The organism is Alloalcanivorax xenomutans (genome assembly GCF_900217905.1).
In the GTDB taxonomy this organism is placed as follows: domain Bacteria; phylum Pseudomonadota; class Gammaproteobacteria; order Pseudomonadales; family Alcanivoracaceae; genus Alloalcanivorax; species Alloalcanivorax xenomutans.
On sequence record NZ_OBMO01000001.1, the window covers coordinates 286,387 to 344,057 of the forward strand.

The 57,671-nt window shown below is 62.3% G+C and carries 49 protein-coding genes (2 of these 49 only partly in view); 19 read left to right on the top strand and 30 right to left on the bottom strand.

Features of this window, described 5'->3' with window-relative positions; genetic code table 11:
* From CRO06_RS01325 to thiC, 6 genes are all read right to left on the bottom strand, one after another.
* Positions 1-567: the 5' portion of a DUF6708 domain-containing protein gene (locus CRO06_RS01325; RefSeq protein ID WP_143247702.1), read on the bottom strand. Its footprint begins 525 nt before the window's first position; only the first 567 of its 1,092 coding nucleotides appear in the window; the start codon lies at positions 565-567; its stop codon lies beyond the left edge, outside the window.
* Positions 568-629: 62 nt separating this feature from the next.
* Positions 630-5,930, bottom strand: a complete 5,301-nt coding sequence (locus CRO06_RS01330; protein ID WP_218839853.1) for a T6SS effector BTH_I2691 family protein — start codon at positions 5,928-5,930, stop codon at positions 630-632.
* A 100-nt stretch (positions 5,931-6,030) separates the two neighbouring features.
* Positions 6,031-6,837: a 3',5'-cyclic-AMP phosphodiesterase gene (cpdA, locus tag CRO06_RS01335; RefSeq protein WP_026948534.1), complete on the bottom strand. Its 807-nt coding sequence runs from the start codon at positions 6,835-6,837 to the stop codon at positions 6,031-6,033.
* A 151-nt stretch (positions 6,838-6,988) separates the two neighbouring features.
* Positions 6,989-7,438, bottom strand: coding sequence for a DUF1249 domain-containing protein (locus CRO06_RS01340; protein WP_014993031.1), 450 nt, complete (start codon positions 7,436-7,438; stop codon positions 6,989-6,991).
* The gene (locus CRO06_RS01345) at positions 7,435-8,064 is read right to left on the bottom strand and encodes an NUDIX domain-containing protein (RefSeq protein WP_022997204.1); all 630 of its coding nucleotides are present in this window, start codon (positions 8,062-8,064) and stop codon (positions 7,435-7,437) included. The genes CRO06_RS01340 and CRO06_RS01345 overlap by 4 nt, the downstream gene beginning before the upstream one ends.
* Positions 8,057-9,934: a phosphomethylpyrimidine synthase ThiC gene (gene thiC, locus CRO06_RS01350; protein ID WP_022997203.1), complete on the bottom strand. Its 1,878-nt coding sequence runs from the start codon at positions 9,932-9,934 to the stop codon at positions 8,057-8,059. Before thiC ends, CRO06_RS01345 begins: the two co-directional genes overlap by 8 nt.
* A 248-nt stretch (positions 9,935-10,182) precedes the next feature.
* On the opposite strand from thiC, the gene CRO06_RS01355 reads away from it, so the two are divergent.
* Entirely contained in the window at positions 10,183-11,589 is a 1,407-nt protein-coding gene (locus tag CRO06_RS01355; RefSeq protein ID WP_026948533.1) for a TolC family outer membrane protein, read from the top strand.
* On the opposite strand, the gene waaA is transcribed toward CRO06_RS01355, so the two are convergent.
* Positions 11,535-12,812 carry a lipid IV(A) 3-deoxy-D-manno-octulosonic acid transferase gene (waaA, locus tag CRO06_RS01360; protein WP_022997201.1) on the bottom strand — a complete coding sequence of 426 codons (1,278 nt, stop codon included), beginning with the start codon at positions 12,810-12,812 and terminating at the stop codon, positions 11,535-11,537. The two genes, CRO06_RS01355 and waaA, sit on opposite strands and share 55 nt — an antisense overlap.
* A 136-nt stretch (positions 12,813-12,948) precedes the next feature.
* Here waaA and CRO06_RS01365 point away from each other — a divergent pair, with 136 nt between their 5' ends.
* Positions 12,949-14,157: an FAD-dependent oxidoreductase gene (locus CRO06_RS01365; RefSeq protein ID WP_097057557.1), complete on the top strand. Its 1,209-nt coding sequence runs from the start codon at positions 12,949-12,951 to the stop codon at positions 14,155-14,157.
* Positions 14,157-14,942 carry an aldo/keto reductase gene (locus CRO06_RS01370; protein ID WP_097057558.1) on the top strand — a complete coding sequence of 262 codons (786 nt, stop codon included), beginning with the start codon at positions 14,157-14,159 and terminating at the stop codon, positions 14,940-14,942. The genes CRO06_RS01365 and CRO06_RS01370 overlap by 1 nt, the downstream gene beginning before the upstream one ends.
* 61 nt (positions 14,943-15,003) lie before the next feature.
* Here CRO06_RS01370 and CRO06_RS01375 read toward each other — a convergent pair whose 3' ends face one another.
* A complete protein-coding gene (locus CRO06_RS01375) occupies positions 15,004-16,533 on the bottom strand; it encodes a flavin-containing monooxygenase (RefSeq protein ID WP_097057559.1) in 1,530 nt (509 codons plus the stop codon).
* 122 nt (positions 16,534-16,655) lie between these two features.
* Between CRO06_RS01375 and CRO06_RS01380 the strand changes: the two genes are divergently transcribed.
* Complete coding sequence (locus tag CRO06_RS01380) at positions 16,656-17,666, top strand: AraC family transcriptional regulator (RefSeq protein WP_055098680.1); 1,011 nt, start codon at positions 16,656-16,658, stop codon at positions 17,664-17,666.
* A gap of 116 nt (positions 17,667-17,782) precedes the next feature.
* On the opposite strand, the gene hldE is transcribed toward CRO06_RS01380, so the two are convergent.
* Positions 17,783-19,216 (bottom strand): bifunctional D-glycero-beta-D-manno-heptose-7-phosphate kinase/D-glycero-beta-D-manno-heptose 1-phosphate adenylyltransferase HldE, encoded by a 1,434-nt coding sequence (gene hldE, locus CRO06_RS01385; protein WP_022997196.1) that lies wholly within the window; start codon positions 19,214-19,216, stop codon positions 17,783-17,785.
* Between the two features lie 242 nt (positions 19,217-19,458).
* Between hldE and CRO06_RS01390 the strand changes: the two genes are divergently transcribed.
* Genes CRO06_RS01390 through CRO06_RS01405 form a run of 4 tightly spaced genes read left to right on the top strand, consistent with a single transcriptional unit; the run spans position 19,459 to position 23,886 of the window.
* On the top strand, positions 19,459-20,646 hold the full coding sequence (locus CRO06_RS01390; protein WP_022997195.1) for a hypothetical protein: 1,188 nt from the start codon (positions 19,459-19,461) through the stop codon (positions 20,644-20,646).
* A gap of 7 nt (positions 20,647-20,653) precedes the next feature.
* Entirely contained in the window at positions 20,654-21,568 is a 915-nt protein-coding gene (gene lpxL, locus CRO06_RS01395; RefSeq protein WP_055098681.1) for an LpxL/LpxP family Kdo(2)-lipid IV(A) lauroyl/palmitoleoyl acyltransferase, read from the top strand.
* Positions 21,569-21,590: 22 nt separating this feature from the next.
* Positions 21,591-22,802 carry an O-antigen ligase family protein gene (locus CRO06_RS01400; protein WP_055098682.1) on the top strand — a complete coding sequence of 404 codons (1,212 nt, stop codon included), beginning with the start codon at positions 21,591-21,593 and terminating at the stop codon, positions 22,800-22,802.
* Position 22,803: 1 nt separating this feature from the next.
* Positions 22,804-23,886 carry a glycosyltransferase gene (locus CRO06_RS01405; protein WP_055098683.1) on the top strand — a complete coding sequence of 361 codons (1,083 nt, stop codon included), beginning with the start codon at positions 22,804-22,806 and terminating at the stop codon, positions 23,884-23,886.
* On the opposite strand, the gene CRO06_RS01410 is transcribed toward CRO06_RS01405, so the two are convergent.
* The 10 genes from CRO06_RS01410 to tfpB all read right to left on the bottom strand — a co-directional run bounded on the left by CRO06_RS01410 (position 23,883) and on the right by tfpB (position 36,820).
* The gene (locus CRO06_RS01410; protein ID WP_055098684.1) at positions 23,883-25,214 is read right to left on the bottom strand and encodes a BUD32 family EKC/KEOPS complex subunit; all 1,332 of its coding nucleotides are present in this window, start codon (positions 25,212-25,214) and stop codon (positions 23,883-23,885) included. The genes CRO06_RS01405 and CRO06_RS01410 overlap by 4 nt on opposite strands.
* Positions 25,211-26,116 (bottom strand): glycosyltransferase family 2 protein, encoded by a 906-nt coding sequence (locus tag CRO06_RS01415; protein ID WP_022997188.1) that lies wholly within the window; start codon positions 26,114-26,116, stop codon positions 25,211-25,213. The genes CRO06_RS01410 and CRO06_RS01415 overlap by 4 nt, the downstream gene beginning before the upstream one ends.
* Before the next feature lie 2 nt (positions 26,117-26,118).
* Positions 26,119-26,964, bottom strand: a complete 846-nt coding sequence (rfaP, locus tag CRO06_RS01420) for a lipopolysaccharide core heptose(I) kinase RfaP (RefSeq protein ID WP_022997187.1) — start codon at positions 26,962-26,964, stop codon at positions 26,119-26,121.
* The gene (locus CRO06_RS01425) at positions 26,961-28,040 is read right to left on the bottom strand and encodes a glycosyltransferase family 4 protein (RefSeq protein WP_097057560.1); all 1,080 of its coding nucleotides are present in this window, start codon (positions 28,038-28,040) and stop codon (positions 26,961-26,963) included. The genes rfaP and CRO06_RS01425 overlap by 4 nt, the downstream gene beginning before the upstream one ends.
* Entirely contained in the window at positions 28,037-29,068 is a 1,032-nt protein-coding gene (waaC, locus tag CRO06_RS01430) for a lipopolysaccharide heptosyltransferase I (RefSeq protein ID WP_097057561.1), read from the bottom strand. The genes CRO06_RS01425 and waaC overlap by 4 nt, the downstream gene beginning before the upstream one ends.
* A gap of 122 nt (positions 29,069-29,190) precedes the next feature.
* Positions 29,191-29,964, bottom strand: a complete 774-nt coding sequence (locus tag CRO06_RS01435) for a lipopolysaccharide kinase InaA family protein (RefSeq protein ID WP_055098687.1) — start codon at positions 29,962-29,964, stop codon at positions 29,191-29,193.
* Between the two features lie 2 nt (positions 29,965-29,966).
* Positions 29,967-31,010: a lipopolysaccharide heptosyltransferase II gene (waaF, locus tag CRO06_RS01440; RefSeq protein WP_097057562.1), complete on the bottom strand. Its 1,044-nt coding sequence runs from the start codon at positions 31,008-31,010 to the stop codon at positions 29,967-29,969.
* A gap of 27 nt (positions 31,011-31,037) precedes the next feature.
* Positions 31,038-31,961: a branched-chain amino acid transaminase gene (locus CRO06_RS01445; protein ID WP_022997182.1), complete on the bottom strand. Its 924-nt coding sequence runs from the start codon at positions 31,959-31,961 to the stop codon at positions 31,038-31,040.
* A 54-nt stretch (positions 31,962-32,015) separates the two neighbouring features.
* On the bottom strand, positions 32,016-34,883 hold the full coding sequence (gene glnE, locus CRO06_RS01450; RefSeq protein ID WP_055098689.1) for a bifunctional [glutamate--ammonia ligase]-adenylyl-L-tyrosine phosphorylase/[glutamate--ammonia-ligase] adenylyltransferase: 2,868 nt from the start codon (positions 34,881-34,883) through the stop codon (positions 32,016-32,018).
* A 140-nt stretch (positions 34,884-35,023) separates the two neighbouring features.
* The gene (tfpB, locus tag CRO06_RS01455) at positions 35,024-36,820 is read right to left on the bottom strand and encodes a type IV pilus assembly ATPase TfpB (RefSeq protein ID WP_097057563.1); all 1,797 of its coding nucleotides are present in this window, start codon (positions 36,818-36,820) and stop codon (positions 35,024-35,026) included.
* A gap of 124 nt (positions 36,821-36,944) precedes the next feature.
* On the opposite strand from tfpB, the gene CRO06_RS01460 reads away from it, so the two are divergent.
* The 11 genes from CRO06_RS01460 to tatC all read left to right on the top strand — a co-directional run bounded on the left by CRO06_RS01460 (position 36,945) and on the right by tatC (position 45,881).
* Entirely contained in the window at positions 36,945-37,625 is a 681-nt protein-coding gene (locus tag CRO06_RS01460) for a TIGR00153 family protein (RefSeq protein ID WP_022997179.1), read from the top strand.
* A gap of 27 nt (positions 37,626-37,652) precedes the next feature.
* Positions 37,653-38,921: an inorganic phosphate transporter gene (locus CRO06_RS01465; protein ID WP_026948531.1), complete on the top strand. Its 1,269-nt coding sequence runs from the start codon at positions 37,653-37,655 to the stop codon at positions 38,919-38,921.
* A 105-nt stretch (positions 38,922-39,026) separates the two neighbouring features.
* On the top strand, positions 39,027-40,337 hold the full coding sequence (argA, locus tag CRO06_RS01470; RefSeq protein WP_022997177.1) for an amino-acid N-acetyltransferase: 1,311 nt from the start codon (positions 39,027-39,029) through the stop codon (positions 40,335-40,337).
* Between the two features lie 4 nt (positions 40,338-40,341).
* Positions 40,342-41,082: a DUF8198 family protein gene (locus CRO06_RS01475; protein WP_026948530.1), complete on the top strand. Its 741-nt coding sequence runs from the start codon at positions 40,342-40,344 to the stop codon at positions 41,080-41,082.
* Positions 41,079-41,837, top strand: coding sequence for a bifunctional demethylmenaquinone methyltransferase/2-methoxy-6-polyprenyl-1,4-benzoquinol methylase UbiE (gene ubiE / locus CRO06_RS01480; protein WP_022997175.1), 759 nt, complete (start codon positions 41,079-41,081; stop codon positions 41,835-41,837). Before CRO06_RS01475 ends, ubiE begins: the two co-directional genes overlap by 4 nt.
* Entirely contained in the window at positions 41,837-42,466 is a 630-nt protein-coding gene (locus CRO06_RS01485; protein WP_097057564.1) for a ubiquinone biosynthesis accessory factor UbiJ, read from the top strand. The genes ubiE and CRO06_RS01485 overlap by 1 nt, the downstream gene beginning before the upstream one ends.
* Positions 42,466-44,082, top strand: a complete 1,617-nt coding sequence (locus tag CRO06_RS01490; RefSeq protein WP_026948529.1) for an AarF/UbiB family protein — start codon at positions 42,466-42,468, stop codon at positions 44,080-44,082. Before CRO06_RS01485 ends, CRO06_RS01490 begins: the two co-directional genes overlap by 1 nt.
* 50 nt (positions 44,083-44,132) lie before the next feature.
* Positions 44,133-44,462 carry a phosphoribosyl-ATP diphosphatase gene (locus CRO06_RS01495; RefSeq protein ID WP_022997172.1) on the top strand — a complete coding sequence of 110 codons (330 nt, stop codon included), beginning with the start codon at positions 44,133-44,135 and terminating at the stop codon, positions 44,460-44,462.
* A gap of 2 nt (positions 44,463-44,464) precedes the next feature.
* Positions 44,465-44,692: a Sec-independent protein translocase subunit TatA gene (gene tatA / locus CRO06_RS01500; RefSeq protein ID WP_022997171.1), complete on the top strand. Its 228-nt coding sequence runs from the start codon at positions 44,465-44,467 to the stop codon at positions 44,690-44,692.
* A gap of 21 nt (positions 44,693-44,713) precedes the next feature.
* Entirely contained in the window at positions 44,714-45,109 is a 396-nt protein-coding gene (gene tatB, locus CRO06_RS01505; RefSeq protein ID WP_055098692.1) for a Sec-independent protein translocase protein TatB, read from the top strand.
* Complete coding sequence (tatC, locus tag CRO06_RS01510) at positions 45,102-45,881, top strand: twin-arginine translocase subunit TatC (RefSeq protein ID WP_097057565.1); 780 nt, start codon at positions 45,102-45,104, stop codon at positions 45,879-45,881. Before tatB ends, tatC begins: the two co-directional genes overlap by 8 nt.
* 177 nt (positions 45,882-46,058) lie before the next feature.
* Here the strand turns inward: tatC and CRO06_RS01515 are convergent, their stop codons facing one another.
* The 11 genes from CRO06_RS01515 to CRO06_RS01565 form a co-directional block, all read right to left on the bottom strand.
* Positions 46,059-46,895 (bottom strand): alpha/beta hydrolase, encoded by an 837-nt coding sequence (locus tag CRO06_RS01515; protein ID WP_063142381.1) that lies wholly within the window; start codon positions 46,893-46,895, stop codon positions 46,059-46,061.
* Positions 46,880-48,709, bottom strand: a complete 1,830-nt coding sequence (locus CRO06_RS01520) for an Lnb N-terminal periplasmic domain-containing protein (RefSeq protein WP_097057566.1) — start codon at positions 48,707-48,709, stop codon at positions 46,880-46,882. Before CRO06_RS01520 ends, CRO06_RS01515 begins: the two co-directional genes overlap by 16 nt.
* A 71-nt stretch (positions 48,710-48,780) precedes the next feature.
* Positions 48,781-49,260 carry a DUF3015 domain-containing protein gene (locus CRO06_RS01525; RefSeq protein WP_022997166.1) on the bottom strand — a complete coding sequence of 160 codons (480 nt, stop codon included), beginning with the start codon at positions 49,258-49,260 and terminating at the stop codon, positions 48,781-48,783.
* Between the two features lie 162 nt (positions 49,261-49,422).
* Positions 49,423-49,860 carry a D-aminoacyl-tRNA deacylase gene (gene dtd / locus CRO06_RS01530; RefSeq protein WP_022997165.1) on the bottom strand — a complete coding sequence of 146 codons (438 nt, stop codon included), beginning with the start codon at positions 49,858-49,860 and terminating at the stop codon, positions 49,423-49,425.
* Positions 49,857-50,801, bottom strand: coding sequence for a prolyl aminopeptidase (gene pip, locus CRO06_RS01535; protein ID WP_097057567.1), 945 nt, complete (start codon positions 50,799-50,801; stop codon positions 49,857-49,859). The genes dtd and pip overlap by 4 nt, the downstream gene beginning before the upstream one ends.
* Before the next feature lie 201 nt (positions 50,802-51,002).
* Positions 51,003-52,427, bottom strand: coding sequence for a nitrogen regulation protein NR(I) (gene glnG / locus CRO06_RS01540; protein ID WP_014992990.1), 1,425 nt, complete (start codon positions 52,425-52,427; stop codon positions 51,003-51,005).
* A 41-nt stretch (positions 52,428-52,468) separates the two neighbouring features.
* Positions 52,469-53,572, bottom strand: coding sequence for a nitrogen regulation protein NR(II) (gene glnL / locus CRO06_RS01545; RefSeq protein WP_026948523.1), 1,104 nt, complete (start codon positions 53,570-53,572; stop codon positions 52,469-52,471).
* Positions 53,573-53,740: 168 nt separating this feature from the next.
* Entirely contained in the window at positions 53,741-54,451 is a 711-nt protein-coding gene (locus CRO06_RS01550; protein ID WP_097057568.1) for a DUF4124 domain-containing protein, read from the bottom strand.
* 592 nt (positions 54,452-55,043) lie between these two features.
* Positions 55,044-56,450, bottom strand: a complete 1,407-nt coding sequence (glnA, locus tag CRO06_RS01555) for a glutamate--ammonia ligase (RefSeq protein WP_022997160.1) — start codon at positions 56,448-56,450, stop codon at positions 55,044-55,046.
* Positions 56,451-56,674: 224 nt separating this feature from the next.
* Positions 56,675-56,917: a sulfurtransferase TusA family protein gene (locus CRO06_RS01560; protein ID WP_022997159.1), complete on the bottom strand. Its 243-nt coding sequence runs from the start codon at positions 56,915-56,917 to the stop codon at positions 56,675-56,677.
* Between the two features lie 2 nt (positions 56,918-56,919).
* A protein-coding gene (locus CRO06_RS01565; protein ID WP_080530376.1) for a tRNA (5-methylaminomethyl-2-thiouridylate)-methyltransferase crosses the window boundary here: on the bottom strand, positions 56,920-57,671 show its 3' portion. 334 nt of this gene lie beyond the right edge of the window; only the last 752 of its 1,086 coding nucleotides appear in the window; its start codon lies beyond the right edge, outside the window; it ends in the stop codon at positions 56,920-56,922.

Genomic DNA, 57,671 nt, shown 5'->3' on the forward strand with positions numbered 1-57,671 from the left:
AAAGCACAGGTCCATATTGGGACGGCCTGGCTGTGGCGGCCAAGCCAGCAATATAGGGAAACGAGTGCCACCGGCATCCACTTCCGCCACAAACTTCCCCCAGGGTAAAACCGTTACCCCTCCCGCGTACTTGGGCCGATGGAGATAAACTTGCTGGGTTTTACGATTGAAGCGGACCAAAAGACGACGCTGGGTGAGCATTTCGAAACGGGTGATTTGAAAGCCGTATTTGACATAAAGCCAAGTGAATACTCCAGCAAGAACCACTTCAAAAATGACGGCGAGAAGCCATGAAAAGCTTGGTGTCGATATGAACTTAAACAGAGCGATAAACGATAAGTGAAAAAAACCAATTGTGATATACACGAAAAATAACGATACAATGGTAACCAGCCCCCGTGCATATTCCATGCACCCCGCCCGCATTTCCAGATGTGTGTCGTTATAGGCGTACACCGGACTGCGAAGGCGGGGCGAGTCGCTAACTGGGGCCGACCGGGTTTGCTCCATCTCTTCGGGAACGGCACTGAAATCCTTGGGCATGTACTTGTCGATCTTACCACGCATGGACAAGCTGCTATCATGCTCAGCCACCGCCACACGCCAGTACATCCACTCAATTAGATACATTAGCGCGTTACCATTTCAATCGCCATCAACAGTTCCGTCATTTCCTCTTTGAAGTCATCATAGCCGTCTCCGCTGTTCTTGCGGAACACGCTCCTGTCGCACCACGCCTCTAAATCATCCGGTCGAAGCACCTCTATGGCTACGGTAGCACCAAATACGACAGGCCCGCCGATCTTAAGGACGTTCCCCAGAAACGCCTGTATGGTTCCGCGAGCCAAAAAGGCGGAAGTTTCAAGGCCGGCCTCCCAGGCGATACGCCCGAATGTAGATGTAGATCGCTTTGCCATGGTCTCGAAGAACGGCTTGGCCGCCGCCATGGCCATACCGCCTTCGCCGGCAATCAAAGCAGCGCCTGACGCAACTCGGGCGCTGTAAGCGATCCCCAAAAGAGGTCTCTCTTCACCAAAAGCAGTTCCTGCTTCCGTGTAGTCCATACCCACCCATATCCCACCGGCCACTGCCGCCAGGGTACCGGACGCCAAACGCAGCCCACCATGAACTATCCGCCCCGCCTGAGCGGTACGCGACACCTCATTAAAGCTGGTGGCCGCCAGCTCCGCGCCGGCGGCCAGAAGACGGGTTCCGGCGGCAGTCACCACCAAGCCCGAGGCGGCCAAATCCCAGGCGTTGGCCTCCGGGCCTTCCTGGCGTGCCTTCATGAAGAACCCGATGCCTTCCAGGAACAACAAGCCACCATAGAGCCGAGTCTGGTAGAAGTTGCTGTGCTTGCTGTTGGCCATCTGCTTGAGCAGAGCCTCATCCACGTTGTCTTGAACGCTGCGTTGAAGCTGTTTCGATGACATCGCGGCCTGCTGTTGGCGGCGCAGCCCCTTCCGTGAGTCGCCAAGTTTCCCTGTCTTGGCTTTGTACGCCAGTTGCTCCTCTTTCAGCTTCATCGCTTCCTTGCCGATGGTAGCCCGCATCAGGGCTCCCAGCCCCTTCGCCATGGCCTTGTCGGCCAGATTCGGCGAATTCATCCGCAGCAGCGATTGTCCCAGGCTCACTTGCCACGCCAGCGCCGCTCCTAGAGCCACTTGGCCTTCCATCGCCGCCGCGGCGCTGTCCAATCGCTCAAAATAACCCAATAGATCCTTGACCGGGGTGATAGGATCCAAGGAAGAGGCGTCTGGATCCGGAGGACTGATCAACAGGGCTTGAACCGTTTTCTGGATCGGCGTCTGGTTGAAGGCGTAGCTGCGCAGGGCCAAGTTAGTGGACGTTATACTCCGGGCCGCCCACCAGTCATCCAAAAGCTGCCGCCCACTCATACAGCCTGTCAAGCCATGGACACACAGCCCGGTTTGGGCGGCGAAGCGCAAGCCATCATCGTCCGACTCTGGGTCATAGGCGTGCAGAGCCCCTTGCAGGTAATCGCTTTGCAGTACCGCAATCTGTTCCGGGGCCCGGCGTTCCATTTCCGTTTCGGCGTCCTGGCTGTGCTGGGCGAAGACGGTATGCACCTGATCCATCTTGTCCGTATTCAGGCGAGACAGATACTCCTGCTCGAACTCCGCTTTATAGGCCGCCTGGCGCTCGGGCGTGTATTCCCGGTCCTGGGCCTGTTCTTCGGTTTCCTGTCGGCGCTGCAGGATCAGCTCCCTGCTCTGAGCGAGTTGATCGGCGTACTTCTCTTCAAAAACACGATCACCATGGACGCGTCGCAGTTGCCGCTCTCGCGCCTCCAATTGATGCAGGCGGACATCCATACTGCCGTGGGCGGCTTCCCATACGCGCACGTCCTGGCCAACCCTGCCCTCGGCCTTCTGCCCCGCATATCCCTCATGCAGTTGTTCGATCTGCTGCTGGATCTGGACCTTCCAGTCGTTGCTGACGCCTTGCTCGTCCTCTTCCTGAAGCCAATCGTGCAGCGGGTCCAGGGCGGCGTTACGCCAGGCGTTCAGGGTCTGGGCGGCGCCGAGGGCGTCGTTCAGGGCCAGAACGGCGCCGTGGGTGGAGACCGCCTGGGTGACGGTGGTCAGAGTGCCCTTCAGCACACCGACGTTGGCGTACTGAATCAGGCCCTGGTCATCCGCCAGCCAGGCGGGGGCGAAGGGGTCTTGCGTCAGCGCCTGTTGCAGGGCCGGATTGCCGTCAAGGCACGCCTCGGTCACCGCGTTGCCGATCTGCTCACCGTGCAGGGTATCAAGCTGGGAGGTTTGGCCTTCGGCCCATTCCTTCGGCGAGAAGGTTTGCCAATAGCCTTTGGCGGTATAGTCGTCGGCGTTTTCTTCATAATCCGCTTTGCGGGCGCCGGTGAGCGGGTCCGGGGTGAACAACCACCATGAGCGTTCAACGGTTTCCGCTTTTTCGATCTCCACCGCCAGGGTATTGGGCGTCACGGGTTCGGGCTGGGCCGGTGCTTTTGGCGCCTCACCCTCAAACCGGGTCAGGTCACCGTTGGGCTTCACCTGATAATGCTGCCATTCCTTCCGGCCGCCCCGGTCCAGCAGTACGTACAGATAGCCTGCCCTCAATAATCTCAGTGTCTCCCGGGATTGGGACAATGAGGTGGGAGGAACAAGCTGTTTCGGCAGTTGAGGCGCGTGCTCGGCCAAGGCCCCCGTAGCCACGGCGTGACGCACAGGCAGAATCGTGAGCGTCAGCGTCTCCATCATTTCCTGTTCGGTGGTTTCCTCTTCCTCATCTTCCCACTCGACATCCGCCAAACGCTGCGGAGCCAGGGGCGCTTTAGCGGTCAGGGAGGGCGCCAGCCCGGCCACTTTTTTTGCCAAGGGAGCGAAGGAGAACAAACCCGCGGGCAACGCGGGAAGGCTGGTGTTGCCCGATTGCCCGCCTTCCAACGATTTGATCGAGCCTTTTACAGTAAAGGTCCCCGGGCAGCGGAAGGTGATGTTGGCGCCGTCGAGGACGATTTCGGTCTGGCCGCTTTGCAGGGTGATTTTTTCCTTGGCGAGGACGCTGACCTTGCCTTCACTGCTGCTGGCGGTGACGGCCTGGTCGGCGAGCAGTTCCAGCGGCCCGCCGTTGGCCTGCAGGGAGACCGGGCCGTTTTCGCTGATGACTTTGAGCGGGCCTTTGTGGCTGTAGAGGCCGGCGCTGCCGCCGCTGGCCAGGGCGAGATTATCGCCGGCGCTGATGTGGCCGTCGCTCTGGGTGGTGATGTGCAGGTGCTCGCCGGCCATGGCGGCGGCGCTTTTGTCGCTGTTGAGGACGATGTGATCCGGGCTTTCCAATACCAGTTTCGGATCGGCGAAGGTTTCCACTGGCTGGTCGCTGTCTTCACGGCTGCCGGGCCTCGGCTTGAGCGGCGACTGGCCAGCCACCGGAGCGGTGTAGCGACCGTCCACTTGCGGGTCCAGAGCTTCACGGAAGGCGGTTTGCGCGGCATTGCCGGCCAGGCCCGGCGCGCCGGCGGCGGTGGCGGCGTCATGCAGGGCCTGGGCGGTGCGTTCCGCGCCTTTGAGCTGGGCCACCGCTTCGTTCATTTCCATCTGGGTGCCCTGGCCCTTGGCCTTGGCGCTGGCCGATATCAGCAATCCACGGCCGGTGCGCACGGTGGTCCAGGCCTGGGTGGCCAGTTCCCAGCCCTGGCCGCGCAGGGCGCCACGCCGGGTGGGTCCCGGGGTGACGCTGTAATCCACCAGATAGCCCAGCCCCAGGCCACTGCGGGCCAGGCTGGTTTCCAGCCGCACACTCACTTGTTTCGGGGTGTCATCCAGCAACAGGCGCTGCAGGGTCGGGCTGTGATCGCCCTGGCCGTCGTGCTCCCGGGTTTGCAGGCCACTGACGGTGCCGGCGTGGTTGGTACCGTCTTCCTGGGCGACACCGAACGGCGGCTTCACTTCGCCGTTGTAGAGTTGGCCGATGACTACTGGCTGGTCGATGTCCCCCTGGCGGAATTCCACCAGTACCTCGCTGTCGACCCGGGGCAGGAAATTGCCGCCCCAGTTGGGACCGGCCAGGGCTTCCGCCACCGGCACCCAGATACCGGAAGAATGGTCTCCCGGAGCATGGCCGGGGTGCTGCCCTCCGGTGTCGTCAAGGCTGCCGGGATTGGGCGCCGTACCGCGCTGCCAGGCGTATTGAATACGCACCTGGTGATCGCGGTTGCTGGTGACGGCATCGCCGGGCATGCCCACCACCCGCGCCACCAGCGGCCCGCCCACGGTGGGTTTGGGGCGGTATAGCGGCGCGATCGGGGTGGTCGCCGGCACCGCCAGGAAGGTGTTGCGGTACTGACCGGCCTTGAGGGTATCGTCGCCGAGCAGTTCGCCGGCGTGGGCCAGGTTGTTCACGGCGGCGTGTTCCACCGCCAGGGCCAGATAGGGCCCCTGGTCACAACGGGGATGGCCGCTCAGGGTAAACGCCTCGCCGGCCGCGAGAGTGCGGGAGCGGCCCTCACCGCGGTGCACACGCCGCAATACCCGCAGCGCGTCGAGATGATGGCGGGCGCTTTGTTCCGCCTGATCGGCGCCGTCGAAGCGGGCATCCTGGCGGTGCCAGTAAACTTCCCGCACCGGCAGGCCATCCGGGTCGGCTTCCTCGGCACGACCGGTAACGGTGCGCACCTTGCCGCTGTGCCAGCTGGCCACCTGCACCGCGTTGGGGGTCAAGCGGGTGCCGTCGGTGAAGCGGGTGATCGCGGCCCGGCCTTCTTCGGAAAGGTCGTTATGAAAATGCAGCGGCGCGGCCTCGGGATGTCTGGCATGGCGATCGAAGATCACCAGGGTCACCGGCGCGCCAGAATCGCCCTCCCCCTCGTCCTGGCGATGCTCGAAACGCCAGGCCAGGCCACACTCGGCCATCAGCCGCCGCACGAAATGCCAGTCACTTTCCCGGTACTGGGTGATCATCGGCCGCCGCGGCAACGGATCCATCAGGTCGAACCGCACGGCACCGTCGGGGTACTCCGCGAACACCTGCTCCAGCACTTCCCGAACGGTACATTGGGGAAACACCAGGCTGTTAAGCCGCTGCTCCAGCCACCAGGTCCAGGGCGCCACGGTGAGCTCACAGCGAGGCAGGCCATCCATATCAACGAAGTGGTGGCCGTCCACGCAGACACCGTGCCAGCGCCGCCAGCCACCGTCGGCACGGCGCAGGGATAAGGTCAGGGGCTGACCGATCAGGGCGTCGAGAAAGCCGTCATCACGGCGATCGGAACCGGAGATGAAGCATTGCAACTGGAAACGATAGTCGCCACAGAGTTCCTCCCGGCCACGGAAGCGCTCCACCACCAGACCATCCACTGGAGCATCCAGTTCGATCAGGCGCTGGTCTTGCAGAGGGTTGGCCAGGGAGGCCAATAGGTCGCGGGCGAGGGATTGGGCATCGATCATGGAAAGTCCTTTTCCAGGAGGCGGGTCCTGTCTTAGCCTCCCGCCGAATCCGCAGAGCATAGCAAGGCGGCCGAATGAGTCAACCCGACCGCCGTCGGGGTCAATAGCCGTTGACGGTGAGATCCACGGTGAAGTGCATGCCCTGGACCCGGCTCACTCCGGATTCGATACGACCGTCAGGGTAAAGATCCAGCCAACGGTAGCCCGGGTTGCATTGGTCCAGGGCGAAGTCGGCGCTGTGTGGTTTGAATTGAACGCAGGTGCTGGGCACCGACAGCAAACGCACATTTTTGCGGCGGCTTTCATATTCCTGATGAACGTGCCCCCACAACACCGCCCGCACCTGGGGATGCCGGTCGATGATGCGGAAAAAGGCGTCGGAATTGGCCACCTGCTGCTCGTCGAGCCAGCGGCTGCCCATGGGCACCGGATGGTGATGCAGGCAAATCATCACATGGTGGTCACGGCTCTCCATCAGCGCTTGTTCCAGAAACACCAGGTCCCGGTCGAACAGCTCGCCAGGCACCTGACCGGGGATGGTGGAGTCGAGCATGATCACCCGCCAGCCGTCGACGGTGCCGACACAGGGGCTGACCCGGCCGGCTTCATCGGCGAGCATGGCGCGCATGGGGTGGGTTTCGTCGTGGTTCCCTTCGAGCCAGTAGACCGGCACCCCGAAGGCCCGCAGCGCCTTCTTGAGGCGCGTATAAGACGCCTCGGAGCCGTCCTGGGACAGGTCCCCGGTGGCCAGGATCGCCCGCATGTCCGGCTGCTCGGCGCGAACCAGACGAAGAACGGTCTCCAGACTGTGCTGCGTATTCAACCCCAGCATGGTGCTGCCCGGGTCAGCGAACAGGTGGAAGTCCGACAGTTGCACCACCCGAACGGGTGTTACCGGTTGCGACAAGGTACGCGCTCCCGCTGTTTGTAGTGATCCGTTTTACCCTCAAGCGCCGTGGCGCCCATCCCATGCGTCGCCGGCCCCTTCCCCAAGCGGCCGAACCACGCGGAACTTATAACGCAACCATTACAGGATTGACCAGGAACCTGGTTCCGTTTCAGGAACCGGCCGCCGGCCATACCGGGGCGGCACTGCGTCCATGGTCGCTGACGTGGGTGAGCCATTCACCGAGAAAGCGATTCCATTGCGCCTTTTCGTCGCGCTGATGCATGTCGGGGTTGGGATAGGGATAGCGGGCGCTGACGCGGCGGAACCGGCTGGCTTCGGTGACTTCCGCCACCCGCGCGTCGTGGTAGAGCCGCACGGTGAGACGCTGCCCCGGCATGGCTTCGTGCAGTCCCTGATCCTCCAGCCGCAAAATGGTGGTATAGGGCGCGCGCTCCAATACCCGGATGTTCAGCGTGCGGGGCCGTTCGGCCCCCAGCGACAGATCCAGGCTGTCCTGTTCACCCAGAGCCCGGATCAACGGTAGAAGGCGGGCATAGTTCGCCTCGCACTGCGCCATCAGATCACGAAAGTTCAGGCGATAGCGGCGAGATACGGTCATCCCCGCCACTCCCGGTCCAGGGCATCCCGATGTAACAGCAGCCATTGCAGGGTGATCAGAGAGGCGGCGTTATCCACCCGCCCGCTTTCCAGCAGCGCCGGGATCTCCGTCACCGGCAGTGTCGTCGCCAGAATGTCCTCACCTTCCTCGGCGCAACCATGGACACCACCGGCACCGGCCAGATCGGCGCGGGCGACGAACAAATGCAGCCGCTCATTGGTGCCGCCGGGGCTGGGCATGTAGCTGAGCACAGGGCGCATCTCGCCGAGCTCGATCCCCGCCTCTTCCATCGCCTCGCGGCGCACCAATTGCTCCACCGGCTCGCCCTCCTTGTCGGCGATACCGGCGATCATTTCCAGGCACCATGGGGTATCACGCCAGCCCAGGGCACCGACGCGGAACTGCTCCACCAGCAGGATCTCGCCACGCACCGGGTCATAGGGCAGCACCGCCGCCGCCGGCTGCCGCAGAAACACTTCACGGGTCAGCTCGGGGCCCCAATCGCCTTGATAGCGGCGATGGCGCAGGGTCAGCCGATCCACCTGGAAAAAACCTTTGAACGGGGTTTCCCGCTTCAGCACTTCCACATCGGCGGCGCTGAAGCGGGGGGCGCGGGAATTACTCATTGGCCTCATGATAAAGTTTGGAGCCCTGCTCAAGGAACTCGCGGGACTTTTCCTGCATGCCGGCACGGGCCTGGTCGACCTGTGCCTGTCCGTCGCCGTAGGTCTCGCGAACCTCCTGGCTGATCTTCATGGAGCAGAACTTCGGCCCGCACATGGAGCAGAAGTGGGCTACCTTGTGCGCCTGCTTCGGCATGGTTTCGTCATGGAATGCCCGCGCCCGGTCCGGGTCCAGCCCCAGGTTGAACTGGTCTTCCCAGCGGAACTCGAAGCGCGCCTTGGACAGCACGTTGTCACGCAACTGGGCGCCCGGGTGCCCCTTGGCCAGGTCGGCGGCGTGGGCGGCGATCTTGTAGGCGATGATGCCTTCCTTGACGTCTTCCCGGTTGGGCAGCCCCAGGTGCTCCTTGGGCGTCACGTAGCACAGCATGGCGGTGCCGAACCAGCCGATCATGGCGGCGCCGATGGCGCTGCTGATGTGATCGTAGCCCGGAGAAATATCCAGGGTCAGCGGCCCCAGGGTATAGAAGGGCGCCTCGTGGCAATGCTTGAGCTGCTCTTCCATGTTTTCCTTGATCATGTGCATGGGCACGTGACCGGGGCCTTCGATCATCACCTGAACGTCATGTTTCCAGGCGATCTTGGTCAGCTCGCCCAGGGTGCGCAGCTCGGAGAACTGGGCCTCGTCGTTGGCGTCGGCGATGGAGCCGGGACGCAGACCATCACCGAGACTGAAGGTCACGTCGTAGGCCTTCATGATCTCGCAGATGTCTTCAAAATGGGTGTAAAGGAAATTTTCCTCATGGTGCGCCAGACACCACTTGGCCATGATCGAGCCACCGCGGGAGACGATGCCGGTCACCCGGTTGGCGGTGAGCGGCACATAACGCAGCAACACGCCGGCGTGAATGGTGAAGTAATCCACGCCCTGCTCAGCCTGTTCGATCAGCGTGTCGCGGAAAATTTCCCAGGTCAGGTCCTCGGCAATACCGTTGACCTTCTCAAGCGCCTGATAAATCGGTACCGTGCCGATGGGCACTGGCGAGTTGCGCAGGATCCATTCCCGGGTTTCGTGAATGTTCTGCCCGGTGGAGAGATCCATCACGGTGTCGCCGCCCCAGCGGGTGGCCCAGGTCATCTTCGCCACTTCCTCCTCGATGGAGGAGGTCACCGCGGAGTTGCCGATGTTGGCGTTGACCTTGGTGAGGAAGTTGCGGCCGATGATCATCGGCTCGATTTCCGGGTGATTGATATTGGCGGGAATCACCGCACGGCCGCGAGCGACTTCATCGCGGACGAATTCCGGGGTGATCTCGTCCGGAATGGCGGCGCCGAAACTGCGGCCCGGATGCTGCGCCACCGGCAAGCCGGCTTCGCGATGCTCGCGCAGGCGCTGGCTTTCGCGGATGGCGATGAATTCCATCTCCGGGGTGACAATACCCTGGCGCGCGTAGTGCATTTGCGAGACATTGGCGCCCTGGCGCGCGCGGCGCGGCGCGCGGATATGCGGAAAACGCAAACCGGCGGTGGCCACGTCGGCGGCGCGGCGGCGGCCGTAGTCGCTGGTCAGGCCGGCAAGCTGTTCGCTGTCACCGCGCTCCTCGATCCAGGCGTCGCGCAAAGGCGGCAGGCCCTGGCGGATGTCGATACGCGCGTCGGGGTCGGTATAAGGGCCGGAAGTGTCGTACACCGACAAGGGGGGATTCTGCTCCAGTTCCCCGTTGGCCAGGGGGGTTGGATCCTGGCGGATTTCACGCATCGGCACGCGGATATCCGAGCGGCTGCCGGAGACATACACCTTCCGCGAACCCATGATGGGTTGGCAGGCCTCGTCGATGGCATTGGGTGCGGCATTACGTTGCTCGTCTGGCACGATCGGCCTCCAGGGCTACACAAACATGGGGGAGGCGAACACTATACGCAGCGACCCATTTACGGACAACCGAGGGCGCGACGAAGGGTGTGTCAATCCGTCTCGCTTGCCATTACCATACTGGCCAGTTCACCATTTCACCGTTACCTGTCGGTGGGGATCGAGCGCCAGCCCCGGCCGGGACAAGATGCCCGGCATGGCGGGCGCGAGACACAAGCCGGAACAAAAGAATGAGGAAGGAAACGCATATGAAGCGGAGCCCGCTGAAACCTCTGGCCCTGGCCATCACCCTGCTGTCCATGGGCGCCCAGGCCGCCGACCTGAAACAGGTCGCCAATGCCGCCTGGGATTACGACAGCACCTGGCGCGCCGAGCGGCAAACCTGGGAAGCGGAGCAGGAAACGCTGGTGCAGGGCCGGGCGGCGCTGCTCCCCACCATCGATGCCCGCTACGGCCGCTACCGCACCGACCGGGACATCGAGGAAGGTAATTTCAACCAGAAGTACGACTCGGAAGCCACCACGGTAACGCTGTCGCAACCGCTGTTCCGTCTGGACGCCTGGTATGGCTTCAAGGAAGCCAAGGCCGTGGTCTCCACCGCCGAGGCTGAATTCCAGCAAGCGCGTCAGGATTTCGTATTGCGCGTGGCTCAGGGCTACTTCGGCGTGCTGCGGGCCTGGGACACCCTGGTGTCGGCCCAGGCCGAGGAAAAGGCCATCTCCCGGCAACTGGAGCAAACCAACGAACGCTTCGAAGTGGGTCTGGTACCGGCCACCGAAGTGGAAGAGGCGCAAGCCGCCTATGACCTGACCAGGGTGAACCTGATCGTCGCCGAGCAGGACTTCGCCATCGCCCGCGACCAGTTGGAAACCCTTACCGGTCAGCGTTGGGAAACGCTGGCGGAACTGCGTGAGCAATTGCCAATGGAAGGGCCGCAACCGGCGGCGATGCAGGACTGGCTGGACAAAGCCTCGGTACAGAATCCCCAGGTGCTGGTGGCTCAGGGGAACGCCACGGCGGCCGGCTTCACCGCCGACCGTCAGTTCGGCGCGATGATGCCGCAGGTGGCTTTGGTGGGCACTTACTCCCATACCCACACCTCTCCGCGAGGCGACAGCGCGGTGGGCACCACGTCTTCCGGCATTACCCCGGATAATCACGGCACGGAAGTGGGCATCGAAATTTCCATGCCGCTGTTCCGTGGCGGTGGCCTCAACAGTCAACGCAAACAGGCCGCCCTGCGCGCCGATGCCGCCGACCAGCTGTACCAGCAGGCGATCCGTGACGTCACCCAGCAAACCCGCACCTTCTACCGCACGGTGGAGGCCGATGCGCTGCGCGTGAGTGCCCGCAAACAAGCGATCCGTTCCGCCCGCGCGGCCCTGGAAGCAACCCAGTCCGGTTACGAGGTGGGCACCCGTAACGTGGTCGACCTGCTCAACGCGCAACAGGCCTTGTATGGCGCGTTGCGTGACTACGCCAATGCCCGCTACGACTACATCCTCAACACCCTGAACCTGAAAGCCGCCACTGGCGAGCTGGATGTGGAGGACCTGGCGTCACTGAATGACTGGCTGTCCGATCAGGAAAGTCTGGATCTCTACGATCCGGACCTGGAAGGCCAGAGCGAAGCGCAAATGGTGATCCCGCGCTGAAGCGCCCCGCGGTTGGCGGCCACCACGGCCGCCGCCGCTTCCCCACGCCGCCGGCACTCATCGGCGTCGGCGAACAAAGCCGCTACCGCGCGCGCCAGCGCTTCGCTGTCCGCCACCAGCTCCAGGGCCCCGGCCTGATCCAGCAAATCGGCGATGGCGGTGAAATTATGCAGATGGGAGCCGCTCAGCACCGGCAACGACCAGGCCGCCGGTTCCAACAGGTTGTGTCCGCCCACCGGCACCAGGGAGCCGCCCACGAACGCCACGTCGCTGACGCCGAACAGCATCAGTAATTCCCCCATGGTGTCCGCCAGGTAAACCTGCGTCTGCTCATCCACCGTATCGTGCCGACTGCGCCGGGCGAGGCCAAATCCACGCCGGCGGGCCAGCCCGGCCACTTCATCAAAACGCTCCGGGTGGCGCGGCACCAGCACCAGCAACGCTTGTGGTTGATCCGCCAGAATCTGGCGATGGGCGGCAAGCACCATCTCGTCCTCGCCGGGATGGGTGCTGGCGGCGATCCACACCGGCCGTTGCGTGAACTCCGCCCTCAATGCCGAGGCCGCCGTTTTCACCGGGTCGTCCAGGGTCAGGTCGAATTTGACGCTGCCATTGACCTTGATCCGTTGCGGATCGGCGCCCAACTGGCGAAACCGTTCCGCCTCCGCTTCAGTCTGCACCGCCAGCACCTGGAAACGGCCCAGCATCGGGCGCACCAGGGCACCGAGCCTGGCATAGCCGCGATAGCTCTTCTCCGACAGCCGGCCATTCATCAGCATCAGTTTGGCGCCACGGGCCGTGGCGGCGGCGCACAGATTCGGCCACAGCTCGGTTTCCAGCACGATTACCAGCCGCGGATCGAAGGCACGGAAAAAGCGCCGATAGGCGCCGGGCAATTCCCACGGACAGTAGACATGAGTAACCCGGTCGCCGAACAACGCCCGCACCCGCTCCGAGCCGGTGGGCGTGGTGGTGGTCACGATCAATGGCGTTTCCGGGAAGCGCGCCAGCAGAGCTTCGATCAACGGCGCCGCCGCCAGGGTCTCCCCCACCGATACCGCGTGGATCCAAACGCTGTGTTTCAGCGTACCGGGGCGATATCCCAGAGCCATGCGCTCACGCCAGCGTTGCCGGTAGGCTGGCGCCCGCCGTCCCCGCCACCACAGACGCACGAACAGCAACGGCAGCAACAGATACCAAAGCAAGGTGTAGAAAAAACGCATAGAACGATCCAAACGGTGGCACGGGCGAGACGGTTGACCTTGAGGTCGCCGGCTATCATCCCCAGAGATGATCCACATCGGCATCCTTGACGGCGGCCTATGCTAGCATAGCCGCAACTTTTTCCGGCGGTGAGCCATGACTACCCAGACCCTAGAACCGGACGTTCTCATTTTCGGCGGCGGCGTCGCCGGCCTGTGGTTGATCAACCAATTGCAGAATCAGGGCTACCAATGCCTGCTGCTGGAAACCGGCACCCTGGGCGGGGCCCAGACCCTGGCCAGCCAGGGCATTATTCATGGCGGGCTCAAGTACGCCCTCGGCGGCGCCCTGTCCAACGAATCCGAGGCCATCGCCGGCATGCCGGAGCGCTGGCGCGCCGCCATGGGCGGCCAGGGTCCGGTGCCGCTGAATGGTCTTGATGTGCTCTCGGACACCCAGCATCTGTGGTCCGCCGGTTCCGTGGCCAGCCGCATGACCACCTTCTTCGCCAGTAAAATGCTGCGCGGCCGTATCGAGCGTTTGCGCCGCGGCGACTACCCTTCCGCTCTTGCCAACGCCCGTTTCAAAGGCCAGGTTTACCGGCTCGACGACCTGGTGGTGGATACCGAGAGCCTGCTCGATGTGCTGACCGCGCCGGTGCGGCCCCGCCTGTTGCGGGCGCCGGATTTAAACGGCCGGCTGACCTGGGATGAGCGGGGCATTCGCGAGGTGCGGCTCGATGGCGCCGTGATCCGACCGAAGTTGTCGGTGCTGGCCGCCGGCGAGGGGAACGCGGCCCTGCTGGACGGCGCCCACGCCCGGCATCTCTTCACCCAGGATGAGAGCCAGAGCCGGCCACTGAAAATGGTGCTGGTGCGCCACCGTCTCGGCCATTCGCTCTATGCTCACTGCGTCGGCGCCAGCAGCAAGCCACGCCTGACCGTCACCACCCACCCTCTGCCGGACGGCTCCCTGGTCTGGTATCTCGGTGGTGACCTGGCGGAACGGGGCGTGGAGCGCAGCGACGCCGAACAGATCGCCGCGGCCCGGACGGAACTCGACCAGTTGTTCCCCTGGCTGGACTTCAGCGGCGCCGATTGGGCCACCCTGGACGTAAGCCGGGCCGAGCCGCGCCAGAACAGCCTGGCCAAACCCGACAACGCCTATGCCCGCCGCGATGGCGACCTGATCCTGACCTGGCCCACCAAATTGACGCTGGCGCCGGATCTGGGCGATCGGGTCGAAGCCCTGATTCGCGACCACGGCCTGCAACCGGGCCCCGCCATGGCGCCGCCCGACAACCTGCCGCAGGCCCCTCTGGGGCAACCGTACTGGCACCACTGCTTCGCGCGGGAGAATCACTGATGGCGTTTCTGCGCCCGCTCGGCAACACCGGGCTGACCGTCAGCGCCCTCGGCCTCGGCACGGTGAAGATCGGCCGCGACCAGGGCGTGAAATACCCCAACGCCTTCACCATCCCCGATGACCAGGCGGTGCGTGAACTGCTGGCGCTGGCCCGGGAGTTGGACATCAATCTGATCGACACCGCGCCAGCTTACGGACGCAGCGAGGAACGGCTGGGACAGCTGCTGAGTGGCCGACAGGACTGGGTGATCGTTTCCAAGGTCGGCGAAGAGTTTGAGAATGGCGAGAGCCGTTTCGACTTTACCCCCGAGCACGCCATTGCCTCGGTGGAGCGCAGCTTGCACCGCCTCAACACCGACTATCTGGATTGCGTGCTGATTCACTCCGACGGCAACGATCTGGACGTGCTGCGTCAGGGCACGCTGGAAGTCCTGGCGGAGCTGAAACGCAAAGGGCTGATCCGGGCCATCGGGGTTTCCACCAAGACCGTGGAAGGCGGCCTGGAAACCCTGCGGCGGGCGGACGTGGCCATGGTCACCTATAACCTGGCCCACGATGAGGAACGGCCGGTGATCGATTACGCCGCCGAACACGGCAAAGGGATTTTGATCAAGAAGGCGTTCGCCAGCGGCCATCTTGATGCCGGCCACGCCGACCCGGTTCAAGCCAGTCTCGACCGGGTCCTGGGCACACCGGGCGTCGGCGCCGTGATCGCCGGCACGGTCAACCCGAAACACCTGCGGGAAAACGTGGAGAAAGCCCGCCGGGCAGTGGGCGATCTCTGACGCTGGGCGCGGACAACATCGCCGCGATTCGCTGCCAAGGCAGCGAATCGCGAATGGCGTGTCAGACTCTCGCCGGCTCCCCTTGCGGTTGTCTCTCCGCCACCTTCTCCCAACGATAAACGGACTCGTCCAGGGAGCGGGTCTTCAGCCAGTAGCGCCAGGTGGAGTAAGGCCAGATCGCCACGTTGCGGCCATCCGCCTGCTGATACCAACTGGAACAGCCGCCGCTCTGCCACACCGTGCCCTTGAGATCTTTCTGCAACCGGTCGTTGAAGGCGTCCATGTCCGAGCGCTTCACGTCCAGATAGTCCACGCCGCGGCGCGCCACCGTGCTGATGGCGTCGACGATATAACGGGCCTGACACTCGATCATGAAGATAATGGAGTTGTGGCCGAGCCCGGTGTTGGGGCCGACCATCTGGAACATATTCGGATAACCGGCCACGCTGACCCCCAGGTAGGCTTCGGAAGCGTTGCGCCAGTCGTCCTGCAGACGATGGCCCGGCAGCCCGGTGATCTCGAAATCCTTCATATAGATGCGCGGATCCACCACGAAGCCGGTACCGAGCACCAGGCAGTCCATCTCCCGCTCGCTACCGTCACTGAACACAATGCTGTGTTCCCGTATTTCCTTCACCCCTTCGGTGACCAGCTCCACGTTGGGCCGGTTGAAGGTAGGATAATAGCGATTGGAGATCATGATCCGCTTGCAGCCCAACCGATAGTTGGGCGTCAACTTGCGGGCGGTGTCCTTGTCCTTCACCTGATAGCGGATGAACTGCTTCACCAACGGTTCCAGCAGCGACGCCAGGCGCGGATGAAAGATCGGCAGTACCCGGGACTCGTTGCTCCAGTACAGGCGCGCCCGATGCAGTTTGCGCAACAGCGGGAAGCGACGGAACCAGTTCTTGTCCCGCTGTGAATAAGCCCTCTCATCACGGGGGACGATCCAGCCCGGGGTACGCTGCACCACGGTCAATTGATCCACCTTCGGCGCGATCTCCGGCACGTACTGAATGGCACTGGCGCCGGTGCCGACGGACACCACTTTTTTGCCACCGAGATCGTAGTCGTGATCCCACTGGGAAGAATGGAACACTTTGCCTTTGAAGTTTTCCAGCCCTGGGAACTCAGGTATGGACGGCACATGCAGCGGGCCGGTGGCCAGCACCCAATGCTGACAATCGACACGGGTGCCGTCGGTGAGCCGCAGCGTCCAGCGGGCTCTCTTTTCATCAAAGTGGGCCTCTTCCACCTCCGAGTTGAAACGGATGTTGTCGTGGAGCCGGTGCTTGTCCGTGACTCGCAGGATGTAGTCCTGAATCTCCCGCCAGCCACTGTAACGGCGGGACCAGTCGGGATTGCCTTCGAAGGAATAGGAGTACAGGTGCGATTGCACATCGCAGGCGGCACCGGGATAGGTGTTGTCCCGCCAGGTGCCGCCTACCTCGGCGGCTTTTTCCAACACCACGAAATCCTCGATTCCGGCCTCCCGCAGTTTGATCGCCATGCACAGGCCACCAAAACCGCCGCCGACGATTGCCACCTTGGTGCTCAGCTCGCGAACGTCCAGGTTCACCTTACTGTTCATCTTGTTCTCCTGTTGGACACGCCATGCCGGCAGTCTAGCTTGGCGGCCGTCGAGGGGAACGTGTTAGGCTGACCCGGAAATTGATAATTCCGGCCACAACCCAGGCGCTTAACCAGACACTTATGTCACAACGCTCCGTTCTTGCCCTGATGTACACCCTGGATCTGTTGGAGCAGCGCGGCATCCAGTGCGCGCCGGTGCTGGCACGGCACGGCCTGGACGCGGCCAGGCTGGATCCCAACGGTGAAATCGAACGCGACCGGGAGCTGCGACTACTGGCGGAACTGCTGCCCCTGGCGGAGGACCCGCAACTGGGCATGGAGATGGGAAAGCGGTTCGGGCTGGCCGGCTACGGCCCGCTGACCATGCTGCTGATGACCAGTGCCACCGCCTTCGATGGCTTCCAGCTCGGCGTCCGCTATCAGTCCCTGACCTATCTCTACGGCGAGTTGTCGCTGGTGCCGGGTAGCGACACCACCGCTCTGATTCTGAAGCCGATCCCGCTGCCCGAGCCAGTACGCCGCATTCTCATCGAGCGCGACATGGTCGGCACCTTCAAACTGGTCAACGATATCCAAACGCAACTGGGCCTGGATCTGACACCGAGGGAAGTCTGGTTGCCGCTACCCGAACCGGAGCACGGCGAACTTTATGAACAGTTTTTCCGCGCGCCGGTGAAGTACGACATGCCCTGGTGCCAGGCCACCATCAGCAACCGCGATCTGGCCTTGCCCCTGCCGGGCTACAACCGCACCGCCCATGAACTTTACCGCTCACAATGCGATGCTCTGCTGGCACGCCGCCAGAACCCCAGCGAACAGCTGGCCGACCGCGTCAGCGCCTATCTGGATTTGTTTCTGGAGGATTTTCCCGGCGCCGCCGAGGTGGCAATCACCTTTGATCTGCCGGAACGCACTCTGCGCCGCCGCCTCAGTGCCGAAGGTCGGCCGTTCCAGCAGCTTCTCGACGACGTCCGCCTGAACAAGGCCCTGAATTACCTGGCGGACTCCAAACGCAGCGTCGAGGACATCGCCCGCCTGCTCGGCTACAGCGAACCCGCCGCCTTTATCCGCGCGTTCCAGCGCTGGACCGGGGAAACCCCGGCCAAACACAGAAAAAGCAGTGAAAAGTGAACGATGAATAGTTAACAGCGAAAATCAAAGGCATTGCGATACCGCAAAGGCCATTTGCGTATTCACAACTCCCCGTTTTCACTGTTCATTGTTAACTATTCCTTATTCACTGTTCCCTATTCACTGTTTTTCCTGATTTTTTGCACGATATGCGTGGTGGAAATGTCCTCGACGAAGTCCAGTACTTCCACCTTGCCGCCGTAGGCTTTGACAATGTCGGCGCCGACCACCTGATCGACGGCGTAGTCGCCCCCCTTGACCAGCACATCGGGCTTCACCTTTTCCAATAGCGGTTCAGGGGTGTCGGTGTCGAAGGCCACCACATAGTCCACCGCTTCCAGCGCCGCCAGTACCGCCATGCGCCGCTCCAGCGGATTGATGGGGCGGCCGGGGCCTTTGAGCCGGGTGATCGAGGCGTCGCTGTTGACCGCCAGTACCAGGCGGTCGCCCAGACGGCGGGCGGAATCCAGGTAACCCACGTGACCGGCATGGATGATGTCGAAGCAGCCATTGGTGAAGACGATTTTCTCGCCCTGGGCACGGGCATCCTCGATCGCCACCAGCAATTGCTCCTCGGTCATCACGCCCCGCCCCAGGCCACCGGTCTGGTGCACCGCCCGGCGCAATTCCGGCGCAGACACCACCGCGGTACCCAGTTTGCCCACCACGATACCGGCGGCAATGTTGGCCAGCGCCACCGCCTCTTCCATGGGGCTGCCGGCGGCCAGCGCCACCGCCAGGGTGGAAATCACCGTGTCGCCGGCACCGGTAACGTCGAACACTTCCCGGGCACGGGCCGGCAGGTGCAATTCCGGCTTGCCGGCGCGGATCAGCGTCATGCCTTTTTCGCTGCGTGTCACCAACAGCGCTTCCAGGTCCAGACTGGACAGCAGTTCCTGCCCTTTGGCGACCAGGGTTTTCTCGTCCGGCACAGGCCCGACCACGGCTTCCAGCTCCGCCAGATTGGGCGTCAGCAGAGTGGCCCCTCGATAGCGTTCAAAGTCCGTGCCTTTGGGGTCCACCAGTACCGGCACCCCGGCCTGGCGCGCCAGCGCGATCAGTCCCTGACAATCCCGCAGCGCGCCCTTGGCGTAATCGGAGAGCACCAGAGCGCCGCAGTCACGCAGCCCCTGCTCCACCTCGGCGGCGAACGGCGCCGGGTCCTCGCCCTGGAACGATTCCTCGAAATCCAGTCTCAGTAATTGCTGCTGACGGCTCACCACCCGCAGTTTGGTGATGGTGGGCAGTCCCGGGATCTTCTGGAAGCGGCTGGTGACCTCGGCCGCGCCGAGCCTCTCCTCGAGCAGACGGGCGGCATCATCATCACCAGTGACCCCCACCAGGGAGGCCTTGGCGCCCAGCGCGGCCATGTTCAGCGCCACGTTGGCGGCCCCGCCGGGACGATCCTCGATGTCCGTGACCCGCACCACCGGCACCGGCGCTTCCGGCGAGATGCGCCCGGTGGGCCCATGCCAGTAGCGATCCAGCATGACATCACCGGCCACCAGCACCCGAGCCTGGCCGAAAGGGGGAATTTGCGGGTTGTGCATCACCGTCTCCTCGACGCCACCCTGCGGATGGCGACACAAGCCAATATTTGCCGCGCAGTGTAGCATAGGACACTGTCGGCACTGTCGCCCCCGGCGTCGCTGCCGGCCGCCCGCCAGGCTGTGGTTTTTCCCTGGCGCGCTCAGTACACTTCCGACTCGCCGGTGAAGGCGGACAACATGCAAGGGCTTTAACAGGTTCTCCCTCGATGGAGCACCGGGAGCGATCAACGGGATAAGCATCTATGACGGCATTGCGCCCTAACGTATTGGAAGGCCGGGGACTGCGGCTTTGGTTGACGGTTTCCTTCGCGGTGATGTTCACCGGACCCTTTCTGTTCCATTCCCGGGTCGCCCTTCTCAACGTGGTGGATGTGCTGTTCTTTCTGCCGTCACTAACCCTGTTGACCCGGGCCGTGGTCAGCGGTGATCGCCGCTTGTTGCTGTCCCCATGGCTGGTGCCGCTGTACGCCCTGCTCGGCTGGTTGCTGTTGACCATGGCCTGGGCGGATAACGCCAATACCTCCCGCACCGTGCGCGGCGTGGTGGAGATCATCACCCTGGTGGGGATCCTGCGCTGGCTGCATCTGTACTATCGGCACACGCTCAAACAGGCGCTGACCAACGCCGCCCTCACCTCCACCGTGCTGCTGGTGGTGATCATGATCAGCTACTACACCACCCAACCCCTGGGCAGCCCCCTGTTTGGTGAGTCAGTGCGTTTGATATTCGATCTGCCGCAACCCGGCCCGCTGCTGACCACCATGGCCCTGGTCACACCCTGTTTCATTCTGCTGGCCCAGGCGGTGGAAGAAGGCATCAACGCCAAAGGCGGACGGCGCGCCGCCGGCGCTCTGGTGGGATTCGGCTTCCTGGTGCTGGTGCAATGGCACACCGGCATCATGCTGCTGGTGGCGGCGCTCAGTTGGGTACTGCTGCGCGCGGAACAACGGATACTCGGCATGCTTGCCGCGGCGGTGGCGCTGTATCTGTCCCTGGATTTCGAGGTGCTTGGCAATATGGGCCAGTACTTCACCCACCCCTTCTTTGGCAACGGCCTCAGCCAGGAAACCGGTGAATCCCTGCTGGTGGGCGTGGACGAAGCGCTGCGGATCATTCCTCACCCGGACAATGTGCTGCTGGCGGTAATCCATTCCGCCGGGCTGGTGGGGCTGATTCTGTTCATCGCCGCCTGGGCGGTGCCCGCCTGGCGCCTGCCGGACGGTGAGCAGAACCTGCGCGAAGGGGCCATCTTCCTGATCGCCGTGGTACCGGGTCTGCTCGCCATGCTGTCGGTGGGCGCCTATCTATTGGTGCCGTTCCATCCCAGTTGGATGAGCCTGTGGATGCCGCTGGCTCTGATGCTGGCCAGCCTCAGCACCCGCGACACCATCCGCCCGCCAGTGCGGCACCCGCAACCCCAGCCGCAGTAACCGCACCATGGCTAAACGTCGACAACGACCCACGGATCCCCGCGACCCGCGCCTTTGGCCCACACGTGTGGGCCTGGCCCTGTTCTGGCTGATCGGCCAGTTACCCTGGGACCTGCTGCTGGCGCTGGGACGCGGCATCGGGCATCTGGGTTGGTGGCTGGCCAGGAAGCGGCGGCATATCGCCCTGACCAATCTGCGTCTGTGCTTCCCCGAACTCTCCGACACCGAGCGGGAAGCGCTGGCCCGGAAAGTGATGGTCAGCACCGGCGAGGCATTGATGGAGATGGCGGGCAGCTTCCACAACCGCCGCATCGACCTGGGCCAGCGGCTCTCGGTCACTGGCCTGGAGCACCTGGAAGCCGCTCGAGAGCGCGGCCAGGGGGTCCTGCTGCTAGGTATGCACTTCAATTCCATCGACGTCGGCAGCCGCCTGCTCGGCAAGTTCTTTACCTTCAGCGTGGTGTATCGACCCAACGACAACCCCTTGCTGGATCACCTGATCACCGAAGGCCGCGGCACCTGGCTCAAACACTCAGTGGACCGCCGTGACTTGCGGCAAACAGTACGGCTGCTGCGCCAGGGCGAAGTGGTGTGGTATGCCCCGGACCAGGACTACGGCACCGAACACGCCGTGTACGTGCCGTTCTTTGGTGTCCCCGCGGCCACCATCACCTCCACCAGCCGTATCGCCCGCATGGGCAAAGCGGCGGTGATCCCCTGTGCCCATTACCGCCTGCCTGGCGGGCGCTATAAGATCGAATTCGGTGAACCGCTAACCGACTTCCCCAGCGGCGATGACGAAGCCGACACCGCTCTGATCAACCGCACCATCGAGCACTACGTGCGCAAGCATCCCGAGCAGTATTTGTGGGTGCATAAGCGCTTCAAGCATCAGCCGGACAGTATTTCCCCCTATATATAAATGACTCACACGGAGCATCTCAATGGCTAGAAAAGAAAAGCTGCTATTGCTATGGGTGGCAGTTTCTTTCTGTCTTTTGTTTTCTGGCTTATTAATGTTTGGCCGCCGCCCTCGCGTACTAAACGTATTGGATGCGCTTTTCTTTATCCCAGCGTTTGTTTACGCGATAAAAACCAACCGAACCAACCTCCTCTCTCTTTTGAAGAAGCACATCCCCCTACTCTTCTTCCTCTTGTATGCCACAGTCTCTACTTTTTTTTCCGATGCACCCAATCCCAGCCGGTTTCTTAGGGCCTTCTTTCACATCTTCACTTTCTTCATTTTTGTGGAGACCATTATCAGAAGAGCCCCCAAAGCATTTTGGGGTGGCATGCTGATCGGCGTCTGCTTCGCCTCAGTCATCGCAATTATCGACTTCTATTGCTACTATTTCGTTGTCGGGCGCCCATTCACTAGCGAATTGTATGGCGGATTGTTTGAGACCTTCCAAATCAATCGCTTTATCACACTCGACACCAACCAGCTTTATGCCAGTATGTATTTCATAACTTTGCCGTTCTTTGCCTTTTTGGCATCCTCTCGGCTACCCAAGAGCTGGGCGACAACACTGGCGCCTTATTTTGCCACCATGTTGATCGTTATCTACCTGATCGCCAATCAGCGCCGATCCACGCTGGTCGCCTTAATGGCCGGGTGTCTTGTATTACCCTTGGTAACATTAAAGAAGCGCCTTCTGATCCCACTGGCACTCATTGTTGCTGTGGCGGGCAGCATTCTTGCTATTCATCCAGGTATGATTGTTGACCGAGGCTCCAGCAACCGAATCGTGATTTGGGAAGGTACTTGGGAGATGATCAAGGAGCGCCCTCTATTTGGTCATGGCATGTCCAACAAGACAGAGGCCATTCATATTGTCCGCCCGATGGACGGCGTACATGAGGCCATCGACCATCCACATAATTACTATCTTTCTTTAGTTTACTATTTGGGCTTTTTAGGGCTTGCTCTATGGACAATGATTTGGCTACCTACCGCTTTAAAATCATTACGACAGGGAAGGCAAGCGCATCTATCACTAGCAGCACTGACTACCGGGTTGGCAGCTGTACTATTTGATGGCATTCACCCCTATACACCTTTTATGTACAACTGGCCGAGCGTCTGGATTCCAATGGCTTTATTAATTGGCATCTACAGAACACAACATAATCCCATCCTCCAAAAGGTGTCATGAGATGCGTATCGCCCAGATTTGCAAATACGCCAACACCACGGTTCAAGGAGTTGATCTATTCGAGGAGGTCGCTCGCGCTTTCCCAGATCACCAGTTCGACTTCTACGTTCTGCATGGTGATAGCAACCACGCAGAAAGCCGCCTGAACTGCAATATGGTACACTGCCACTTCGCCAAAAAGCAGCTAAAACGGGTTCGATTCTCCGTTTTGATCGAATTATTAACCAAGCTTAGGCGAGCCCCACTTGATGTTGTCATAACCCACCGCGTCACCCCAACGATTCTGATAGCTCTAATACAGCTTTTCCTGAATATACCTAGAAAAATCGCGGTCATTCATGGCATCGGGCAGTTCCGAAAACCTCGAAGGAAGCTCTTTCTCCGTTTATGGCTGCGCAGCTGGACTATCGTTGCCGTCTCCGAAGCTGTGGCTGAGGATTTAGTTCGAAGTGGATTTTCCTCTAAGCAGGTAAAAGTCATTCGTAACGCAGTAAACGAAGAATTGGTTCAAAATAACCTTCTTTCACGGGAGGAAGCTCGCAAAGCCCTCGGCATCCCTAGTCATGTCGGCCGTCTGGCGGGCACCATCGGGCGCTTGCATCGAGTGAAAGGACACCGCTATTTGGTCCACGCGCTGGCAAAGGAACCTGCGGCTCTTCCAGTGGCTATCATTGGTGGCGGAAGCGAAGAGGCCGCTCTTAAGGCACAGATCAAACAGCAAGCTCTTCAGAATCGGCTATTTCTCTGCGGCCCTTTCAAAAATGCTTATCGCTATCTGAGTGCCTTCGACGTCTTTATTATGCCATCGGTGAGCGAAGGGCTGCCAATTTCCATATTGGAAGCAATTAGTGCAGGAGTCCCCGCTTTTGGCACCTCCGTAGGAGGTATACCGGAAATTCTACCGAATCCCGAATGGACGCTACCGCCTCAAGATAGTCAGGCGCTTGCCAAACGCTTACTCACTCTGACCACATGCACCGAGAGCGATCTCCGAACAATAGCAAAGGCGCAGCATCAGGTAATGGAAGACAAGTTTGGAATCGAGCAATACCATCAGGCTTTCCGGGAACTAGCTCTAGGCTAGTTCCCGGAGAATTGCTTCCAATTGTCATGGAAACGTTTCATTTCCCGCTTACCCTTACGCACCCCTCGTTCGTGCCAGCGACTGAATCCAGCACCGTCCAGGTCAATCCAATGAATATGTTCCAGGGCATCCACCAAAACGTTCTGCGCTTTGGTGTCACCGTGCCAAAATCCGGCGCAATGAAGCCTATCCAACCAATACTCGGCTTGCGGCGCGATACGATGCGCTCGGGGTGGATCATGCTCCATCAGATAGCTTAGCGCTACACCGTCTATACGGGGAAAGGCGATCACTGCCTGAGCATCGCGGCACCTTAGCAGCATAACAGGACGAGGCGTCGGCACACCCAACAGGGCCCAGGTCCAACCCATCAGCCAGGACACATCGGCTCTGCCACGAAACCAACGCTGTTTCAGACGCGCTTTCCAACTGGTATCGCGGTAATGCTTGATCACCCAATGCTCGTCACCATGAACACTGATGCGACTGCCCTTTTTTATCAACGGCAGGGAATCCGGCGCCACCAATGCTCTGGCTAGCGCTTTTTTTTCTTCGTCCGGCAAGGCACGTTCCACGAGCCAGTCACCATGCGCGTCGCTATGACTGGCGATAGCCGACGAAGCCCGGCGCCATTTCCTCAGGGCGCGGGCTATCCGCCGTCGGGAATGGCCATATACCCGGGCTCTCAAACTGGCTGACGGCAGGCCGCGTTCACTCAGAGCCCCCGTCACTCGATTCAGCAAAGTATCACGCAAGTCCAAGGGAGCCTGAGCACAAAACAACGCCAGGTTATCAAGAATAGCTCCCCGCCGGCGCCGACCTGCAGGCAGGGTGTCAATATCACCCGCATCAAGAATCAGAGCTTGCTGGCCATCAAACAGAAAGTTATCCAGATGCAGATCACGCTGGCGCCAACCGGCTTGATACAACCCAAAAACGCTGTCCAGCAGCGCAGGCATCACTTGGTCTTCCTGGTGACGAAGGGCGGCACCCGCGGGTTCACCGTCACACCATCGGGCTATCAGCACCGTGCCTTCGTCCATCTGGTGCAGCTCCAGAGGCTGAGGAGTGGGCAGGCCAGCGGCCAGAAGAGCCTTTTGCCGCTCCTGCTCCGGAGCGGCTTTCTCCGCCTCGGGTTGAAAGAATAACTTCGCGAACACCAGCTCACCGCGCCAGCGCGCGCGCATAGCCAACCGACGGCCCGGCAGATGACGCAGTATGCGATCCGCATACAAAGGTTCTTCACCAATCATCAGAGTGAACGCGGCCACCTCTCCCCACTCGCGACGGGAGAGCTGTGACAATGACAGCGGAGCATCACCGGTCATGCCGCCTCCCTTTTAAACAGACTGGCGATTACCCGGCGCACATAGCGGGGCCGCAACGCCAGCCAGGGGTCGGCACGCAGTGCCTGACAATAAAAGCGTTGAACCAGATCCGGCCACCCCCCTCTATCCGCCAGCTTCAGCAACGACAAGGCACGGCGGGCCCGGTATGGCTTCCGGTACGCCATGGCCCAGGAAGGCAAGCCATTGTTTTCGAATATCTGCTGCTCCAATTCCATTCCCACCGACAAAGCAGCCTGCAGATCATTCCGGCGGCTATCCGGGTGTTTATGCACATTCAACAATGGCTCAGGCAACGCCACGGCCGCGTAGCAGGCCAGAAGGTGAGCAAAAACCGGCATGTCCTCGGTATGACGCAGCTCTTCGCGGAAGTCCACCGTGGCAAACGCCTCCCGGTGGATAGCGCTGGCACCATTGCTAAATTGGATTTTTTTATTCAAATAAAGAGCGAAGTTGCGCTCCCGGTCATCACCAACGGGCCCGGGAGGAACCGATACGACCTTCCCTTCCGTCAAAGCATAGTGCCCTGCGATCACCAGCTTCGTTTGCGGGTGAGCCCGCACGCTGCTGGCGAAAGCAGAGAGCGCCCCAGCGCACAGCTCATCATCCGCATCCAGAAAAATCAGCCATTCATTGGACGTTTCTTCCACACCTCTGGCACGAGTCGCTGCCGGACCACGGTTACGCTGCGTCAAACAGCGTAACGGCCCGGCGCTCTCCGAAACCAGCCTCTCCATGACCTCAAGCGTGTTGTCGGTGGACCCATCGTCAATCACCAGCACTTCAAAATGCGGGTAGTCCTGGGTTAACACCGACTTTACCGCCCTTTCCAGGCAATGGCCGTAATTGTAGGCCGGTATGACCACCGAAAACGCCACGCTCATGGTCAAATATCCTTTCCCGGGTGCTCGGCGAACGGCAACGGAAACGCTGGTGTTTTTTCGAAGTAGCGCTGATAGATGCGCTCGCCCTCGCGACGACTGGCATCCAGCAGCGGCGTCTTGTCGCTGAGCGCTTCCCGTAGCGGCATGTCGGTGTAGATCCGTACGAAGCGCAATACATCGCGCCGGGTCAGAGAAAAGCGGGCGGTGGAGAAATACAAGCCGCCCAGGTCCTTGACCCGCCAGCGACGCGGCACCCGCCCTCGAACCTGGGAGCGATGCAGATCAATCAGATACAACGGCGCGGTGGCATCGTGCACGGCGGCCGCATCCCTGGGCATCAGAAAATGCCCCAGGTAGAAATCACGGTGATTCACACCGGCATCGTGCATGCGTTTGGCAATCTCCGCCACGCGCCGGATCAGTGCCCATTTAAAGGTCGCCGGTGGCGGATTCCCGCGCCAGGTCTCGCCAAGTTCTTCCAGGCTCACGGTGTCCAGCAATTCCTCGGTGACCAGGAAACTTTGCCGGGACGCCGGGTTAAGGCCGCGCTCGCCATAGCCAACGACGGTGAGTGTATCCAGCCCGGCTTCCGCCACCCGGCGAATGGCGCGCACTTCCGACATGGCGCCGAGAATCGGCAGTTTGGCCTGGGTCAGATTCTTGAGGATTTCACCCCAACCGATGCCCCCATGGTACTTGAGAAAATAATGCCCGCGCCCGGTCTGAAAACGCAGTGTGCGGCGCCCCTCCCGTTCCCGGAACACCTCCCCTTGTTGGCGGGCGGCCTGCTCGAACGGGTCCTCGCCGCGCCAGGCCTCGGCCAGATCGTCACGCAGATACAGCGTCATGAAGACTTCCTTGGATAGCGTTCAATGGCGTCCACCGCGTGGCGCACCAGATCGTAGATATCCGCGCTCTCAGCGAACGCCCTGCCACGCTGACGCCACTGGTCCCTTGATGTGGCCATCAATGCCTGAACATCGGCGGCGGACGGTTCGGCACTGACCTTACCCATGTTCGCCCGCTCAATGTAGGGCGCGTAGCCGCAAGCCGGGGTGGTCAGCACCGGCAGGCCGGCCACCGCCGCTTCCAGCAATACCGTGCCGGTATTTTCCGCATAGGCGGGGTGGACCAGCAAGTCCGCGCTCCACAGCCATTCCGCCACGTTATCCTGACCGCCCATGAAGTGCACGCGGTCCTGTACCCCCAGCCGGCGGGCCTGGCGCAGGTAAGACGCCGGGTTATCGTCACCCACCACATACAACGGGATGTTCTCCGGTAAGTCCGGCAGCAACGCGATGGCGCGATCCAATCCCTTGGTGCGAAAACCGGAACCAACGAACAGCAACATCGGCGTGTCCTCGGCCAGCCCCAGCCCGGCTCGCAGGCGTTGGCGGCAAGAGGCATAGTCCTCCGGCAGAATGCGGTCACGGCGGATGCCCGGCGGCAAATCCACGAAGCGCTCGCCGGCGGTGCCGTAGTGGCGTTGGTACAAGGCTCGCTGAGGCGGAGAAATAGAAAGGATCCGTGTGCCGACGTCCGCCCCGAACACCGCGGCTTCCTTGGCCAGTTTGTCGCGGTAGCGGGAAAGCCAGCGCCGCGCGCCCCGATAACGGGCCGCCAGGCAGCCATCGGCGGCGTAATACCAATCCAGTCCCGGCATTTTGTTGAAACCCACCACGCTGTCGAAGCCTTCCAGTCGGTCCCGCACCTGCCGGGCGAAGCGATCGTCGCGAACATGGTTCATGCCGTCGTGCACCGGCAAGGTTTCCACCGCCAGCCCCGGTTCCGGCTCACCGTGCCAGGCGCGGGTGAACACCGTGACCTCCTGGCCCCGGGACTGTGCCTCCCGGGCGATGGCGAGCATGTCCCGCTGCAGGCCCCCGTAGGGGAAATATTCAAACAACAGGAAGGCCAGCTTCATGGATCCGTGACCTCCAGCAGCCGTTGCCACACCCACTGCGGTTTGAGGCTGCTGAAGCAGGGTGGCTCCACCCCTTTACCCAGACTGCCCCGGTAGGTGCATTTCTCTTGCACACAGGGCGCGCAGGGGAATTCCGCGCCCAGGGATTGGGCCCGGCTGCCCCAGACGCCGGTCAGCCGCGGATCGGTGGGGCCGTACAGCGCCACTCCGGGCATGCCGGTGGCGGCGGCCAGGTGAGCCAGTCCGGTGTCCACGGCAATGAACGCATCCCAGCCGAGGAATCGTTCGGTCAGCGCCTCCAGCGACAGGCGCTGCAGCACTCGCGCGCCAGGCACACCGCGAACCAGCCGTTCCGCCCGGCGTTTTTCGGTTTCATCACCCCAAGGCAGGTGCACCCGGTGTCCGGCCTCGTCGGCCCATTCCACCAGTTCACGCCAGAACGCCTCGGGGTAGTGTTTGGTGGGCCAGGTAGTGCCATGACAGAACACCAGATCCGCGCCCGGGGTCAATAGAGAGCGCGGCTCCTGTTGCCGGTGCAGACCGTAATCCGGGGCGCTATCCGGCGTGGCATAGCCGAGCACACGAGCGAACAGTTCCCGCACCCGGCTGACCGCGTGCCCGCCACGGGGGATGGGTAAGGGATGATCCAGCACACGGGCCGACAAAGCCTCCCGGGCGGAGGTGCGGTCAAGGCCGTACTTGGGCCCTCGCGCCAGCCGTGTCAGGAAAGCGCTCTTGATCAGTCCCTGGGCGTCGATCACCGCGTCGTATTCGGTCGCCTGAAGGCGTGCTCTGAAACCGCCCCATTCACCGCTGCGGCGAGCTCTCAGAGGATGGCGGCGCCAGCGGCGCAGGGCACAGGGCAACACCTGCTCCACCGCCGGGTGCCGACCGGCCAGATCCGCAAAGGCTTCCTCCACCACCCAGTCCACACGTAATCCGGGCACCACCGCCTGGGCGTCGGTCAACGCCGGCAGGGTGTGGATGACGTCCCCCATGGACGAGGTTTTGATCAGAAGAACGCGCATGTGCTTCCTGGTATTAGGGCCCGACAGTCGCCCGCCATCATAACGGCTGCTTGGGGCCGGTTCATGCTCTTTACCGAAAAGATCGTGAACTTAGCGCCTGTCCATGACCTTTAAGCCTGTTCTTAGCGATAGTGCAGTTTACGGGCCAGCCAGCGGGCAAGAATTTTGCCATCCTCGCTGAGATGGCCGGTGTCCAGGTAATACTTGAGGAACCGGAGCTGATCGCGCCGGCTGACATTCTTGCTGCGCCGCGCCAGGCTTTCCAGATCCCGGAACAGGTGGCGGAAGCCGGTGAACAGGTGGGTCTTTTCCAAATCAATGAAACGGACGTCGAACCGCTCCAGTGCCGGCCGCCAGGCCACGAAAACATGCTTGGGGTAGAGATTGCGATGGGCAAAGCCCCGCAGATGCATGAAACGCAGCGTCATGCCCACGTCTTCCAGCAAACGCCAGCGCCGCTCCAGCGGCAGCGCCGGCATATCGATTTGATCGAGACTCTGAAAGCCGTCCAGTCCCAGGCTCACCAGGACATAGTGCTCATCACCGTTGTCATCGACGAAGTGATCGAAAAACACCGGCCGCGCCACCGGCACGCCCTTTTTCAAGCAGGCGGACAACGCCCTGAACTCCGTTTCCAGGGTGGCCCGCCCCCGCACGGGGTGGCGCAAGGATCGTCGGCGCTGGTTGCACTGGCATTTTATATAGAGGTTGTGACGCAACCCCGTGCCATCGTCCATTTGCAGACGATAGACATGCATGCTGCCGCCATAGCGCAGGTTGGGTTCATCCACCAGCGCCTTGTCCGGCAACGCCAGCCAGGCAGCGGCGTAATCGAGACGCCAGCGGATCAGCGCCGGACGCCAGTCCGGATCAATATACTTCCGGGGTACACGCACACTTAATCCTCCTTGACGGCCAGGTCCTGCAAAGCGGAGATCACTCGCGCCGGTTCCAGTTGGCGCAAGCAATTGAGGTGACCCAGGGGGCACTCACGCTGGAAACAGGGACTGCAATCCAGCCCCAGACGCACCACCCGCACCGCCGAACCCAGTGGTGGCGTGAAGTCCGGAGAGGTGGAGCCGTAAACCGCCACCAGCGGACGTCCGAGGGCCGCGGCGATGTGCATCAGTCCCGAATCGTTGCTGACCACCGCGTTGGTGGCGGACAGCAAATCCACCGCTTGTTCCAGGCTGGTGCTGCCGGCCAGCAGTTGTACCGAAGGCCGCTGCGCCCCGGGCAGTGCATCGCGAATGGCCCGCGCCACGGGCAGATCCTTGCCGGATCCGAAAATCCAGACCTGGCCGCCGCGGGTGCTGATCCAGTCCCGCGCCACCTCGGCGTAGTGGTATTCCGGCCAGCGCTTGGCCGGGCCGAACTCCGCCCCGGGACAAAGCCCGAGCACCGGCACATCCCGATTCAAACCGTGGGCCCGCAGTGCCTGCTCCAGGCTGTCCTCACTAACCACCAGATGCGGCGGGGTGATCGTCTCAAGCAGCGGCGGAGCGGCTTGAGAGGGCAACGCCAGGGCAACGAAACGCTGCACCATCAAGGGATAACGCTGCTTGTCGAGTACCCGGACGTCGTTGAGCAGGCCATAGCGCATCTCGCCACGCCACCCCGTGCGTACCGGTACCCGGGCCCAAAAGGGCACCAACGCGGATTTCAGAGAGTTGGGTAAAACGAAACATTGATCGTAGCGACCACGCAGGGAGCGACCCAGCTTCCGGCGGGCAGCCAGCTTCAGATCGCCATGGTCGAACGGCAAATCGAGGGGGGCGCGCACTTCCGGCATGCGCGATAACAAGGGCCGGCACCAGGCGGGCGCCAGAACATCGATGGCGCAGTCCTGTTGCCGTTGCAGCTCGGCGAACAGGGTCTGCGCCATCACCATGTCACCCACCCATGAAGGGCCGACGACAAGGATGCGCTGGGATTCGGACATCAGGCGTCAGGCGTCCGTCTTCGCGTCTCAGACCGCGAAGGTCAGCCAGTTCTGGTACTCGTCCAACTTGCCGCGCACCAGATCGAAGTACACCGCCTGCAGCTGCTCGGTGATCGGCCCCCGCTTGCCTTCACCGATGATACGGCCGTCCAGCTCACGGATCGGCGTCACTTCCGCCGCGGTGCCGGTGAAGAAGGCTTCGTCGGCGATGTAGAACTCGTCCCGGGTGAGACGCTTCTCACGTACCTTGTAGCCCCGTTCCTCGGCCAGTTGGATGATGGTCTTGCGGGTGATGCCGTCCAGACAGGACGTCAACTCCGGGGTGTACAGCACCTTGTCGCGGATCAGGAACACGTTCTCGCCGGAGCCTTCGGCCACGTAGCCTTCATTATCCAGCAGCAGGGCTTCATCGGCACCACCGGAGAGGGCTTCGTTCAACGCCAGCATGGAGTTCATGTAGCTGCCGGAAGACTTCGCCTTGCACATGGTGATGTTCACATGGTGGCGGGTGTAGCTGGAGGTACGCACCTTGATACCCAGCTCCAGCGCTTCCGGAGACATGTAGGATGGCCATTCCCAGGCGGCCACGGCCACGTGCACATTAAGACCGGCGGCGCGCAGGCCCATGCCTTCACTTCCGTAGAACACCAGCGGACGCAGGTAAGCGTGGGGCAGCTTGTTTTCCCGTACCACGTCGATTTGCGCCTGGTTGATCACATCCTTGGCGTACGGCACCTTCATGTTGAGAATATGCGCGCTGTTGAAGAGCCGGTCCGTGTGCTCCCGCAGGCGGAAGATAGCCGGGCCCTTGTCGGTCTCGTAGGCCCGCACGCCTTCGAACACGCCCATGCCGTAATGCAGGGAATGCGTCAGCACGTGCACCTTGGCATCGCGCCAGGGCACCAGTTTACCATCCAGCCAGATAACACCATCTCTATCAGCCATGGACATGGCGGTCATTCTCCCAGAACTATGACCCGTGGAAGCGTGCCTTGCCGGGCACGTCTATTCTTCGAGGTCGAACCATTGCTTCCAAATCGCACGAACCCCCTCCCGCAGATCGCGGAATTCGGCATCGTCGACGATGGATTTCTCTTTGCGCAGCGAGGCGCGATGAGCCGCTGACCGGTAGGCCAGGTAGGCTTCCCTTAACAATCCGGCGTCCTGCGCCGGCATCAGTTCCAGAGCGGCAAGCGTTTCCAGCAACCGCACGTTATCGGTGAAGCGGGTCAGTTCACCGTGGGAGGAGGCCCATCTGAGTACGCCATATTGCACCATAAATTCGATATCAACGATACCTCCAGGATCCTGCTTGAGGTGGAAACGGCCTTCCTCCCCCGATCCCAGGTGCGTCACCATGCGTTCGCGCATGGCCAGAACATCATCACGCAGCCCCCGCGGATCGCGCGGCTGACACAGCACCTGATGACGAATCGCGTCGAACGCCTGACGCGCCCGGTTGCAACCGGCCACCACCCGGGCCCGCACCAGAGCCTGATGTTCCCAGGTCCAGGCATCCTGGGTCTGATACTTTTCGAACGAGGCCATGGACGACACCAGGAGCCCGGATTTGCCGCTGGGACGCAGCCGCATATCCACTTCGTACAGCTGACCGCTCATGGTGCGGGTGGAAAGGATATGAACGATGCGCTGCCCCAGGCGGGCGTAGAACTGCTCATTGGAGACCGGTTTGTCACCGTCGGTATTGCCGCCGGGGGCGGCATCGTGCAGGAACACCAGGTCCAGATCCGAGTTATGTCCCAGCTCGATGCCGCCGAGCTTGCCGTACCCCACCACCACGAAATCCGGGTCGCAGGGCTGACCGCTGTCCCGGGACGGCTTGCCGTGGCGTTCCACCAACGGCTCCCAGGCCAGCATCACCACCTGATTGAGAATGCTCTCCGCCAGCCAGGTGAGGTAATCGCTCACCTTCATCAGCGGCAGCACCTGGGTCACCTCTGATGCCGCCACCCGCAGCAGGTGAGCCTGTTTGAAGTTCCTCAGCACCTCCATCTGCTGCTCCAGGTCATCCTCCGCCACTCTCAGCAATTGCTGGCGCAACTCATCATCCAGTTCGGTCCGGGCGGGCGGCGAGTACAGCGTGCCAACGTCCAGCAACTCGTCCAGCAACACCGGGTGGCGCGCCAGCCTTTCAGCGATCCAGGGGCTGGCCCCGGACAGTTTCACCAACTGGGTCAGGGCGCCGGGATTTTCCACCAGTAGCGCGATATAGGCGCTGCGCCGCAGTACCGCTTCGATAAAGGCCACCAGTCGTGCCGCGGTGACCGCGCCGTGGCCCTGATAGCCCAGACTTTCCAGCAGTAACGGCATCAACCGGTCGAGACGGTCGCGGCCGATACGCTGCATGTTCTCCACCGCCCGGCTCTCGCGCAGCTCATGGATCAGTCCATGAACCTGCTCCGCCTCCTGGATGCCCATGTTTGCCAGGGTGGCGATGGCAGCCTCGGGCTCCAGCCGCCCCTGCCAGACATCCACCAGATCCTGATCGCCCTGGCGCTCGTCGGATTCCTGTTCGGGATCGGCGATCACCTGACTGAAGTGGAAGCGCACCCGTTCCCGGTGGCGGCGCAAGCCGCGTTCGAATACACGCCGTGAGGAAAACCCCATGGCAAAGGTCAACCGCTCCCAGCCGGCTTCGTCGTCGGGCAGCCGCTGGGTTTGCCGGTCCGCCACCGCCTGCAGCCGATGTTCCACATCACGCAGGAACACGTAGGCGTCCCGCAACTCCTCCACCACATCCTCGGGCAACAGGCCCTGCTCGAGCAGCAGCGGCAGCACCTGGATCAGGTTGGGTTGGCGCAGCGCCGGCAACTGACCGCCACGGATCAATTGGAAGGCCTGAACGATGAATTCCACTTCACGAATACCGCCGGCACCGAGTTTGACGTCCGCCTGCATCCCCTTGCGGTTCACTTCCCGCTCGATCAGGGATTTCATCTCGCGCAGGGACTGGAACGCGCCGTAGTCGATGTAACGGCGATAGACGAAGGGATTGAGCCGCTCCACCAGGCGGGCACCGGCCTGCAGATCCCCGGCCACCGGGCGCATCTTGATCAGCGCGTAGCGTTCCCATTCCCGGCCCTGGGTTTCGTAGTAACTTTCCATGGCGTCGAAGCCCACCGCCAGGGCACCGCTCTTGCCCCAGGGACGCAGCCGCATGTCCACGCGGAACACGAAACCGTCGGCGGTGGTCTGGTCCAGCGCCTTGATCAGCTGCTGGCCGAGACGCTGGAAAAACTGGTGATAGCTGAGCGCGCGCCGCTCGCCTTCCAGCTCGCCCTCATGCTCATAGGCGAAGATCAGGTCGATATCGGAGGACAGATTCAGTTCCCGCGCGCCCAGCTTGCCCATGGCGAACACCACCAGCTTCACCGGCTGACCATCCGGCCCCGTAGGCGTGCCCTGGCGGGCACGGGCCCAGTCGTAAAGCTGCTCCAGAGCGCAGGAAATCAGAGTATCGGCCAACAGGGACAGGTCCGCCACGGTGCTGTGGTAGTCGCCCTGTCCGGCCAGATCCCGCCAGATGATGCGGGCCATATGGCGCTGCCGCAGCCGCCGCAGCACCTGTTTCAGCTCATCCTCGCCGGCACAGGCGGCCACTGCCTGTTGCACCTGGGCAACCAGCGACATCGCGTCCAGGCGTTGATTCAGGGAGTGCTCGAGCAACCAGGGCCCCAGTTCACCGTCACGAATAAACTGTTCCGCCACGAAGTCGGAACCCGCCCAGACTTTGGGCAGATCGGCGAGCAGAGCGTCAGGCAGGGTATGGCCCGCCTCCTGAAACCGTTGCCAATGCTGGCCAACCAGCTGGGCAAGGTCATCGGGCAGGCCGGAATAGTCCGGTTCTGTCATGGGTGGTATTGTCCACGGCCTCGAAACATAACGAAAGACCAGGGACGACATACCGATGGTCGGCCACGATGCTCCCCCGGGATGCACCGGCCTCGTCCCCGCCCTCCTCCCTGGCCTGGATGCCACGCATCCCGACCAGGTCAGGCCAACAGCATATCCGGGGACGGCGTTACCCGCATCACTTCTTCCACCGTGGTGAATCCGGCGGCCACTTTCTGGGCGCCGCTGATACGCAGCGGCTTCATGCCACCCCGCACTGCTTCACGGGTAAGCGACTCGAGATCGCCACCACGATTGACCAGGCTTTTTACCGGCGCCGCCAGCGGCATGGCTTCATACACCCCCATCCGCCCCAAATAGCCGGTGCCCCGGCACTCCAGACAGCCCACCGGCCGATACCAGGTTGCCGGCTGAGTCATCTTGAATGGCCGCACCAGCTCCCGCCAGGATGCCGCGTCCACCGCTTGCGGCGCCTTGCAGTGCGGGCACAGGGTCCGCACCAACCGCTGGGCCATGACCCCGGTGACAGCGGCGGTGATCAGATAAGGCGGCACGCCGAGATCGGTGAGCCGCACAATCGACGAAGGCGCATCATTGGTGTGCAGGGTGGACAACACCAGGTGGCCGGTCAGCGCCGCCTGGATCGCCATTTCCGCGGTGGCCAGATCGCGAATCTCGCCGATCATGATGATGTCCGGGTCCTGCCGCAGCATCGCCCGCACCCCCTCGGCGAAGCCGACGTCGATATTGGCCTGCACCTGCATCTGATTGAAGCTGGGTTCCACCATTTCGATGGGATCCTCGATGGTGCAGACATTGACCTCGCTGGTCGCCAGCTGCTTGAGCGTGGAATACAGGGTGGTGGTTTTACCGGAGCCGGTGGGCCCGGTGACGAAGACGATGCCGTGAGTGTGGCCGGTCATGGCCCGCCAGGCCTGGTGGTCCTCCTGGCTGAAGCCCATCTGCGCGAAGCTGCGCACCAGTACCTCCGGATCAAAGATCCGCATCACCATCTTCTCGCCAAAGGCGGTGGGCAACGTGGACAGCCGCAGCTCCACCTCATTGCCATCCGGTGTTTTGGTCTTGAGGCGACCGTCCTGAGGTTTGCGCTTCTCCGCCACGTTCAGCCGGGACAGGATCTTGAGGCGGCTGGTCACCGCCGCCATCACCGGTGCCGGCAATTCATAGACGTCGTGCAGAACGCCGTCGATACGAAAACGCATGCGCCCGGTATCCCGGCGCGGCTCCAGGTGGATGTCGCTGGCGCGTTGGGAGAACGCATACTGCAGGATCCAGTCGACGATATTGACGATGTGCTGGTCATCAGCGTCCGGCCGCCCCCGCCCGACCTCCAGCAGCTGCTCGAAATTGGCGATATCCGTGCCGCCCTGTCCACCGGAGCGGCGAGCCCCGGCGATGGAGCGGCTGAGATTGTAGAATTCAATGCGATAGCGGCGCAGCGCCTCCGGGTTCGCCAGTACCACCCGCACCGCCCGGTCCCCCAGCACCTGCTGCAGATCCTCGCGCCAGTCCAGCCGGTAAGGCTGATCGCAGCCCACCACCACCGTATCCGCCGACACTTCCAGCGCCAGGATGCCGTGGCGTTCGGCGAAGGCGTAGCTCATTACCTCGGTGACCCGGTCCACTTCCACCTTGAGCGGGTCGATGTGATACAGGCTCAGACCGCTTTTTTTCGCCAGCCAGGCGGTCAGCACTTCGATGTCGAGGAGAGTGTGCTCGTCCTGGCGGTCGGCCAGCCGGTATTTCGCCACCACCTGCAGCGGATGCCAGCTCTGTTCACTGCTTTCCCGCGGCGTGGTGGAGATCACGTTGTAGTCTTCCCGGGTCACGCGCTGCTCTTCGAGCAATTCACGCATGACCCAGCGAACATCCAGCTCGAACGCCCGGGACGGGCGAGCCGTGGTGGCACCGATCACTACTACCCCCAAAAACCCATCTCACAATTAAGAAGATAGTATCAGCTTCCCATGAGATAGGCAGCGGCGCCGCTATCCACTATACTCGCGCCCACTTCAGTGACGATTCCGTGACAGGGTCCCTATGTCCTTTGGCAGCTCCATCGCCGGCCTTTTCGGCCGATCGCCGATACGCCCCCTGCAAAAGCATTACGACACCGTGCACGATTGCGCTTTGGGCCTGGGCGATTTCTTCTCCGCGGTCCGCGACAGTGACTGGGAACGTGCCCGCGAGGCCCGCCAGCGCATCGCCCAACTGGAAAACCAGGCCGACGAGCTGAAGAAAGAGTTCCGCCTCAATTTGCCCAAAAGCCTGTTTTTGCCGGTGCCCCGCTCCGATCTGCTGGAACTGGTCAGCGTGCAGGACAAGGTGGCCAACAAGGCCAAGGACATCGCCGGTCTCATGCTGGGCCGGCAGATGACGCTCCCCCCCAGCCTCGCCGATAGCATGACCGACTATCTGCAAGGCGCCATCGATACTTCCGCCCAGGCCAAGAAGGCCATCAATGAACTGGACGAACTGGTGGAAACCGGTTTCAGCGGCCGGGAAATCCGTCTGGTGGAAGAGCTCATCGAGGAACTGGATCGCCTGGAACGGGCCAACGACGACCAGCAGGTGCAGATCCGCGCCCAGCTGTTCAAATTGGAATCCGAATTGCCTCCGGTGGATGTGATGTTCCTATACAAGATCATCGACTGGATCGGTGACCTGGCCGACCGCGCTCAAAAGGTTGGCGGCCATCTTCAATTGTTGCTTGCCCGCTAGGGTCCGGCAGACCAGCAGAGGTTCCCTATGGAGTGGATGCTCGAACACAGCACCCTGATGCTGCTCATTGCCGGCGGCGCCGGTTTCCTGATGGCCCTGGGCGTGGGCGCCAATGACGTTGCCAACGCCATGGGCACGTCGGTGGGGGCGCGGGCCCTCACCGTCAAACAGGCGGTTCTGATCGCCATCGTTTTCGAGTTCGCCGGGGCCTACCTGGCCGGCGGCGAAGTCACCGCCACCATCCGCAAGGGCATCATCGACGCCGAGGTGTTCAACCAGACGCCTCATTATCTGGTCTACGGCATGCTCGCCGCGTTACTGGCCGCCGGTATCTGGCTGGTGGTGGCCTCCTGGGCGGGCTGGCCGGTATCGACCACCCACTCCATCGTCGGCGCCATCGTCGGCTTCGCCGCGGTTGGCGTGGGCATGGACTCGGTGCATTGGGGGCAGGTGGGTTCCATCGTCGCCAGTTGGGTCACCTCGCCGCTGCTGGCGGGCTTCCTCTCCTTCGCCTTGATAAAGAGCGTGCAGAAACTGGTTCTCAACCATGACGACCCGTTCCAGCGGGCCAAGAAAGTGGTGCCGTTCTACATGTTCCTGGTGGGTTTCGTGATCACCAAGGTAACCCTGGTCAAAGGCCTCAAGCACGTGGGGCTGGAGATGAGCTTTGGCGCCAGCACCCTGTGGGCCATCGCCGGCGGCGCCGTGGTGGCCGGCCTCGGGGTTCTGTTCCTGAGCCGCATCCAGCCGGATCCGGAAGCCGACAAGGATTTTCGTTTCAGTTCGGTGGAGCGGGTGTTCGCGGTACTGATGATTTTCACCGCCTGCGCCATGGCCTTCGCGCATGGCTCCAATGACGTGGCCAATGCGGTGGGCCCGCTGGCGGCGATCAGCAGCGTGCTCGCCAATGGCGGCGTGATTGGCAAGGAAGCGATTATTCCCAGTTGGGTTTTACTGGTAGGGGCCATGGGGATCGTCTTTGGCCTGGCGGTACTCGGCGCCCGGGTGATGGCCACGGTGGGCACCAAGATCACCGAGCTGACCCCGAGCCGCGGCTTCGCCGCCGAACTGGGCGCCGCCACCACCGTGGTGCTGGCGTCCGGCACCGGCCTGCCCATCTCCACCACCCACACTCTGGTGGGCGCGGTACTCGGCGTCGGCATGGCGCGCGGCATTGGCTCGCTCAACCTGCGCGTGATCAGCACCATCTTCACCTCCTGGATCGTCACCCTGCCCGCCGGGGCGCTGTTGTCGATTCTGTTCTTCTATTTCTTCAAGGGCCTGTTCGGGGCCTGACCCATCGCGGCCCACGGGCCGCGAGCGCTTTTGTCCCAGCCCCCTGGCGCGGCCCCGGCCGCGCTGGCTATACTGGCCCATCCCCTTGATTGGCCGAGAAAAACCGTGAGCACTACCGACCAGGTAAACTGGTTTCGCAACTCCTCCCCCTACATCAACGCCCATCGTGGCCGCACTTTCGTGGTGATGATGACCGGTGAGGTCCTGGACAGTCCGTTACTGCCCTCCCTGGTGCATGACCTGGCGCTGCTCAACACCCTCGGCGTGCGCCTGGTCCTGGTCCACGGGGCCCGGCCGCAGATCAGCCGGCGCCTTCATGCCGCCGGCCTGGAAACCCATTTCGAGCACCACACCCGGATCACCGACAGCGCCGCGCTGGAAGCGGTGATCGCCGCGGTGGGCGCACTGCGGCTGAAGCTGGAAGGCCTGTTCTCCATGGGGCTGGCGAACACCCCCATGCACAACGCCTCGATCCAGCTGATCAGCGGCAACTTCGTCATCGCCAAACCCAAGGGGGTACGCGATGGATTCGACTACCAGCACACCGGCGAGGTGCGCCGCATAGAGGTCGGACCGATCCGCCGGCAGGTGGACGCCGGCAACGTGGTGCTGCTGTCACCGCTGGGAAGCTCCCCCACCGGCGAGCTGTTCAACCTGAATGCGGAGGAAGTGGCCTCCACCGCCGCCATCGCCCTGGCCGCCGACAAGTTGATCGTACTGGGCGACGGCGTGCGCATCGACGATGAACACCAACGCATACTGCGCGAGCTGACCCCGCAGGAAGCCGGGCGCCTGCTCGCCGACCAGCGCCTGCAGGACAGCGCCCTGGAACGGCATCTTACCGCCGCCTGTCACGCCGCCAGTAACGGTGTGGCACGCGCCCACCTGCTGGATGCCGGCGACGACGGCGTGCTGTTGAAGGAACTGTTCACCCGGGACGGCTGCGGCACCATGGTCACGCGGGAGACCTACGAAACCCTGCGCGGCGCGCGCATCGAGGATGTCGGCGGCGTGCTGGAACTGATCTCTCCGCTGGAGGCGGACGGCACCCTGGTGCGCCGTTCCCGGGAGCTGCTGGAAAGCGAGATACAACGCTTCCTGATCATCGAGCGGGATGGCATGGTGATCGCCTGCGCGGCGCTCTACCCCTTCCCCGATGAAAAAGTGGGCGAGTTGGCCTGCGTCGCCGTGCATCCGCAGTATCGCAGTGGCGAGCGCGGCATTCAGTTGTTGCGGCAACTGGAGCGGCGGGCACGGGAACAGGGCCTGGAACGGCTGTTCGTGCTCACCACCCATACCGCCCACTGGTTCCAGGAACAGGGGTTCCAGCCGGCGGATGTGCACAGCCTGCCGGCGCAACGGCAACAGCTGTACAACTGGCAGCGCAATTCCAAGGTGTTCGTCAAGACGCTCTGACCATATGCCCAGTTCCCGGACCTCCGCCACCGGCACCGCGCCCGACAGCGCCGGCCTTCGCCTGCGCCATTTTCTGGAGCGTTTTTTCCAACTGCGCCAGCATGGTGACGACGCGGTATTCCTGGCCCGCCTGCAGCGGCTGCGGGCCATCCAGCGGCAGCGGCTTGCCGATACCCACGCCGATCTGCTCGCCGATCAACGGCTGCAACCAGCGCTGACTTTCCTGCTGGATGACGTCTACGGTGGCCAGGATCTGCTGCCAGTGGCCACCGAAATTCGCCGTGCCCTGCCCAAGGCGCTGAAGTTACTGCCCGACCGGGTCATGGCCACCTCCGCCCTGGCCCTGGAAGCGGCGATTCTCACCCAGGAACTGGATGAGGCCCTGGTCAGGACGCTGGGAGAGCGATTGGATCAGCCGCTGGACCAGGCCGGCTATGCCGAAGGCTACCGCGATCTCGGCGATGACGGAGCGCGCCGGCAACAGATCACACTGGTGGCGGAACTGGGGCCGCGGCTGGACCGCTATATCCGCTCACGCACCCTGCAGGCGACCTTCCGGCTGGTGCGCAAACCCGCTCATGCGGCGGGCTTCTCGAACCTGTATGATTTCATCGACCGCAGTTTCCGGGTAATGAAACCGGTGCCCAGCGTGACCGCCCTGCTCGAGCGCGTGGCGGCCCGCGAGGACGCGATCATGACGCGCCTGTTCGCCCGGCACCCTTTTCCGTTCAAGGACATCCCATGACCGACGCCAACGACGACAAAGTAACCCACTTCGGCTACCAGCAGGTTCCCTGGCAGGAAAAACAGCAGCGGGTGGCGGGCGTGTTCCGTTCGGTGGCGGCCAAATACGACGTCATGAACGACCTGATTTCACTGGGAAGCCACCGCATCCTCAAACGCATGACCATCGAACTGGCCGGGGTGCGTCCGGGCCAGCGAGTGCTGGATCTGGCCGGCGGCACCGGCGATCTGGCGATCAAATTCTCCCGTCTGGCCGGCGAAACCGGCCAGGTGGTGCTGGCCGACATCAATGACGCGATGCTGGCGGTGGGCCGGGACCGGCTCTACGACGCGGGTTGCGGGCACAACACACAAGTGGCCCAGGTCAATGGTGAGTGCCTTCCTTTCGCCGACAATAGCTTCCACTGCGTGACCATCGCCTTCGGCTTGCGCAACATCACCGACAAGGACGCGGCCCTGCGCTCCATGCTGCGCGTGCTCAAACCCGGTGGCCGTCTGCTGGTACTGGAGTTCTCACAGCCGGTGAACAAGCCCTTCGCCAAGCTGTATGACCTGTACTCCTTCGCGGTCTGGCCGCGGCTGGGCAAACTGGTGGTCAATGACGCCGACAGTTATCAGTACCTGGCCGAGTCGATCCGCATGCACCCGGACCAGGACACTTTGCAGGGCATGATGGACGAGGCCGGCTTCGTGCGTACCGAATACTTCAACATGATCGGCGGCGTGGTGGCCCTGCACCGGGGGTTCAAAGCCTGATGTCGGATCCCGGACTGCTCTCCACCACCGCCGTGGCCGCCCTGGAGCGGGCCATCAACACGGCGTTGCGCGGCGACCCGGTGACCGCCGCCGCGCTTAGCCAGCATGCTGGCCGGTTGCTGGCGGTACACAGCACTTTGCCGCGCACCTCGGTGTTTCTACTGATCGTGGACGATGGCGTCGAGCTGTATCTGCGCAGCGAAGCGGCGGCGGACGTCAGCGTCACCGGCAATCCGGTGGACTTGGCCGCGCTGCTGCTGGACTGGAAACGACAGCCCAGCGCCATTGGCGGCCCGGTTCGCATCGAAGGCAATCGCGAGTTGCTGCAGTCCCTGCGCGAGCTGGCCCGCGACCTGCAACTGGACTGGGGCGCCATGCTGGAACCGGCGCTTGGCGGTGAGTTGGCGCAGACTCTGCACCAGGGTGCCATGCGTCTGGGCGGTTGGGCCCGTGAAGCATTTCGCCGCATTGGCGACCAGGTGGGCGACTACCTGGGTAACGAATCCGGCCTGCTGGCGCTGCGCCGGGAAGTGTACGAGTTCTACCAGGACGTGGATGAGCTGCGCGGTGATGTGGACCGCCTGGAAGCCCGCGTTCAGCGTCTGTTATCAAGGAGTTCCACGCCCTGATGCCACCGTTTGCCCGTTTGTTCTCGGTCGCCCTGGTGGTGTGCCGCTATCGTCTGCTGTCCCTGCTTCCGGCGCATCCCATTCGCCCGCTGCTGGTCTTTCTGCAGTACCTGGTGCCAACCAGCTGGCGCGGCACCGGCGACCTCAGCGAAGGCGAACGTCTGCGGTTGGCGCTGGAGGAGTTAGGGCCGATCTTCATCAAATTCGGCCAGTTGATGGCCACTCGCCGGGATCTGCTGCCACCGGACTGGACCGAATCCCTGGCGCGCCTGCAGGATCAGGTGGCGCCCTTCGATGGCGGTGAAGCCCGGCAAAAGGTCCAGGCCAGTCTGCCCAAGCCCTTCGATCAGGTGTTCGCCACCTTCGACGAGCGGCCATTGGCCTCCGCCTCGGTGGCCCAGGTGCATCCGGCCACCTTGCTGGACGGCCGCGAGGTGGTGGTCAAGGTATTGCGCCCCGGTGTCGAAATGAAGGTGGAGCGGGACCTGCGAGTAATGGGCTTCGGCGCCCGGGTACTGGAGAAACTCTGGGCTGACTCCCGCTATTTCCATCCGGTGCGGGTGGTGCGCGACTACCAGTCGGTGATCCGTGGCGAACTGGACCTGGAACAGGAAGCCAGCAACAGCGAGACCATGCGCCGGCATTTCCTGTTCAGCTCCCTGCTGCACATCCCGGAGGTGCACCTGGATGTGTCCTCCCGCCAGGTGATGATCTCCGATCGCATTTACGGTATCCCGGTCAACGATATCGAGCGCATCAAGGCCGCTGGCATCGACCCTCGGGCCCTGGCCGAACGCGGTGTGGAAATCTTCTTCGCCCAGGTGTTCCGGCACAATTTCTTCCATGCCGACATGCACCCGGGCAATATTTTCGTCAATCCGGCCAACCCGGATCTGCCCCAGTACATGGCGGTGGATTGCGCCATTGCCGGACGCCTGTCCCGCCAAGATCTCAACGTGCTGGGGCGCATGGTCCTGGCGGTGATGCGCGAGGATTACCCGATGCTGGTGGACCTGGTGATCCGGGCGGGATGGAGCAACGCCCCGATCGACCGCCACCGTTTCGAGCAGGAGGCCACCCAACTGCTGGCGCCAGTACGCTCCGCCTCGCTGGAGCAGCTGGAATTCGCCCCGTTGATCCTGCGCCTGTTTGATCTGGCCCGGGAATATCATATCGAGGCGCCGGTACAATATGTGCTGTTAATGAAGACCCTGGTGCATATCGAGGGGCTCGGCCGCAGCATTTACCCGCAACTGGATATCTGGACCGTGGGACGGCCGTTGCTGGAAGCGTGGATGATGGAGGAGTACGGCCCGACCGCCACGCTCAACAAACTGCGCAACCGGCTACCGGAATGGACCGCTCAATTGCCGGAAATGCCCGATCTGCTGCGTGACGCCCTGGAAAATCTGCGCGATCAGCCACAGCGGCAACGGGACCTGGAATTCCGCCTGGCACTAAACTTGCGACGCAATCGGCGCCGCGTCCTGGCGGGTATCGGCGGGGTGGCGCTGGGACTGCTGGCGGGCATCGACGTGCTGCTGGCCGGCAGCGGCTGGGCCTGGCCCCTGGCCGGCGCCGGCGCCGTGTTGCTGGCATGGTCGTTGCGCGCGTAGGTGAACCGGCCCGTACTTTGCTACACTGACGGGCCTGCACTGGAGACACCATGTCGGATATTCTTAACCAATTGCACCAAGTCCTGGAGGCCCGCAAAGGGGCGGACCCGGACAGTTCCTATGTGGCGAGTCTGTACCATAAGGGCCTGAACAAGATCCTGGAGAAAGTCGGCGAGGAAGCCGTGGAAACCCTGCTCGCGGCCCGGGACCTGGAAGCCGGCGGCGAGGCCCAGGCCTTGATCAGTGAAACCGCTGATCTGTGGTTTCATTCCATGGTCATGTTGGCCCACCTAGGATTGCACCCCGACCAAGTGCTGGCGGAACTGGAGCGTCGCTTCGGCCTGTCCGGGCACGAAGAAAAAGCCTCTCGAGGAGATTAATCATGTTTTCCGGTATCAGTATTTGGCAATTGCTCATCGTCCTGGCCATCGTGGTTCTGCTGTTCGGGACCAAGAAGCTGCGCAACATCGGCAACGATCTCGGCGGCGCGGTCAAGGGCTTCAAGGACTCCATGCGTGACGGAGAAAATGAGCAGGACCAGCAACGTCTGGCCGACGACCAGCGCGAGACCACCCAGGAACAGAAAGAAAAGGACAAGGATCAGGTCTGACCTGAGCGGAGCCGCTAACCCATGTTCGATGTCGGCTTTTCCGAGCTGCTGCTGATTTTTGTTATCGCCCTGGTGGTGCTGGGCCCCGAGCGCCTGCCGAAAGCGGCCCGCACTCTGGGCTACTGGGTAGGCCGTGCCCGCTCCACCTTCAATAACCTGCGCAACGAGCTGGAACGCGAAGCGTTGAACATGGACATGCGTGAGCGCATGGAAAAACAGATGCGGGAAATGGGGCTGGACGAAGACAGCATCCGCAAGGCCAAGGACAGCCTGCTGTCTCCGCACGAAGTGGCCGAAGCCCGGCGCAAGCCGGAACCGCCAGCCCAGAGCGAGACCGATCTGAACGCCACGGATGATACTCCCGCGCCTTCCGAACCCTCCTCTTCCCGCCCGGCGGAGAACAAGTCCAATGAATGACGAGCACCACGGCGATACCGCGCAACCGCTGGTAGCTCACCTTCTGGAACTGCGTAACCGCCTGCTACGGGCAGTGGTGGCGGTTCTGGTGGTGTTCCTGTGTCTGTTTTATTTTTCCCGGGAACTGTACACGCTGATCGCCGCGCCCCTCATGCAGGCAATGCCCGAGGGCACCCACATGATCGCCACCGGCGTGGCCGCGCCCTTCCTGGCACCGTTCAAACTGACGCTGTATCTGAGCATCTTCGTGGCGGTCCCGGTCATTCTGCATCAGGCCTGGGCCTTCGTGGCCCCGGGGCTCTACCGCCATGAAAAACGGCTGGCGATCCCGTTGCTGATGAGCAGCGTTCTGCTGTTCTACGCTGGCGCCGCCTTCGCCTACTTCGTGGTCTTCCCGTTGATGTTCCAGTTCTTCACCTCGGTGGCCCCGGAAGGCGTGGCCGTGTCCACCGACATCAGCAGTTATCTGGATTTCGTACTGGCGCTGTTTCTGGCTTTCGGTGTCGCCTTCGAGCTGCCCATCGCCATCGTCCTGCTGATCGCCTCCGGCGCCACCACCGCCGCCAAGCTGGCCTCCTCACGGGCCTATGTGGTGGTGGCCTGTTTTGTGCTCGGCATGCTGCTGACCCCCCCGGACATTATCAGCCAGACCTTGCTCGCCCTGCCCATGTGGCTGCTGTTTGAAGTAGGGCTGATCTTCGGCCGGTTCGTCGAGAAGGAAAAAGTGCAGCGGGAAGAGGAAAACAACGGCGTTTCCGCCAAGGACGAGTGAGAGGTTGATCGTGGTACTTTCTTTGGCCGCTCCTGGCAGGAAAGCAGCGGCGGGAAGCGGCCACGGCCGCGAATGCCCCCCCGAGCCGTTGGGCATTCGCTTGCAAGCAAGCTCCCACAGCGGCTTCGTAGCATGTGGGAGCCAGCCTGCTGGCGAAGGGACGCGCCAGCTTGACGATCAGCCTCCCAGGCACGCCTTGTCGCGCAGGAAATCGACGATCCGGGCGCGAACCGCTGGATCCCTCGTTCCCTGCCCATGGCCGCCGCGCAGCGGCTGAAACAGCTTCGGTGCCTCGGCGGCGTGGTACAGGCGCTCGCCCTGTGCATAGGGGATCACTGGATCTTCCCGGCTATGCAGAATCAGTAACGGGCGCGGTGCCAAAGCGGCAATGTTGCTCTCCGGATCCCAGTCGCGCGGTGGCAACGTCGGCACCACCAGCCATTGCAACGGCCACAGCAACCAGCTGCGCCCCATTACATCCTTGGCAATGTCCCGATAACTGGCGAAGGTGCCCTCGAACACCACGCACTGGACCTTGCCCTCATTGGCCGGCCGCGCCAGCACCCGGGTTCCCATGGCCGCCCCAAGACTTTGACCAAACAAAATAATCGGCTTGCCCTCGGCACGCCCGGAAGCCGCCAACCAGTCCAGTCCCAGTTGGATGTCATCGAACACCTCCGGCAGCCCGGCGGAACCTTCCGACAAACCGTAGCCCCGGTAATCCAGCAGCAGCACATTGAAACCCTGCTCCGGCATCCATTGCACATTGGCCAGATGCGTGCTGATGTTCTCCGCATTACCGTGCAGATAATAAACGGTGGCAACGCTGTCTCCGCGGGCCGGCAGCCACCAGGCATGCAGGCGCAGCCCGTCCGGATGAATCAGCACCACGTCCTCATAATCCAGCCCCTGGCGTGCCGGATTCTGCGCCCAGGGCTTCATCGGATAGAAGAACACGCCACTGCATCCGCTTACCAGCAACGGCACCAACAGCAGCATCAGTCGTAATACCATCGCCACTCCAGATTGAAACCGGTGTCACTGTCACCGCGCCAGCCTTCGCGTTCCAGAGAGGCGCGCAAACCATGCTGACGCCCCAGCGCATAGTGAGCGCTGAACCGGGAACGATGCCGGTATTCGTCGTTGGTAAAGTAATGCCCGGCACTGCTGAGTTGCCACTGCCAGGCGCCGGTGTTGTAAAGCAACCCGGCCTCGGCGCCCCCGCCTGGAGTAATCCAGGTGCTGAAAGCGCTATTGTTTTCCGCCCGGGCGCTGAGCAGCATATAGGGTTGCCAGCCCTGCCAGCGCCAGCTGAGGCCGGCTCCTCCCTGAACATAACGGGTCAGCCGGCGCCCTTGCGCCCAGGCCCGTTCCAACCCACCTTCCACATACCAGCTCAACGGCTTGGAGAAAGTGTCGCGGGGGCTCAGCGAGCGAATACTGACCAGGTCCAGACGTTCCAGTTTCACTGCCTGACTTTCAGTACTGCGCAAGGTAACACCCAGCCCCTCGATCTGCGCGCCGTCAAGAAAGCCTCGGCGGTTATCCAGCAGGTCATGGTAGGTCATCCGCCAGGTGAGCTGACCGTAATCGTCCGCGCCCCATTGCCCACCGGAAACGCCCAGCATTTTGGTGCCGTGTCCCTCTTCCGGCGGCCGTTGTGGCTGCACCGAAGGCGGTGTTGTCGATGGCAGCCGGCTCATCAATCCCAACAAAGCGAAGGAACGTTTGGCCACGTCCTCGGTACGCGCCTCCTTGCGATGGATAAACCGTACATGACGGTAAGCGGTTTGCGCCATCAACGCCTGCCGCGGCGGCGGGTAGGCCTGAAACTCCGCGCTTTGCGCCAAATCCGGATCATCGGCGAGACGGCGGGAAAGGCGCCGTTCCGCCACCGTCATCTCCGCCACCAGGGCTTCCAGCTCCTGCGCCTTGGACGGTCGATAATGGCGCTGTTCGATCAGGTCTTTATCGTCCAGAGCCCGCACCGTATTGACGGGCAGCTCAGCGAACCGCCACTTGTCCAGCAAGCCGGTGCCGGGCCGGGCCACTTCCACCAGTTCCAACAGCCGGAATGAGCAATTTTCGTCGAAAAAGTAATAATCGAAATTGATGTCCTTGAGTTCCCACAAATGCTCAATGACCCAGTCAATCTCTTCCTGATTCAAGGTCAGGTCATACTCCCAGATGTCCCGGTTTTCCATATGGGAGTATTCCTGGATTTTCTGCACATAGGGCACCAGGGTAAAGCGCCCTGGATAGCCCCCGGCCAGGCCACGGTATATATAAAACAAAGAGTTGTCCTGCTCCGAGGTCATGGCACCGAAATTGACCGCCCAGGACAGCCAGACCGTCTCGTCGCCGGTCTGATCCAGCCGCAACAAAGTGTGGCCGAACATGGAAGACGGGCTGTTCAGGTAGGCGGCGGGAAAGACCAGCACGGCCCGGTTCGCCTGAACGGACTGGCGCCATTCCATGTACTCATCACAATGGGCGAAAGGCGCGCTCTCTTCCCAACCCAAGTGCTCGGCAAAAAAGCGATAGCGGGCCGGGAAACGGCAGCGCTCCGGCGCCTGTGCCGGCCGCAACGCCTCGATGGAGGCATTCAGTTCCGCCAGCGGATCATCCTTGCCGGTGTCGGAGAGAAAAAAATTATCGTCGTCCACATAGCTGCGGTGGCGATCACGAAGGGTGGCGCCCGGATTAATATGCAGCAAGGCCTGCCAGCGCGGTTCCCGGGCAAGACGCTCCCGGCTTTGCGCGGCGGCAACGGTATCGGACAGGATCAGGAACAGGCCCGCGAGGGCGCACAGAACTCCAGTGCGCATGGCACATCCTGGCAGGGAAAAAGAAAAGCGTGAAACGAGGGCCCCGCCGAGGCAGCGGGGCCGTCAGGCACTTATACGTACTTGGCCAGTTGTTGGTCCTGGCTCATTACCATGTTGATTTGCTGCATTACTTCCGCGGCAGTGACGTCCTGGCTCGGGAAGATGGAGGCGAAGTTCTGATGCATGACGCTGTTGAAATGAGCGCGATCCGCCGCGTCCACACCGATGGAAACGGACAGCGCGGTCAGGGCCTCACCTTCACCCACCGCCATGTCCTGAGCCACTTCTTCCATCACGCCGGTCATCCCCAGCAGGCTTTCACCGCTGTAGGTCAGAGCGCCATTGGTGTCACAACCGTTGGTGCCGGAAGTCATACCAAAGGTCGCGTTGCCGGAGGTGCCGTTCACGATAGTGGCCAAAAGATGCATGGGAAGGCCGGATTTGCCTTCGAACAACAGGTTACCCCAACCACAGCCCGGACCACCCGGAGCCACGGCGTGAGCGGAGAAGGAAGCACCCATCAGTGCAGCAGCAAGAAGCGTTTTTTTCATCTTTGATCTCCTGATGTTTTTTACCATCGTCCCTAAGGAACTTGCTTTGGCCCCCATCGACGATCCCCGGGAGCATGCAAATCATCATAAACCAGGGGTTTCCCATTGCAATACGGCTGTCACGTAAAAAAGGGCCATTTACAAAACGCAACCTGACCGGGATCACAGCTCCAGCAGAAAAGTCACCGGCCCATCGTTGATCAAATGCACTTGCATGTCGGCACCGAAGCGGCCGGTAGCCACCGGCACCTGGTGAGCCGTCAAGGCGTCGACGAACTCCTGGTACAGGCGCAACCCCTGCCCCGGTTCCGCGGCACCGGAAAAGCCAGGCCGGCGCCCTTTGCGGGTATCCGCCGCCAGGGTGAACTGGGAGACCGCCAGCACCTCCCCGGCCACATCGCGGACATCCAGATTCATCTTGCCCTGCTCATCGGCGAACACCCGGTAACCGGCCAGCCGTTCCGCCAGCCGCCGGGCTGTATCAGACGCGTCGCCCCGCTCCACACCGACAAAGACCAGCAGGCCCCGACCTATGCGGCCAATCTCTTCCCCCGCCACTTCCACACGGGCTTCGCGCACTCGCTGCAGCAATACTTTCACGCCAGCCCCCCGTGCTGTTCCAGACGATGGACCGCGGCAATCAACGCCTCCCCGATCCCCGCCTCACTGGTGGCATGGCCTGCGCCGGGCACCCAGCGCAGGCGACTGTCCGGCAGTGTCTGATGCAACAACCACGCTTGCTCCGGCGGACACACCAGATCATAGCTGCCGTGCACGATCTCCACCGGGCAGCACAACCGAGCGCAGCGCGGCAGTAACGGTTCCGGCAAGAAGCCCTCGTGCATGAAGTAGTGGGTTTCGAGCCTGGCCATGGGCCAGGCATGATCGTCCACGTCCACACCGGTCGGTGGTATCAGAGCGGACAAATGGGTTTCCCAACGAGTCCACTCCCGAGCCAGCCGCATGCCCTCCTCGTTCTGGTCTTCACACGCGGCCAGCGCGGCATGATAACGGGCCAGCACCGTGCCCTCCCCGGGCGGCAGGGCCCTCACCAGCCGCTGCCATTGCTCGGGGCGATAACGGGCGGCACCGTGCTCCGTGTAAAGCCAGTCCATGTCTTGTCGCCGGCACAGGAAGACACCTCGCAATACCAGTGACGCCACCCGCTCACCATGCTCCAGAGCATAGCTGAGAGCCAGCGTGCTGCCCCAGGATCCTCCCATCACCACCCGCCAGCGGGACACGCCCAGATGCTGGCGAATACGTTCGATGTCGTCGACCAGGTGTGCCAGGGTATTGTGGTTGGTGCCGGCGTGAGGGCGGCTCTTGCCGGCGCCGCGCTGGTCATGGATCACGATGCGATAAAGACGGGGATCAAACAATCGGCGCAGCAACGGCGAGCTGCCGCCACCGGGGCCGCCGTGGAGCACCATCACCGGCACACCGTCCGGATTGCCACATTGTTCCAGATAGAGCTCATGACCGTCGCCGACGGGCAGATACTCCTGATGAAAGGGTTCGAGGGGAGGATAAAGCGCCATGGTGATCTTCTTGCCGAGGTGCGCTCCAGCATAAGGGTTGCGGAAACGAGCGCAAGACGCAGGCAAAGCTTCACCGCCCAGGCCGCTTCCCACCGAAGGTTTCACGAAGCCGCCGGGAGCCAGCCTGCTGGCGAATTCAGGCCGACCTCGGAATTCGTGCCTGCAATGCACGGCGGAGGGCTTAGAGTGTGCAGCCCCTGATCAATCCTCGCCGCTGAACTCCGCTTCCATGTCCAACTCCTTGATCTTGCGGGTCAGGGTATTGCGCCCCCATCCGAGCAACGCCGCCGCGTCACGTTTACGGCCACCGGTATGCTGCAGCGCCACTTCGATCATGGTGCGTTCGAACACCGGCACCGCCTGATCGAGAATCGCCCGATCGCCCTGGGCAAGCGCCCGGTCCGCCCACTGACGCAGGGATTTCTGCCAGTCGCCGCCGCCTTCGGCGGGCCGGCCCACGGACTGACGCAGTTCCGGCGGCAGATCGTCCACCAGCACCTCCCGGCCGGACGCCATCACCGTCAGCCACCGGCAGGTGTTTTCCAACTGCCGCACGTTGCCCTGCCAGGGCAGCGCCGCCAGATACTTCTCGGTGTCCTTGTGCAGCACCTTGGGTTCCACGCCCAGTTCGCTGGCGGCCCGTTGCAGGAAGTACCCGGCCAGTTGCGGGATGTCTTCCCGGCGCTCAGCCAGCTTCGGAATATGGATGCGAATGACATTGAGACGGTGGAACAGATCCTCGCGGAAATCGCCTTCGCGTACCAATCGTTCCAGATCCTGGTGAGTGGCGGCGATGATGCGCACATCCACATGAATCGGCGTGGTACCACCGACCCGGTAAAATTCGTTTTCCTGCAGCACCCGCAATAGCCGCGTCTGGGCCTCCAGCGGCATGTCACCGATCTCATCCAGAAACAGGGTGCCGCCGTTGGACTGCTCGAAGCGCCCCACCCGCTGGGCATTGGCGCCGGTGAACGCGCCCTTTTCATGGCCGAACAATTCGGATTCGATCAAATCCTTGGGAATCGCCGCCATGTTCAACGCCACGAACGGCTTTTCCCGGCGCATGGAATGACGGTGCAGCGCCCGCGCCACCAGTTCCTTACCGGTACCCGACTGGCCGTTGATCAACACGGTGACATTGGAATGGCTGAGCCGGCCAATGGCGCGAAAGACTTCCTGCATGGCCGGCGCTTCACCGATGATCTCGGTGGGGGTTTCCTCGTTGGCCACCACCGCTTCACCGCGGGCCTCCTGGCGGTGCTTGATGGCCCGCTTCACCAGCGCCACCGCCTCGTCCACGTCGAACGGCTTGGGCAGATACTCGAACGCCCCGCCCTGATAGGACGCCACCGCGGAATCCAGATCCGAGTGCGCGGTCATGATGATGACCGGCAGATCCGGGTGCTTGCGCTGCAGGATCTTGAGCATGCGCAACCCGTCGGTGCCAGGCATGCGCACGTCGGAAATCAGCACATCCGGCTCCCGGGTGCCTTCTTCCAGGGTATTGAGGGCCTCATCCGCATCCTCGAAACAGGCCAGTTGAAACCCCTCCTGGCTGAGCGCCTTCTCCAGCACCCAGCGGATGGAACGGTCATCGTCGATCACCCATATGGTCGAGGTCATGCCTGTGCTCTCCCTACATCATCGGGCCACTGGCCGGCCTGTCAGGCCGGAACCGAGGTGGCGCTGTTCGCTTCCGGTAATTCCATGGGCAGCAGCAAACTGAACAGGGTCCGGCCCGGTTCGCTGTCGCATTCAATCAACCCCTGGTGCTGGCTGATAATGGATTGGGCGATGGACAACCCCAGACCGGAGCCATTGGCTCGGCCGCTGACCATGGGATAAAAGAGGGTTTCCCGTAACTCTTCGGGGATCCCCGGGCCGTTATCTTCAATGTCCACCCGCAGCACCAGACGGTGGCGGGTGGAGCCGATGGTGAATTGCCGCAATACCCGGGTGCGCAGAAGGACCTGCGCGTCCTCGGTGCCGGATTCCAGCAACGCCTGGATGGCGTTGCGCATCAGATTGAGCAGCACCTGGATCAATTGATCGCGGTCGGCGGGGATGTCCGGCAGACTGACATCGTAGTCGCGCAGGATGCGCACGCCCTGAGGATATTCCGCCAGCAACAGTTGGCGCACATGCTCCAGGCATTCGTGCACGTTCACGTCGGCGAACGCCGGCGGTTTACGCGGCCCGAGCATGCGATCCGCCACCGAACGCAGACGGTCCGCCTCGTCGATGATCACCCGTGTGTACTCGGCCAGATCCGCACTGGGCAAAGCACGCTCCAGCAGTTGCGCGGCGCCGCGGATCCCACCCAGCGGATTCTTGATTTCGTGTGCCACGCCCCGCACCAGCGCGCGAGTGGCCTGATGCGCGTGCACCAGAGCTTCCTCGCGACTGATTTTGAGCATACGGTCGAGCCCCTGCATTTCCACCAGCAACGCCATCGGATAGCCGGGCTCCTGCAGCGGCGTAATGCTGTAATCCACCGTCACCTGCACCCCGGGGGCCACATCCAGCTTCGCCTCCCGGCGGGTAAAGGGGTTACCGTCCTCGATGCACTGCTTTAGTGCATCATGGGCATTGCCGTCATCACGGAAATAGTCCGGCAGCACCTGTCCGATGATCCGGCTGGCACTGGTGGACAACAGAATCTCCGCCGCCGGGTTGAGATAGCAAACCCGCAACTCATCATCCAGCAGCATCACCGCGGTGCGCAGGTGATCCAGCAAGCGTTTGTGCATTACCTTCTCGGTCTTCATGATTCGGCCCATAACGGGGCATAAGCAATTATCAGGCCACCCGCCAGAACCATCGGAATGAGGCAAACCGGGCACTGCTGGAGGGCGCCGGACGGCCTGACGGCCTGAATCAGTGTAGCCAGAACACATGAAGGGAGCACCACTTTGGTGCAAGAAGGGGAAAAGGGGTCAGGAATCGGGCTTAACCGCTTGGGCGCGAGTGGCCGGCTGCCCCACGGAGGCCGATGAACCGGTCTTCGCGCCGCTTCCACGGGTGCTGCCAGAGCCCGGACTGGCGGCGCCCCCTCGCTGGGCAGCCTGCCCGATCCCGGCCCTTCCACTGGGCGCGGGCGCCTGGCCACTTTGCAACCGGCTGGTGCGATGCACATGCACGGTGACCGCGGAGGAGCGCTTAAGCTCCTTGCCTTGCTGATCCAGCACACGCGCCACCAGTACATGGCTGCCCCGTTCCGGATCCCGCAGCGCGGTTCCGGACAAGGGCTCGCCATTATCCAGAATCTCCAGCCGGTGCCCGGCCTGCAAGGACGGCTCCAGCGCCACCTCCACACTGATCGCCCCCTCCGGATTCCGCACGGTGGCATTTGACCGCGGGGAAACAATCGCCAGACGCTGGTAGCCCTCGAAAACCGGCTGCGACGCCGCCGGCGGCTCGGCCGGGGGCCGGCCCCGTTGCGGCCCCGGCACGGTATTGGTGGGACCAATACGCACCGCCTCGGCATCGCGGCCCTCTGGCGGCGCGTCGGTGAATGTCACGTTGCCGTGCTCGTCAACACTACGAAAGATCGTCGTGCCCCGGTTTTCCGGCACATCGTCGGCCCGCGCGGAGACCGCGGCACAGATACCCAGCAGAGCGATCAGTAGAACGGTTGTGGTTTTCATGTGGTCCTCCTCCCCCCAAGAGACACAACTTTGATTCTGACCGCACCGGAACGGGGAGAAAAGGGTCTGGGGCACACTATGGGCCCCGCCTTGGCTGGCGCCCCATTAAAACGGGTCATCGTGGTGGCGGCTCCACCGGGGAGGCGAGTCTACACGGAGGCCTTCCGGGATCGCCGTACATACATCCCTGTAAGCTCCCGGTTTGACGTCCCTGTCAAACAGGGTCCCGGAAGGCCTCCGTGTAGACCCGCTTCGAGTGAACTGCCGCGTTCCGGGCCCGAACACCGATGAACCTTTCGAGAGAAGGGAGAGAATACCCTCCAACCCTGTGTGGTGATTTGGTCGCGGTCGAAAGGACATCTCTGCTTGCCGACTACCTCGAAGCGGAGCCGCGTTACGCCTTTGCGGGATCCTGTCGAACAGGGACGTTCGACCGGAAGCCTACATGGACGTATTCACGGCGTTCCCGTAAAGGCGTAACGCGGCTCCGCTGTCCATGATGGAGGGCAACACCGACTCCCGTTATGCCGCCATGAACCATAAAAAAGCCCCGCCGGAGCGGGGCCTCGCAACTGCCGGGAACTTGGGATTCTTAGCAGCTGTAGTACATGTCGAACTCGACCGGGTGCGGGGTCATGTTCAGACGTTCGATCTCTTCACGCTTGAGCTGGATGTAGCCGTCCAGCATGTCCTTGGTGAACACGTCGCCCGCCATCAGGAACTCGTAGTCCGCTTCCAGGCAATCCAGAGCCATGGTCAGGGTGTGAGCCACGGTCGGGATGCCCTTGGCTTCCTCGGCCGGCAGATCGTACAGATCCTTGTCCATGGCGTCGCCCGGGTGCATCTTGTTCTTGATGCCGTCCAGGCCGGCCATCAGCAGCGCCGCGAAACACAGGTACGGGTTGGCGGACGGATCCGGGAAGCGCGCCTCGATACGACGGGCTTTCGGGCTGTTCACCCACGGAATCCGGATGGAAGCGGAACGGTTGCGGGCGGAGTACGCCAGCATTACCGGCGCTTCGAAACCGGGCACCAGACGCTTGTAGGAGTTGGTGGAACCGTTGGTGAAGGCATTGATGGCGCGAGCGTGCTTGATGATACCGCCGATGAAGTACAGGGCTTCCTCGGACAGTCCCGCGTAGCTGTCGCCGGCAAACAGGTTCTTGCCGTCCTTGGCCAGGGACACGTGCACGTGCATACCGGAACCGTTGTCACCGATCAGCGGCTTGGGCATGAAGGTGGCGGTCTTGCCATAAGCATGAGCCACGTTGTGAACGCAGTACTTCAGGATCTGAACTTCGTCGGCCTTGGCGGTCAGGGTGTTGGCGCCAACACCGATTTCGCACTGGCCGGCGGTGCCCACTTCGTGGTGGTGCACTTCGATTTCCAGGCCCATCTGCTCCATGGCGGCGCACATGGCGGCGCGCAGGTCGTGCAGGGAATCCACCGGCGGTACCGGGAAGTAGCCGCCTTTCACACCCGGACGGTGGCCGATGTTGTTCTTCTCGAACTCATCGGCGGACACCCAGGCCGCTTCTTCGGAGTAGATGTTGTACATGGCGCCGGACATGTCGGACTTCCACTGTACGGAATCAAACACGAAGAATTCCGGCTCCGGACCAAACAGGGCGCTGTCGGCGATGCCGGTGGACTTCAGGTATTCCTCGGCGCGCTGAGCCACGGAGCGGGGATCGCGCTCGTAGCCCTGCATGGTGGAGGGCTCGACGATGGTGCAACGCAGGTTCAGGGTGGTAACGTCGGTGAACGGATCGATCACCGCGGAACTGTCGTCCGGCATCATGATCATGTCGGACTCGTTGATACCTTTCCAGCCAGCGATGGAAGAACCATCGAACATCTTGCCGTCCTGGAAGAAGTCTTCGTCCACTTCCGAACTCGGGATGGTGACATGCTGCTCCTTACCCCGGCTATCGGTAAAACGCAGATCGACCCACTTCACGTCGTTATCTTTGATCAGCTTCAGCGTCTTTTCAGACATTGTAGAACGTCCTCCTGGAACGGGTATGTGTCTGGCATTCAGTGGTATCGGCGGGCCGACCACTCGAAGCCGCTATTCTCGGGCACTCGGCCCCGCATGCCAATAGGAGAGCAAATTACGTGCCAGCCCTTTTTTAGCGCATCCGGGCCGCAACGCCCCGAAATCGGCCGGTACACTCGGGCAGGAAAGCACCAATGCCGTGCACTCTCAATAAAAACGCACCATTATAGTGCAATTGAGGGTTCTCCAACTTCGAGCGTCACCCTCACCTCGTGGCCCTCTTCCCGGGTTTCCAGCACCGCATGTCCATTGATCCGGCACCAGGCGGGAATGTCGTTGAGCGCCCCCGGGTCGGTACAGATCACCGTCAGGGTATCGCCTTGCCGGAGTGTGTTCACTTGATTCTGGGTTTTGATCACCGGCATCGGGCACAGCAACCGGCGGGCGTCCAGTTCGTGATGGCTCATGGTTATACCATCCATTCCGGCGCGACCTGATCCGGCGTCGCCGGCCGGACCGGCAACTGACGGGCCACGCCGCTGGGATCGCGCACTTCCACCACCACCTCGTCATCGGTTCGCCCTTTGGAATAACGGGCGACGATGGCGGCTGCCTGGCGCAACTCGTCGTCGGACGCCAACGTGCCGTCGATCAGAGCCAGCGGACCGGGGCAGCTCGACGTCGTGATGCTGGTGAACTGATATCGATAGCCTTCCAGGAAGCGGTTCTCCCCTTCCTCGCGGCTGATGATCAGCTTGTAGTGCGGCGCCGGGCGGATATGCCGCCCCACCTTCAGCAGCATGATGTCGTCCAGCTCGTAACGCCGTTCGTTACGAGCCTGCCAAAGATCCGCCAGCTTGCGCGAATAGGACTCATCGGTAAGGAAGCAACAGCCGCCGGCGGGCTGGGCGAAGTCATCCAGGCCAAAACGTTTGGCCAGCGCCATTTGCGGCTTACGGTTGCGGCCGGAGAAGTCGTGCAATCGGCTGCGATCCACCCAGCCTTCCCGTTCCGGCAGGGTCTCCGGCAGGTTCTTGGCGCTGAGCGGGCGCAACAGGCGATCATCGGCGCCGGATTCGCGGCTGATGATCGGCATGGTTTCCTTGCGCTGACTCTTGGGACGCTGCCCCACCACCTCACCGGTGATGATGAAATCGAACCCCTTCTCGCCAGCCAGTTCCCGAGCTTTGTTCAGCATCAGGGTGGCCTTGTTGACCATGA

What these genes read in the sequence shown, in the direction of transcription:
- glnE (WP_055098689.1), bottom strand. Translation starts at nt 34,883, where the DNA reads ATGACAGAACCGGACTATTCCGGCCTGCCCGATGACCTTGCCCAGCTG.
- CRO06_RS01400 (WP_055098682.1), top strand. Translation starts at nt 21,591, where the DNA reads ATGGCTAGAAAAGAAAAGCTGCTATTGCTATGGGTGGCAGTTTCTTTC.
- lpxL (WP_055098681.1), top strand. Translation starts at nt 20,654, where the DNA reads ATGGCTAAACGTCGACAACGACCCACGGATCCCCGCGACCCGCGCCTT.
- CRO06_RS01410 (WP_055098684.1), bottom strand. Translation starts at nt 25,214, where the DNA reads ATGACCGGTGATGCTCCGCTGTCATTGTCACAGCTCTCCCGTCGCGAG.
- pip (WP_097057567.1), bottom strand. Translation starts at nt 50,801, where the DNA reads ATGGCGCTTTATCCTCCCCTCGAACCCTTTCATCAGGAGTATCTGCCC.
- CRO06_RS01515 (WP_063142381.1), bottom strand. Translation starts at nt 46,895, where the DNA reads ATGGTATTACGACTGATGCTGCTGTTGGTGCCGTTGCTGGTAAGCGGA.
- hldE (WP_022997196.1), bottom strand. Translation starts at nt 19,216, where the DNA reads ATGCACAACCCGCAAATTCCCCCTTTCGGCCAGGCTCGGGTGCTGGTG.
- CRO06_RS01490 (WP_026948529.1), top strand. Translation starts at nt 42,466, where the DNA reads ATGCCACCGTTTGCCCGTTTGTTCTCGGTCGCCCTGGTGGTGTGCCGC.
- ubiE (WP_022997175.1), top strand. Translation starts at nt 41,079, where the DNA reads ATGACCGACGCCAACGACGACAAAGTAACCCACTTCGGCTACCAGCAG.
- tatC (WP_097057565.1), top strand. Translation starts at nt 45,102, where the DNA reads ATGAATGACGAGCACCACGGCGATACCGCGCAACCGCTGGTAGCTCAC.
- CRO06_RS01475 (WP_026948530.1), top strand. Translation starts at nt 40,342, where the DNA reads ATGCCCAGTTCCCGGACCTCCGCCACCGGCACCGCGCCCGACAGCGCC.
- rfaP (WP_022997187.1), bottom strand. Translation starts at nt 26,964, where the DNA reads ATGACGCTGTATCTGCGTGACGATCTGGCCGAGGCCTGGCGCGGCGAG.
- CRO06_RS01425 (WP_097057560.1), bottom strand. Translation starts at nt 28,040, where the DNA reads ATGAAGCTGGCCTTCCTGTTGTTTGAATATTTCCCCTACGGGGGCCTG.
- CRO06_RS01465 (WP_026948531.1), top strand. Translation starts at nt 37,653, where the DNA reads ATGGAGTGGATGCTCGAACACAGCACCCTGATGCTGCTCATTGCCGGC.
- CRO06_RS01405 (WP_055098683.1), top strand. Translation starts at nt 22,804, where the DNA reads ATGCGTATCGCCCAGATTTGCAAATACGCCAACACCACGGTTCAAGGA.
- CRO06_RS01495 (WP_022997172.1), top strand. Translation starts at nt 44,133, where the DNA reads ATGTCGGATATTCTTAACCAATTGCACCAAGTCCTGGAGGCCCGCAAA.
- CRO06_RS01445 (WP_022997182.1), bottom strand. Translation starts at nt 31,961, where the DNA reads ATGTCCATGGCTGATAGAGATGGTGTTATCTGGCTGGATGGTAAACTG.
- CRO06_RS01520 (WP_097057566.1), bottom strand. Translation starts at nt 48,709, where the DNA reads ATGCGCACTGGAGTTCTGTGCGCCCTCGCGGGCCTGTTCCTGATCCTG.
- glnL (WP_026948523.1), bottom strand. Translation starts at nt 53,572, where the DNA reads ATGAAGACCGAGAAGGTAATGCACAAACGCTTGCTGGATCACCTGCGC.
- tatA (WP_022997171.1), top strand. Translation starts at nt 44,465, where the DNA reads ATGTTTTCCGGTATCAGTATTTGGCAATTGCTCATCGTCCTGGCCATC.
- waaA (WP_022997201.1), bottom strand. Translation starts at nt 12,812, where the DNA reads ATGCGTTTTTTCTACACCTTGCTTTGGTATCTGTTGCTGCCGTTGCTG.
- CRO06_RS01330 (WP_218839853.1), bottom strand. Translation starts at nt 5,930, where the DNA reads ATGATCGATGCCCAATCCCTCGCCCGCGACCTATTGGCCTCCCTGGCC.
- CRO06_RS01485 (WP_097057564.1), top strand. Translation starts at nt 41,837, where the DNA reads ATGTCGGATCCCGGACTGCTCTCCACCACCGCCGTGGCCGCCCTGGAG.
- CRO06_RS01460 (WP_022997179.1), top strand. Translation starts at nt 36,945, where the DNA reads ATGTCCTTTGGCAGCTCCATCGCCGGCCTTTTCGGCCGATCGCCGATA.
- CRO06_RS01550 (WP_097057568.1), bottom strand. Translation starts at nt 54,451, where the DNA reads ATGAAAACCACAACCGTTCTACTGATCGCTCTGCTGGGTATCTGTGCC.
- tatB (WP_055098692.1), top strand. Translation starts at nt 44,714, where the DNA reads ATGTTCGATGTCGGCTTTTCCGAGCTGCTGCTGATTTTTGTTATCGCC.
- CRO06_RS01375 (WP_097057559.1), bottom strand. Translation starts at nt 16,533, where the DNA reads ATGAACAGTAAGGTGAACCTGGACGTTCGCGAGCTGAGCACCAAGGTG.
- CRO06_RS01365 (WP_097057557.1), top strand. Translation starts at nt 12,949, where the DNA reads ATGACTACCCAGACCCTAGAACCGGACGTTCTCATTTTCGGCGGCGGC.
- CRO06_RS01415 (WP_022997188.1), bottom strand. Translation starts at nt 26,116, where the DNA reads ATGAGCGTGGCGTTTTCGGTGGTCATACCGGCCTACAATTACGGCCAT.
- CRO06_RS01355 (WP_026948533.1), top strand. Translation starts at nt 10,183, where the DNA reads ATGAAGCGGAGCCCGCTGAAACCTCTGGCCCTGGCCATCACCCTGCTG.
- waaF (WP_097057562.1), bottom strand. Translation starts at nt 31,010, where the DNA reads ATGTCCGAATCCCAGCGCATCCTTGTCGTCGGCCCTTCATGGGTGGGT.
- glnA (WP_022997160.1), bottom strand. Translation starts at nt 56,450, where the DNA reads ATGTCTGAAAAGACGCTGAAGCTGATCAAAGATAACGACGTGAAGTGG.
- waaC (WP_097057561.1), bottom strand. Translation starts at nt 29,068, where the DNA reads ATGCGCGTTCTTCTGATCAAAACCTCGTCCATGGGGGACGTCATCCAC.
- CRO06_RS01560 (WP_022997159.1), bottom strand. Translation starts at nt 56,917, where the DNA reads ATGAGCCATCACGAACTGGACGCCCGCCGGTTGCTGTGCCCGATGCCG.
- CRO06_RS01345 (WP_022997204.1), bottom strand. Translation starts at nt 8,064, where the DNA reads ATGAGTAATTCCCGCGCCCCCCGCTTCAGCGCCGCCGATGTGGAAGTG.
- CRO06_RS01380 (WP_055098680.1), top strand. Translation starts at nt 16,656, where the DNA reads ATGTCACAACGCTCCGTTCTTGCCCTGATGTACACCCTGGATCTGTTG.
- CRO06_RS01340 (WP_014993031.1), bottom strand. Translation starts at nt 7,438, where the DNA reads ATGACCGTATCTCGCCGCTATCGCCTGAACTTTCGTGATCTGATGGCG.
- CRO06_RS01390 (WP_022997195.1), top strand. Translation starts at nt 19,459, where the DNA reads ATGACGGCATTGCGCCCTAACGTATTGGAAGGCCGGGGACTGCGGCTT.
- CRO06_RS01370 (WP_097057558.1), top strand. Translation starts at nt 14,157, where the DNA reads ATGGCGTTTCTGCGCCCGCTCGGCAACACCGGGCTGACCGTCAGCGCC.
- CRO06_RS01525 (WP_022997166.1), bottom strand. Translation starts at nt 49,260, where the DNA reads ATGAAAAAAACGCTTCTTGCTGCTGCACTGATGGGTGCTTCCTTCTCC.
- glnG (WP_014992990.1), bottom strand. Translation starts at nt 52,427, where the DNA reads ATGACCTCGACCATATGGGTGATCGACGATGACCGTTCCATCCGCTGG.